Here is a 57671-nt window from a genome sequence, read left to right as displayed (position 1 = left end):
GTGACGCTGTCAAGATCCTTGAGTGCCGCGCGGATGTCGCTGAACAGACGGCGTATCTCGGAGGCCTGGATCATCTTGCCGATTTCCCGGACGTCCTGGCGCAAATGCCCAAGATTGTTCTCGATCGCATTCAGGCGCATGTTCATGACCGCAAACCCGGCGACCGACACGCCAATTCCGACTCCGGTCAGCGCCATGTTGGCAATCTGCAGATTTTGAACAAGACCCAGTCCCAGCTCAAGCCTTTCGATACCAGACTTGATCTGTTCTCCCTGAATGGCAGCGATGATCCCAAGGGGCGAAAAACCGGATTGCGCCATGGCGCCGCCGGTTTGAACGAAAATATCGAGAAAACCCTGGGTCGGCTGGACATGCGCCAGGATCCTGCCAGACGCGACCTCCTTGATGAGCGCGCCGACGATTTCAGCCTCACCGGACGCGATCCGACCAGCAACCTTCAGAGGTATATCGTAGAGAAGGGGCATCAGACGGACTCCAATTTTGCTTCGAGGCGACGCAGTGTGGCGGCTTGGAGATCGGTCACGAGACTGCGCTCGCCCGGCGCGAGACCATGACCCAGCGTCGCGGTCAGGGCGCGCCCTTGCAGGCGGTTCACAAGCCGTACGCGGTTTTTGTCCTCAAGCCATTTGACGCCCTTGCTGCCGGCAAATGAGGTCACGGCAAGACCAGCACCGCCCACAGCAATGATCGGCCACGAAATGGTGGTGGTCGACAGGACGAAGAAGGACGTGGTGGTGATTGTGGCAAGCGAAACAACGGAGGGGATGGCGGCAAGAGAGGCCGCAAGCACCCCTGCCCCGGCAAGGGCGGGGCGCGCAACACGCAAAGCCTCGCCAAGCGTGCCCTTCTCGGAAGATGACGCTGCGAGCTCTCCAATTTCCTTTTCCATTTGCGCCTCGACAAGCCTGGCGGTCTTTTTTGCCCAAGGCTCAAAGAGGTCTTTCCATGGACCATCAGGAAAGACCTGTGCCTTGCTCGCCGTGAGTGTCGACATCGAAATGACGGTTTCTTCGATGTCCGCCATGAGCTCGGGTAGAGCGTTTTCAACAACTTGGGTGATTTCCTCGAAGCGTGCCTGCTTCCATCGGATCATTTCAAGCTCGGCAGCCGGGTCGAGCGGGAAGGCGGGCTCTGGCATTGTCATATTGAATCGCTTGGGCCTTAATGCGGGGTGGTCAAAATAGTTGTCCTCAGATCAGTTGCATATTGCCCAGGGCAGTGAACGCCCTTCAAGTTCTTTCGGTCGCCACGTTTCCTTTTTTCAGCGGCACCCCGTGTTTGGAAGGGAAAACCACATCCGGCCAAAAGCCGTGTTCATCCTGAAACAAGCAGGTTCTCAGTTTCGTGACAGTTCCCGATTTCAGATTGGAAGAGGTGAAGCGCGCAGCCAGCACAGGGCCGGTGCCAAGGACCAGTCAGATCCGGCTCCCCAAGACCACTCTGCGCCACTCATCCGTCAAATGCTACCGGTCCCATCTGAAACCATTTTCTTGAAAGTCGCTCTGGACCCATCTCCTCCCCAGCTGAGGAGAGCAGATGCCACATTCAGAGCCAGCAATCGAAAAGCCGGACTTGGCGACGGTTGAAGAACTTGCCGAATTTTTCCGCTTGGATCGCACTGCTGTGCGGGATGTCATGACAGCAATGGGTGTCCCGAAGCGGGGCCGGGGTTATCCTTGGATCAGGATCTGGCGCGCGCTTGGTCTTGATCTCAAGACTGCAGAAAATCTGGAGGATCTCAAAATCCCGTTGCTGAATCTGAAACAGGTGGCCGCTAAGCTGGGAGAGAGCGCAAAGACAACGCGCCGCCGCAGCAATGGTGAACACCGGGATAAATCCATTCCGGCGTATATCGAGCTTGGTCCGCGAAAGCGCTTGTTTTTCCCGGCAGAGATCGAAAGCTGGCTCCTGGGGGAACAGCTGCCCTTCGGCCGGGAACAGAAGAAACTGTCGTTCATCCCAGGACAGGCAAAAAAACTGGAGCGGCCAAAGAAGCACGCAGAGAGGCCGAGGCCGCATTGTCTCCGTCACCCTCAGCAGCTGCCTTGTTCATGGTACCGCCCAAACCAGGCTGAACCAGAACCGGGATTTCCTGAAACTCCTCCCGGGACCTACCTCCTTTCCGCACCCGGAAAGGAGGTTTTCTTTTGTCTGCCAGCAGGGTGCCGCCATGCCAATTTCATCAGCAACACTCCCGCGAAAATGACACCTGGGCAGGGAATTGGCCGAACAACGGACAGATGACAGGCCGAGCGGACAAAATGACAAACGCCCCCGAAATTTCGGTTCCGGCAAGTGGAGGATTATTGGTCATTTTCGGCTTCGGTTTTTGGAATAACGGCCAATTTGTCATTCAGCGGACAAGAAAAGAGGCCTTCATGAGCTTTTTCACACCCATCGCGCCGGTGACCATGCAGGACGTGCTGGACTGGACCATCGCGTACAATAAGGACGACTACGTCAATCCAGTGAAGAAATGCGAGGAGCGGTATGATCACCGTGCCCTCCGTGATATCCCTGCCGATCTCGAAGAGTTTCACAAACGCTTCCCGCTGAAGGGTTACAGGCCTGGTCTTGGTAAGACGGAAAAGGCCTACAAAGCCTGGCGGCGCAAGGTACAGGCCGCCATTAAGGGCGCTACCGGCCAGATTGCGGAAGAACAGGAGCGCCGGGCGCGGCAAGACGCCTGGGCGGAGCTGATCGGTGCTCTGGAGCCGCTCACCGGCATGCCCGAAGAGGCGATGTATCCGCACCAAGTGCTGATTCCTATCCGGAAGCTGTCCGATCTTGCCCGGCAGCATGGCAAGGAGCCCAGCCAAATTTCCCAGGAATGGCTGTCCGGGCTTCGGACACGTTTGGGATCAAATGAATGGAAATCCCTGCAATCCGCTCTTCGGCAACTGAATCATTTCCGGTACCTGTCGTCGGTACGGCCGCTGCTTCCACCTGAGCCGTTTGCCGAACCCGCGGTTCTGCGTGCCAACATCCTGCCGGGTATCCCGGATCACGTCGCCGCCGAAATCAGAGACTGGGTGCTCAACGCGACGCGTGGAGAATACGATCCGGTCGAGGATAGATACGAGGAAGGGACCTCTGAGGATGACAAGTCCTTCAAGACCGCAGCGCTGCGCAAGTTCGTCAGCACCCTGTCGGAATGCGCTGGTCTGGAGACGGACATCGGGCTGAGGGAACTTCTTTCTCCTGAAAATGCAGTCCAGGTCGTGCGCAGGTGGTCGTCTGACATGGATGGGGCCGGCAGGATCACCGCCCGAACGGCACATGACTACCTGAAGGCCATCTATGTCGTGATGGCGCGAAACGGCCTGCCGCCGGATGCGATTAAGGCGCAGCTCGCAAACAACCGGTTTTTGAAGCAGGGGAAGAAGCAGGGCAGCCATATGTCACCCGGCGCGCGGACTTTCTGTGAAACTCTGCTGGGATCGCAGAAATTGACCCTGACCTTCCTTTCCCTGCACGTGCAGCTGCGCAATCGGGCCCAAGAGCTCCTCAACAGATCCTCGGCGGATGGGCGAGCAATGACCGGGAGTGAAATCGAGGAGGTGCGTTCCGTCGGTTCGGTGGCGGCCGTCTGCGCGCTCGAAACCCGCGGCGCACCGATCCGCATCGACAACGCGCTGGCGCTTGTGATCCGCGGCGACAACATCACATTCCACCTGCCGGGCAGGATGACTGATCACGCGACAATCACGCTGTCGCCGGAGCACACCAAGAACGACAGTGAGATCTGGGCGCTGATCGAACGCGGCAACCTGAACGGGCTCGAAGTGATCGAATGGTACATGGAAACGATCCGTCCGCTGTATCCGGGTGCAGATAGCAGCGATTTCCTGTTTCCCGGGATAATTGCGGAGGGCAATCTGCCCTACGAGACCTTTCTCGGCTGGTTCAAGCGCGAAACCCGTGCTGCCGGCCTGCCGATGACCCCGCATAATTTCCGCCACGGCTTGGCCTCGCTGCTGATCGAAGCCAACCCGGGAAGGTGGGACCTGCTCGAGCGGCTGCTCGACGATACAGTCGGCACTGCCAGGAAAAACTATGGCTGGGTCAACAAACGCGTGCAGCGCTCCGAGGTGCAAAAATACGTGCTCGATCTGACGAGGCTGAAGGCATGAAGAAACCTGATCGCCGGACCGTTCCGGAAATCCTGCAGCACCCGCGATGGGATCCCTTGGCCGCAACGCTGAACATGAGGGCTGTCACCGCGCCGCAATTGCGTGTCCTCGATGATTTCCTCGCCTTCATTGAAGGCAGGCAGATTGCTTCGATATGGGAACTTTCGGTTTCGGACTGCCTGTCATTCGATGCCGGGTATCGGTCCGCCAACCGCCTGCGCGCCTTGAAAAAGGCGATGCAGGCGGTTTTCCCGGCCCAGCCCGCCATCCTCGTCCTGACCGACGCCATCCGCCGGAAAGAGGCGCAGACCCGGAAGCCGACGGCCACGGCGCCGAGGCGGCGCAAGCTCAGGGTGTCGATTCCGGAGGAGGAACTGCCAGAACACTGGAAAGGCGCGCTGGCAGACATGGCGGCGGGCTTTGACGGGGACGGTGTCATTGCACCGTCTCCCAAAATGATCCCGACATACAGAATGAAGCTGAGGCAGCTGGCCTGTTCGGCCAGAAAGGCCGGGGTGCCGGAGGAAATCTCGGTTGAGGCAGTGAAGGCCTTCACCCGCGACATGCGTGGACGCGGGCTGGCCGCCGCGACACAGCTGGCCTCTTTCTCTGCATTGAAGAAATGTGCCCGCTATGCCGGCGCCGACCAGGAGGCGCAGGAGCTATTGTCGCAGCTCCTGCGAAAGGCTGGGGATCAAGCCCGCAAAGCTCCAAAGAAGAAGTATGAAAAGCTGCAGAAAACCGGATATTCGCCGGTAGCGATCATCGGCCGCGCGGAGGACTTTCTGAAGGAGGCGGAAAGCCTGACATGCCCACGCTCGCGCCAGGCGTTGAGAAACACCGCCGCTGCTTTGGCGCTGTTTTCGGTGCTGCCGGTCCGCTTGGCGGATACGCGGCTTGTATTCGGGGAGCACCTGTCGTGGCGGCAAGGGCGATATGAGCTGCACATCACCCTGTCCAAGGATGATGAGACTTATGACGCGGAAATTGATCCGCGGCTGAATGTATTCATTGATGCCCTGATCCTCAGGGGGTGTGACGAGGCCTGGCTCGACCAGATGCGCAATGGCTGCCTGACGTCCAATCGGCCGCTCTTCGTGCGAAACGACGGGGTAGGTGTGGGGTACAATTATATATCCGATTGCTGGCGCAGTGTTTTCGGAACCGGCGAGCATATTGCCCGGACCATCCTGCACACCTTTCTCGGTATTGAGTTGGGGGCTGCCGGAACGGACATGGCCCTGGCGGCCAACGGCCAGAAATCACCCCGGACAGCCGCGGACTACCAGGACCAAATGGTTGCAAAAGCACAGCGTCTGCAAGGACAAAAAGCCTTTGAGGATATGATCGGCGCCGTGCACCTGATGCCCTTTGAATTCACCTGAAACGGGGATTGGAGGCGCGCTTTTCAGCGCATCCCTCGAGGTGAGAATGCGCTGAAAAGCCTCCTCCACCCCTGAGAAAAGGAAGAACCATGGAACCTGTTTTCATCGATTTCGAAGCGTCAAGTCTGGCGCCCAAAAGCTAGCCCATCGAGGTTGGTATCGCTTGGGTGGACAGCGGACGGGTTGCTGCCGAGGCGAAGCTCATCCGTCCGGAGCCGTCTTGGTCGATGGATGACTGGCATCCGGCAAGCGAGAAGGTGCACGGCATCCCCAGGGGCGCCCTGAATGAGGCGGAAACGGCGGGAAGTGTAGCAATGTGGCTTCGGGGCAAGCTCCAAGGAAAACGCGTTGTCAGCGATGCGCCGGAATTCGATCAGCGTTGGCTCGACCGTCTGATGCAATCCATCGGTGGAGCACCGGATATCACGCTCGACGACTTTGATCGTGCGGTCTGGTGGGCCTTTTCGGAAATGGACGGTCAGATTGCTCCAGGACGTCTGCATGACGTGTACAGCCATCTGGCGAATGAAACGACGGTTCATCGCGCAGGTGAAGATGCCGCCAAACTGGCCCGGGTATGGCTAACAGGGATCAAAGAAAGCAAGGAATGAGGCATGCATCGGTGATGATGCCGAAGGAGAATTTGATTATCTGGCCGAACCCACAATCACGAAGAGATCGAAGACCTTTGTTTTCCGCGCAGTCCTCAGGTTGAGACCGCGCAGAAAACAAAGTCATTCGAAAACTGAACAGGAACAACACAGCGACGCTCCGCCCCCTTCTTGAGCTGTCCTTTGTGGCAGCAAACCACTATCAAGGAGCCGCGCTATGCACACATCCCTTTCACCTGCCGTTCAAGCCCTCTTTCTCTTTCTTTCTGAGAACAATGAGGGCCTGCAGAATGCTGCCCTCGTTTTGGGGGGCGGAAAGGCCCTCAAACGCGTTCAGTATCTGTTGGATCATCTGGGATTGACCCGGCAGCTGACCCGTCGTGCCCGTCTCGATCTCGTCGCCCTGCACGAGCTGTTCACCCTGAAATACGTTGGTGACCCGCTGCGCCTCGAAACCGCGCTCTTCGCAGAAATCGATCCCATGGATCCGATGGTTGAGGAGATCTGTCTTTTGACAGACCGCCTGGAAGATCACATGCGCGCAATCGATGCTGCGTCTGATCTGCCGGTCTTCGATTTCGGCATCGCCGCGTAAGGGAGGTTCAAATGCAGTATGATACTGAGTTCGATCCGGAAACGCCTCTGGAACGTGCGGCACTGCGGGCGGTGAAAACTGCCCGCTGGTTTGCGCAGGAATGGCGAGAGACCAGCATTGAGGCTGACGGCCTGCGGCTGAGACAACTGGCACAAACACTCGACCGGCTGGAAGACGGAATTCTGTACGACAGCCGGGACGAAACCATACTCGAGCTGATCGAAAAGGCCATCGTCCAGTGTCTCGACGATCGTCTCGAGGGGTGCGGCACCCGAGCCCTTTATCGGAACACAAGCGGCGACGAGTTGCGCACCACGGAGCTTCAGCGGCGCCGGGATCTGATCGAGCAATGGAAGGCGTTCAAACATGCCCGCCAGCATGTGATAGATATGCGCCGTGCCAGGATCATCGCCGATCAGTTCAGTTGAGAACGGCCGCACCTCCGCTTTGCGGGGGTGCGGTCCATTCGGCATCCATGCTGTCAGGCCGATTTCGGTTTCGGCACTTCAACACCGTCTTCAACCGCAAGGTAGGGGCCTTTGCGTGGCTTTTCCGCCTTGCCGAAACGCCTGGTGATCATCGAGATGTCGATCTGGTCCATCTCGATATATGCCTTCTGGGTTTTGAGTGGAAATCCTTCAGGCAAATAATTGATGATGCCCACATCCCCGTTCTTGTGGCCAATGAGATAACGGCGAGCAGTATCCGGCAGCGCGTTTTCGACCATCTTCGTGTTGCAGCTGGTACGCAATGCATGCAGGTCCATGCGCTCGCAGTAGATTCCCCGGCTTTTGCGGTAATAGGTGAAATTCTTGGTGAAGTTTGCCGTGAAGTTCGCCTTCTTCGTCTTTGAGCGCGACACCTGGTCGAACAGCCGCGATCGGCCGAGTTTGCGCTGATGCGCAACGAGTTCCAGGAAGCCAAGTTCGATCAGCTGGGAGTGGATCGGTATGAGCCGGCGCGCATTGTTGCTTTTCAGGCTCGTGCCGGTTCCTTTTAGAATGTCAAAATAGTGGATCCCATCCTCGGACCGCACGTTTTTTGGTCCCAGTTGGAGGGCCTCTTCACTCCGCAGACCATGCAAGCGGCTGATCAAGGGAACCCAGTAGATGTGGTCGTTGATCCGGGTCTTTGGGGAATTCCATTTGTCCGTGGCCAGCATGACCTGGAAATCGTCATGCCAGAGCTTCCGGGACGTGTCAGGCCGCGCCTTCCGCAATTCCGTAATTGTTTTTTCGCTGAGCACATATCGCTTGAAGGGATTGTGGGAAATGACGCCCTTATCGACGGCATGGTTGATGGCCATGTTCAGATAGGCCTGATGCCGCTGCACGGTACGCGGTGCCAGGGTCTTCAGTGTTGCTTTGTGCCGCAGGGCTTCGGCTGCGTCGTCAGATAGCTTCTGCTTCTTGATCCTCAGTTCAGCTTTGCGCATTTCCTGCTCGGCTTTTTTCCGCGCCCGAGTGATGATCTCGGAGCAGTGCAATTTCTTGTGCAGCGGAGATTTCCCATGGCCTTGGGGTAGTTGAAAGAGCATGTCATTGAATGCTTTCCAATCGCTGTCCAGCATCTGGTCGATCGGCTGGGTTCCAAACATGTCCGCAATCAGCTTTCGCGTGGATTGAACGGTATCAGAATTCCTGGTGAAATTTTCCCCCAGTTCCGCGTCCTCAAATTCATAGGCGCCTTCCTGCCTTTGACCTTTCTCCTTGGCCTTGAACCACCCATCCCAAAGGTCGAGGAGGCTCGCTGGGCTTCCATCAAGGGTGCGGGCTGGGGGCGTCGGTTCGTTGCTCACGGAGATTTTCAGCCCGGCGCGTTGAAAAAACACGTCACTTTTCTGGATTTCGTCGCTTTGCTTGGTTTCGTCAACGCTGACAGTCTGAATGGAGTTGGCAGGCCCCGTTTCTTCCGCCTTGAGAGCTGGTTGTTCCGGAAGAAATTCACTGGATTCCGGGGCTGGATCCATGCAGCGAGCATGCTGAGGAGCCGGAGAGGGCCTTTCAGTGTGCAGCGCCATCTGAAGATAGGGCTGGGTATCTGAGAATATGCCCTTGGCACGGCGGTCCTTTTCTTCGCTGATCTCGACCATCAGACGTACCATCCTGGCCATCAGGACCGGAATATCCTCATCGTCTTCTTCAATCTCCAGGCCAAGGCGGCGAGCCGTATCATGGATGGGAGAAATGGCCACGGAGTGATCACACAGGAAGATGGCATCCCTGAGGGAGGCCCTGGCGGCGGCTTCGATTTCCAGCGCGGTTTCTGCGGCCTGCCGGGTGCGCGGCCCGGAAAGGGCGCGCAGGTGGTCGAATGCGTCGATTTCAAACCGGGCATATCCGGTCAGAATGGATGTGAAAATTTCCGGGCGCACTTCGGTCTCCGCGTCGAAGCAGAGCTCGCTGATCGAAGTCAATCGTCGGGCAAGCTCTGCGGCTTCGCGGGGGACGTGCGTTCGCAGCGGAAAACAGAAAAAAGTTGGTTTGAACCGGTTTGATGCCCGCGCCGGCACACGCCGGCGCCAGAAGAAACCTGTCTTGCGTCTTTCGAGGTGGGGTTGGGAAATGGCCAAATGCGCCTCCGTCGGTTGGGAGGTGCCGGGCAAGGGGGCGGGAATTCCGTGCAAGCCTTTGTGCAAAGCTTTGTACAACAAAAAATCCCTTGCGGGAGGATTGGCTCCGGCGGTAGGGATCGAACCTACGACCAATTGATTAACAGTCGGAGGTAAACCTATTGCCCTCAATAACGGGCAGTAAATATACACAATAAAAACAGTGCCTTGAAGCTTTTCACTTGTTGTCGCTTATTGACGTTTGGGGGCTATCTTCGATAGAAACTGCCCCTAAATTGCCCCCAAAATCTGCCCCTGCGTTTGGGCTGACTGGGCGCGACGCGAAATATGGAGGCAGATATGGCGACAATCGAGAAGCGTGAGCGCAAGAAGGGTGTCGTCTATCAGGTTGACGTTCGCGTCGTAGGCTACCCCCGTCAGAAGAAGACCTTCAAGCGCTTGACTGACGCCAAAGCATGGGCGGCAAAGACCGAGAGCGATATCAAGTCAGGCCAGTTCCAGCCGATCAGCACTCAGTCCAAACGTAAGACATTTGCGGACGTGATTGACCGCTATGAGCGCGAAGTTCTACCGAATCTGGCTGAGAGTACTCAGCGTAGCTCAGGCACGGCGCTACGGTATTGGCGTGCCCAACTTGGTGACTACAGCTTGCAGTTCATCACGACAGAGCAGGTTTCCAAGCTCATGGGTGAACTGGCTGCGATACCGGACGAACGCGGCAATGGCGAAAAGACAAAGCCCAAGAGCAAGCGCACGCTGAAATACTATCGCGACGCGCTGGATATGCTTTTCAAGAAGGCTTGTTCCTGGAAGTGGCTTGGCGTCAATCCGATGGACGGCGTTGAGCGCGTGACCAAGCTTCGCAATGAGCGCACCAGGTATTTGTCAGACGACGAACGCAGGCGGCTCCTGGACGCCTGCCGTGAAAGCCCGAACAAGCAGCTCTATCCGATCGTTGTGTTTGCCCTGTCCACCGGTTGCCGCCGGGGTGAAATCATGGGGCTGACTTTGCCGGATATCGATCTGGCTCGGAATATGGCCGTCCTTCGAGACACCAAGAACGGTGATACGCGATCTGTACCGATCGTCGGGCACCTTGCCGAACTCATGGACGCGCAGATAAATCTTGTGAAAGAGCTGTACGATGAACAGTTTTCGCACGCGCCTAGGCTTTACCTATTCCCCAGACGTGACCTTACCGCGCCGATGGATGTCCGCAAAGCATGGGAGAACGCGGTGACGAAAGCGAAGATTACCGATTTCCGGTTTCACGATTTGCGACACAGCACCGCCAGTTATCTCGCAATGCAGGGCAAGTCGCTGATCGAGATTGCCGACATGCTGGGACATAAGACCCTTCAGATGGTGAAACGCTATTCACACCTGTCAGCCGATCACAAAAAGGGGCTGGCTGAAGAGCTCGACGGTAAGATGTTTTGACTTTGAATGAGAAAGCTGATCAAGCGGCCTCTCAGATCATTTCTGTGCCCTTTGATAGTCATGGATGCCACAAACCTTTGAAACGCAACTGACGAGCCGTATTGGCGCTTTTGGACTACATTTCCAAAGCCCTCTTAGGTCGGAGTTCTCCGCGCGAGGTTCTGCCGTGGTGGTCTCCCTTGAACGACAAACCAGGGCCGTCGCCGGGGATGCGCTGGCACCAGTCTGCTGATGGCGAGTTGTCCCAATGGCTTGAAATCTCAGGGTGCCTTTGCTGAGCCGCTATCATACTGAAGTTTCCCCTTGGATTGCTGGTCGGACGTCGATTTAGACGGTCGATTGGGCTGTGGTGCTGTACCGGGCATTTTCTTCAAGTCACTATATTTTCTCAGAGTTCTGGCGAAGTTGTAGGATGCTTTGAATAACTGTCGTGTGGATGTCTGGCCTCTTTAGGCCCTTGTCTCACACCGCTCCTAACGAGCTGTCCTCTATCTGGCGTGACCTGGCAGGGACGACGTTCGGCGCAACGGTTCGCCGTCAGTTTCATCCCCTGATTTGCATCATTCCTCGCGAAACAAGAAACAGCCTGCTCTCCGTCTGTCGCTTTTCTCCAGCCCGTTCCGGGTGCGCCGCCCGTCTTTGACCCTGCCTCTTTGGTCGCCATCGGACAGCCGCGATGGGCGCGGCTCTCAGAAACAAGGAGAGAGACCATGAAAACCGCACGCGCAGACGTTTACACGCAAGTGACCAACAACATCATCGCCGCAATCGAAAAAGGTGCCGGTGACTGGCAAATGCCCTGGCACCGCAGCGGCGAGGGCCTTAACCGCCCCGTCAACATCGACACCAGCAATGCCTATCGCGGGATCAACGTCCTGAGCCTTTGGGCCGCAGCGCAGGCACAGGGATTCTCGACCGGAACCTGGGGAACCTATCGCCAATGGCAAAACAAGGGTTGCCAGGTCCGCAAGGGCGAGAAATCCAGCCTGGTTGTCTTCTACAAGGAATTCACCGTCGAAGAGCAGCTGGAAAACGGCGAGACCGAAGAGGGCAAGCGCATGATGGCCCGCGCCTCTTACGTGTTCAACGCCGATCAGGTGGACGGTTTCGAAGCCCCAGCACTTCCTGAACCCAAGGACCCAGTGCAAGTGATCGAAGAGGCCGACGCCTTCATCCAGGCCACAGGTGCAAACATTCGCCATGGCGGCACGCAAGCCTACTACCGCCTGCCTTACGGGGGTGATGGCGACTATATCCAGATGCCTGAAAAAGATCGCTTCACCGGGTCTGAGACCAGCAGTGCCACCGAGTGCTACTACTCGACGCTCCTGCATGAGTTGATCCATTGGACCGGCAGCGCCAAACGCTGCGATCGTGGGTTTGGAAAACGCTTCGGTGATAACGCATATGCCGTCGAAGAGCTCGTGGCAGAGCTGGGTGCTGCGTTCCTTTGCGCCGACCTTGGGGTCACGCTGGAGCCACGGGCTGATCACGCGGCCTATATCCAAAACTGGCTCAAGGTCCTTAAGGCCGACAAGAAGGCGATCTTCACAGCTGCGAGTCAAGCAGCCAAAGCGACGGACTTCCTCGCTGGCCTTCAGGCCAAACTCACATCGGCTGCCGCATAGGCAGCCATTCATTTTCGGTGATAGGCCGCCCCGGTCTGGGGCGGCAGTCGTCTTTACTGAAAATAGAAACGCTTGAGCGGGCTTTCAGATCATTTTATGGCCTGTTCAGCACTAACCACACCAGAGGTATCTGATAACGCATCAGATAGGTTCATTGCGGCTGAATACACACCCTTTTCAAAGTCGATTGTGCTGACTTTTGACGGCAACCCGATCAAATCAACAGGAAGCGACCCTTTCCAATTTTGCCAACAATGCCTCCAGGGCTGACGATGGTTCGTCCCAAGCCAACCGATCATAGGGGGGAAAACCAATATTTTCAAAAAAATGTTCGAGCACCGCAAGGTGCGTTTTAAGAGTTTTAGAGGTTTTAATAGTTTTAAGGGCGAAATTCCTGTTCTAAATCATAGGGTTGCGAGGTGAAAATTAACTGATAGACGGTTTTGACAAACTGATACACGGTTTTGACAAACTGATAGACGGTATTTTTCGACTGATAGACGGTTTTTGACAAAAATGGTGTGCCTCACCTGTTGTCCTGTGGATAACTTCATATTTGTGAAGTGGTAAGGAGCCTTGCTCCAAATTTAGGTTGTCAGATGGCAGCGAAATTTGGCCGTGCCAACATGGACGCTCCGGTGACAAGATCGAGAGCTTTTCGAAAATTTTTGACAAACTGATGGACGGAATTTTGACAAAAATGCTATTGGTCAGACCCGCGCTAGGATAAGAAATGCATTTGTAGATTGTTGATTTTGTCAATCCGATAGACGGGTTTTGTCAGGCTTCGATCAGGTCGTACTGGCTTGAGCTGCTTGCTTCTGAGACTTCAGAGCAAGGTAGTTCGCGGCGTGAAATGTGAAGGATGCTGCCGTCCCGTCCTTTTGAAAGCCTTAGATTATAGTCGGGGAGAGGATCATTCGCTGCATCCGCCACAAGCTCTTTGATTTTTCTCTCAAATTGCCACAAACTTGATTTTGTCCCGCTGCGCATATGCAGGTCCGCAACCTTGTAGTGTGCTTCGCTTTGACCGGCGGCTTTGCGGGCGAGACGGTAAACAAAGCGAGCTGTTGATTTCTTGAGAAGGAAGTAATCCGGGTTGAGCGTCAGAATGCTTGACGCGTTCTTCTCATGGACGATTCCGTCATAAACCCAATCCGGAATCTCTATTAGTACGCGCTCAATCTTGTCGTTGGCAGTGCGGCTCAGGACTTTGTAGCGTTGGATCAGTGAGAACGTCTCGGTTTCTCTGCGTGCATCGGGTCGAAAATTTACGATCTTGATGTTGGTGGACTGCAAGCGATCCAGCGCCTTCTCAAGCTGCTCGTACTGACGTCCGCCGTCTTCTCGACGGCAAAACTTCAAGATTTGAGTTGCTGTGGGTTGGTACATCTTCGGTGGCAAGGATGGGTTTAGGCCCTTTTTCTTGTCTCTCTTGAAGATGCGCATCTGCTCCGCGAGGTGAGATACCATGTTAAGGAACACGTCGTAATCGTAAGCATTTGCCATCCCGGTTTCGGCGCTTCCCGTGACAGTGATCGAACAGTCTTTCAAGTCATACTTGATTACGCCCTCCCGCTTCACTTTGCTCAGTGAGAATGGCGCAACATCCATGAGGTTCACGTCGTCCTTGATCGGCGCATCATGGATGTTCGGGACAAAAAACATCATTTGTTCATCGTCGATCGGGGGTATTCTTTTTGTGGAAGATGGAGGGATTTCACTATTGATAATGCTCTCCAGCAAACCTTGATGCACAGCATTGGCGAGGCGATTCATTACGTCGGCCATGCCTCGGTCTTTCATTTTTTCTAGCTTTAGATCGGCTAAAGAGCGTCTGCTGTAGAACCTGCGCAAACGGCTGAGCGCATCTTTTGAAAGAACAGCTTTTTCTTGTTTTGTTGCATCAGCATATGTGTCCGCAAGTTCTTGCAGGTACAAATTTTTTTCATGCAGTGACAATTTTGAAAATTCATCACGCGCCAAATAGTCGATGTTAGGTTTTCCCATTTCTAAGAGCATAGCTGAAATGGACAATCTCCTCCATTAAAAATTCAGAAATTTGAATATTAGCTAAGGGACTTCGCCCCTGGCGCAGTCAAGGCTGCCCTTCGGCGCGACTGGCGGTGTCCCCTTCCTTCCTTCTCTTCGATCCGTGCTGGCTGGGTGATCCCCCTCCACCTGTCGCGGCCTGTGCCTTTGCCTCCCCACAACTCGCCGTCGAGGCGTCGGTTGCAACATGCGCAACCGAAAAATTAAGGAGAAAAGGAACATGGAAAACCCGGCAATCTACGTTGCAGACCTAGCAGCTTACAACAACGGCATCCTTCACGGTGTTTGGATCGACGCAACCCAAGACATCGAGGATATCTGGCAGGCCGTGCGGGAGATGCTGAAGGCCACACCGCTTGAAGAGGTGGCCGAAGAATGGGCCATTCATGATTACATGAATTTTGGGTCAGTTCAAATCAGCGAATATCAGGGCATTGAGAGCACCCACGAGCTAGCTATCTTCATCGAAGAACACGGCGAGCTTGGCGGGGCGGTTCTGGAGGCCTTTCAGGGCGATGTTGAGCAAGCAACCAAAGCATTGGAAGAAAACTATGCCGGGGAATATGAAACCCTTGCCGACTTTGCACGAGAGTTGACCGAAGACACCACCGAAGTGCCCGAAAGCTTGGCTTTCTACATCGACTACGAGGCAATGGGCCGCGACATGGAGCTCGGCGGCGATCTATTCACCCTTGAGACAGGCCACCAGAAAGTACACATCTTTTGGAACAACTAAGACACCGGGGGCGCGAAAGCCCCCGTTTTCGACTTTTCTCCGCCTCAAAAAACGCGCCTTGCATGAAAGCATGCAAGGCGCGTTTGCGCGTATCATCCAAGTATGCGCCCGAGAAGGCCATTCCGCTTGGGGGCGGCAACAGCCTTCAAGGCCATATCTGTATGCCCGCGTGGATCGAAGGGGACCCTATAGCCAAAATCGCCAGCCAGGGCACTGCCATCCTGCATACGCTCATAGAGCGGGGCGAACGGGATGTGGAACGTGCAAAGCTCTGTCTCGTCCTTGATCCAGCCATCAGCGCGGACGGTGATCACATCGCCCGTGTCGTGGTCAGCTTTGATCACTTCCGCACCATATCTGCCCGGCGGAAGCATATCATCCTCCCGCGTGTCCTTGTTCCAAGCAGGCAGCGGCGTGGAAATCTCAAAAGTCAGGTAGGTGATATGACTGTGGACCTTGTCCACGTTCTTTGGGCCATCTTCCATCTCCGGGTTCAGCCAAATCTGGCCCGTCGTTAGATCGCATTGATAAAAGGCGTTCTCGTTCCTAATGTGCGGCAATTCCGTCCAGGGATTGAAGACCGGTGAGGCCAGGAGCCTGGATACGCTTTGGAGCATCAAGGTATTTGAAAACTCAAATCGATTGCGATCTTCGAAGTTCAGGACACCTTCATTGATGTAGACACCGGCCAGGTTTTGCGTCGCGTCTTCCAGATCAATAAAGTCAATGTCGTGAAAATCTTGCTCATGGTCTAGCCTGACCCGCACCGAAGGCGTGACAGTATGGGAGATGCCGCGCTCGTTGTCCCGAACGTGCAGAATTTTGTTTTTGGGATCGTAGCAGGCTTTCGAACCAGGCAAGATTTCCAGTTGGTAAGGATCGCCCAAACCGGTCAGAAACCAGGGCGCTGCTACTGTGCGTTTCTTATGACTTGTCGTCAGCTTCAGATGGCTATCGCGCTCTTCAAACATCGTCGTTAGCGTCCCTAATTCCGTACTTGAACCCCTCCGGTTCACCCTTCCAGTGTTCCGTATCACGTAAGGTGTTCGATATGGCGAGGTGCTCCGGATTATCAAAACTGCCTGCCATAATTTTGAGGTTTTCATCATTATAGTATTCAATACGCGCCGCCAGCATTGGGCGCTTTCCCGACAAAAAAACCAATTGCCAAGGCGTCCCGACCCCAAGATATTCGCGGATTTCTCCCGCAGAGAGAAGCGGCGTACCCGCCAGCAGGACATTGTCGTTCACCGTACCATTAACATTCAACGCACCGTCCGCGTCACGGCCAGAGCCGCTCAGGTTCACACCGGGCACCGATACAGCCTGCGTTTTTTTACCCAATTGCTTTTCGAGCCATTCCACTGTTTCGCCGTCAGTCACACCAAATACGCTGAGCGTGCTGCATTGCGAAACGATCGTATTCCAGTCATCCGGATACAGGGCCTTTAGCTGAGATAGGTTCTGGACGAACAGCCAGAACCGGACGCCGTACCCGGCAACTTCCGCTAAGGCACGGACCAGCTCCTTCATGGAGCCCAATGCCGGAAATTCGTCGATGATGCAGGCCACCGGAATGCCGTCGGCTTTCCCATTCTTGATCATCGCCTGGTAGAACTGGCCGACCATCAGGCGCAGAAATGCGCCGTAGTCCCCCATTTTGTCGAAAGGAAGAATAACATAAATCGTGGCAACCTTTGTTTTCAGATCACCAAAAGGCAGGTCGGTGCGGCTGACGGCCTCAGCGATCTCGGGCGTATCCCAGATGCTCATTCCGGCATTGATCGTCGCGAGGATGCTGGACTGCATCCTTTCAGAGTAACCGACGAAGCTTTGCAGCCGCCTCTTGGCTCCTGGCTGGGAGGATTTACCGGCAAGCCGTTCCAAGGCTTCAGCGAGATTCGATGGCTTCTTGTCTACCGATACATTGGACGCCGTCAGAACCTCCCTGACGTCGTTCATCTGGTCACGACCCATTGAAACGCAGGCCAGGATCACGGCAGACAGGAGGTTGATCGCTTCATCGTACCAGAATTTTCCTTCTCCCTTGGGCGCGTCACCAAGCAGCAAGGACGCCAGCCGCCTGGCCTCGCTTTCACCTTCGATGAACTCCATTGGATTGCAGGCTGAGAACGGTGACACAGGATCAAACGGTTTCGTTACCTTGAACGGATCAATCCGGACAACACGACCATGCCTACGGCGCTCCTCATGGGTCAGTGCGTAGTTTTCGCCCTTGGGATCAATTACGACAACTGAGCCGCCGTACATTAGGAGGTTCGGCACAATCTGGCTGGTGCCTTTTCCTGAGCGGGTCGCCGCGATGGTGAGTAGATGCCCCGGTGGCTTGGACGCCACCGTGGTGACGAGTTCAACGGCCTCGGTGTCGAGGCCGTTTCCCAGGATCATGCAGCCGTTGTGTCCGCCGAAGCTGTTCTCGTTCATCGACACTGCTTCGGCTTGATTGGCTTCGATATCTTCCCTGCTCATGAAGCGTGCGTCTCCATGAATCGGAGGTGGGTTGGCGATCAGTTCATCGCGCTCTTTTTGAGCTGCGTGAAATCGCTTTCCGACTGCTGTCCAGGGAGGGGGAGTACCCTGCCGCTCTTCCCAATTTTGGTCAATACTCTTTCGAATAGACTTGGATACGCGGTAAATCACTCGCGTCAAAAATGATCTGTTGTCTGACAAAAAACTGCTCCGACAAATTCTCGTTTGCCTCGAGACTAAACTGACAGGAATATTATATGTAGTGCATAAGATAGCAAAAACCGCCCCCCGGAGGGAGCGGTCTATTTCGATTTGGTTGCTTACTCGGAGCGGATAGGGAACCAGAGCTTTCTCGTCACCTTCGTATCGCCACCGAACCAGGCGTTTCCGAAGACCCGCGCAACGTCGAAGACCTGCGCATTTCCGAAGGCCCGCGCGTTTCCGAAGACCCATGCATTGTCGAAGACCAAAACATGGTCGTAAACCCGCGCGTTGCCGAAAATCCGCACATTGTCAAAGACCTGCGCGTTGCCGAAGACCTGTGCATTGTCGAAGACTTGCGCAGTGCCGAAGATCCGCGCTTTGTCGAAGACCCGCGCTTTGTCGAAGACCCGCGCGTCGCCAAAGACCCATGCATCGTAACCCACATAGACTGTATTTGCGACTGTGGCCGTATGGGCCACCCAGCCGCCCACTGTGCCGTCTGGATTGATGTGACGTTTGGCCGGGATGGGTCCGTTGCCGTCTTCGAAGTCGAACAGTTCAGAGGAGTCGTGATCGGACATATGTCCCTCCATGAGATGAGGGGCGCATCGCGCCCGTTTGGTTGACGCGTGAAAAAGGCATGAAAGGTTTCCCGTGCCGGGAACCGTCAGACAGTTCCCACGCAGGTGAAGTGACTAGGGTATTGGAATGTTGAAAGGGGTTTTCAAGTGGTGCTGCAATTTTCAAATGGAAAGACACCCTGCGAGGGGCGGCCTTGTCGAGGACCCGCGCCTGGCCCCTTGCCATCTTCGAAATCAAAGAGTTCCGTTGTTTCACGATTGGACATTTGTCCCTCCATAGTAGAGGGGCGCATCGCGCCCGTTTGGTGGACGCGTGACAAAGGCATGAAAGGTTTCCCGTGCCGGGAACCGTCAGACAGTTCCTACGCGGGTCTATCGCCAAAAACTATACGTCAACAATTCTCGCCTTCTCGCGAGGGTTGTGCGCGAGCCTTTTGGGAAATGACTTGCGACCCTGCCGTTGATCGTTACTGCATCAAAGGTTTTTTTCTATCGCGTCAGGGCGCGTGAGGTAGAGAGCTCCATCAGTTGGCCAGACTTTTGGTTTTCGATGTGACGCTTTGCGGCTTCCCTGTGTTCGGGTGAAATGTGGTGTTGAGGGCGCTGCGCCAGAGTTGCCAGTACAGTGAAACTGATCTTTTCCGGGGCGTAACCATGACCAGCGATCATGGTGAAGACACCTGCGAGAAGTTCGGTTGTCTGATGCTCAGGAAGGTCAGATGTTCCGGACTTCGCCCTGAATCGCCATATCCCAGGTTCATCTTCTCGACCGATGACCGGCGCAATCCAGGCCGTCAGCTTGTTGCTTCGGTCGATGTTTGCCCGCCAGGGCATGTTCACAAAAATACGCTCACCGAAGGTGGCATTGTTGCTGTAGCTTAAGCTTGCCCAGTTGCTCATCCTGAATTCCCTTATTGACCGCATCGAGGTTGGCCAGGTTGAACGCGTGGCGTGTCTCGTTTGGTATAGGCCAACCCGTGCGGATACGCGGTAGCTTTCGGACCACGCAGTTTACTTGTCGCGCTGGACACCATTGGCCATACGACGCCCCATTTGATGGCGTCGCGTGATTTCCGTCGCACCTTCTTATGGCTCGGTGGGTTAGTGAGAACTGACATTGGCTCTGATTGATGTCTGTTGGCTACAAGGGACACGTTGCCAAACGTGTTGACATTTGTTGCCGGATATTGGAGCCTGTGGCTAAGTCCTTGTGTCAGAAAAACAAAAGAATAAATTCTGTACAGAATTCATAAGTTGACAATACAGGTTGTTCGCGTAGCGTTCTTTTGAGGAGCAAGGAAGTATATCTGTACAGAAAAAACTGTTTCTGTACAGGATATATGACCCCCATTCGACCCGGCTACGCCTTACGTCTCAAGGGAATCACCTTGTCTGCTCAAGCGCCGCAGAGGGCTTGAATGAATGGCACGACCAAAGGGTTCCAGAAAACCCGCCCACCAACGCCGAACCGAGCAAGTGACCTTCTGGGTCACGCCGTCCGAGCGCGCACGTATTTCCGCCAATGCGGAACGTGCGGGTGTCACCCTGTCTGCATTCATTCGCAGCGTTGCCCTGGGAAAGCCCCTCCGGCAAAAACCCCATGTGCAAGCTGGGGAGCTGATCCGTCAATTGAACGCGGTGGCGACCAATCTGAACCAGCTCCTGGGCCACGCCCAGAAAGGCAGCATCGACGGTGCCGAGCACATCGAGCATGTCTTCAGGCGCGTGACCGGCGCGCTCAAGCATTGGACTTCGGACGACGCCTCACCCAATACGATCGCACCAGAGGCCATTACCCTAATGGTCCACGAAGGGACCCGGCTCAATGGCCTCGCCCGTCAGGCCAACAGAGGCGAGCATGTTCCTGAGAAACAGCTGCTCTCAGTTTTGCATGACCTGACGGACACGCTCCGTCCGTTCTGTCCATGATCGGCAACCCCTACAAGGGGCGGGGGTTCAAAGGTCTTCTCCGCTATCTGCATGAAGGCAGAAAGGGTGAAGAAAACCCCCATCGCGTGATCTGGTCAGAAGCCCGCAATCTTCCAGACAATGACCCTATGGTTGTAGCTGGAATCATGCAGGCGACAGCGGAGCTTTCGCGTCGCGTGAAGAAGCCGGTGTACCATCTGCCCATCAGCTGGCCACCGGACGAACAGCCGCCGAAAGAGGTGCAGATGCAGGTGGCTGAGACGCTACTCGCTGATCTTGGCCTCTCAGAGCATCAGCACTTGATCGTCGCGCACGACGACGGCGACTGCCCTCATATTCACGTAGTCGTCAACACGGTACACCCGGAAAGTGGACGGGCTTGGAACCCGTGGCGAGATGTATACCGGATCATGGAAAGCCTTGAGCGCCAAGAGAAGGAGCTGGGGCTCCGGATCGTGGATAGGCCCGATCTGGAGGAATTGCGCAAAGGCGAGAAAGACCCTGACCGGAAAAAGGAAGCATCTCGCGAGGAAAAACTCCGGGCTGAACGTGAAGGCGACACGCCGCTCGCAAAGTGGTCCGAAACAGAGATGCGCCGCATTCGCAGCGACATCACATCCCACTTCAAAGACGCCACCAGCTGGGCTGACCTGGAAGCCCGGCTGGACGCGCATGGCCTGCATCTCAGGCGCGCAGGCCAAGGGTTCCGCATAACCGATGGTGAGCACTTCATGACCTTGTCAAAGGTTGGGAAGCATGCCCGCCAGGATCGGCTCGAAAACCGTTTTCAGGAATCCTGGGAGGATTATGAAATCGATCGGGACCTCACACGTGAGGTGGCCGACCAACTGGAGCCACCAGATGCAGAACGCCCCGAGTCCATCCTTGATGAACTCGAACAGGACGATGATCGCCAGAAGGCTCAGGCAAAAGCCGAGTCTGAGGCGCGCCTCAAACATGCTCTTCTAGCCGCCAATCGCTACGCGTACTTCCGAGACCGCGAAAAACGGGCCACTGAAGCCGCGCAACGCCACACCAAGGATCGTCGTGCCATCCGGCGTGTCCAATGGGTCAAGGAACGTGTTGCGGAGGACATTGGCAAGGCCAACCGGGAGTTTGAGGACGTTTGTTCTCATCTGTACCGGAACCCGAAAGCCGCATGGTCAGAGATCGACCGTCGCCTCAAAGCAGGGGAGAGCTTTGAAGAAATCGATTTGGACGCAGTCGGCAAGAAGAAGGGCTGGAAGTTTTTTGGATTCCGATCCAAGGGGCGGAAAGAAGCGAACGAGGCGGCAAAGTCTATGCCGCGTGCGCACCGCAAGTTGGAACGCCTGAGGAACCAGTGGGAAATCAACCAACATGACGAGTTGGAGCTTCACGCGCGGCTTGGTGCGTCTGAAGCCGAATATAATGAAGCTGTTGCCCAGATCGGCCACCGCGAGCAGCGCCGGAAACGTGGGATGGAACTGTGGCGTGAACGCCAGTCAATCGTGACACAGCTTTCAGAAGAGGAAATTTGGCGCTCAGACCTCGCTGAAGATGAAAAGGAACAGTTGGCCCGTGCGTGGGAAGAAACGTTGGATTCAGAGCGCCGCAAGGCGTCGAAGGGTCTCCGCAACGAAACGGTGCGGGACTACTATGAAATTCTTCATGAGCGCACGCGGGAGGATGCCGATGAATTCGAAAGATAGCCAAGTAGTTTTTCGAGTGTTTGGCCTCATGTTTCGGGCGTGCCGCGTGCAATCTACGACTGAACATGGCGCTCGGAAAACGCTTTCTTTCGTGGAGTTACTCCGGAATTACATCTACAATCTCTTTCAGGTACTTCAATTCCATCAAGCACAAGGTTATTTCATCTTCTAAGAGTCCGATGTTGACTTTTATCTTATGTACTTCATCCAAGTTTCCGTCTCTGTAAGCCTGAATCAAGTTTTTATTTAGCTTTGCCAATTTCTTAAGTAACTCGGACGACTTTTCAGACCAAGTCTCTGTTCTATTTTCTTCCCTACTAGAGCTCTGCAATGCTTCTCTCTTACATTGTTTATTTGTTTCTTTTGGTGTCCGACATTACCATTTTTCTGACAATGCCCCCAGCCCTCTAGGTGTGTTGGGTTCTTTTTTTCTTCCCTTAATTTGCGTAGGGTGATATAAGTGAATTCTACTTTCATATTTTTTGAAAAGCGAACCCTCCAGTTGCTGCTGGAGGGTTCATTCGTTTTATCTGGTGAGGTGCAGGCTTAAGTACAGCCATTTTCCTATCCGTAAAACGAAGCCGAGGGTCGTTTTCCTCATGTTTCTACTTTCTTTTTTATTTTTTGAGAAAGGAAAACATTTACCCAAAGGCCGCGCAGTCTATCATTTCTGGAGCCATCCGGGTAATGAATTATCGAAGCCCACACCGATGGAGCTGCATGATTTCGCGGATTGACGTGACGCGAATGAGCAGCAAGGGTACTCACGCAATACGAGAAGAAGGATTCTTTGATGGACTACAAGTGCGTACCGTTTGAGCCACCGATTGACCGGAAAGACCCAACGACTGGCGTCGCTTCCAGTTTGGGCTCGGTCATTTCTGCCGAGGCAAACGCGGGGTGGGAGTTTGTGGGGCTGGAAAACCACAGCACCGTTGTCCCTGGTTCCAATGGTTGCTTCGGGTTCGGTGCGACAAGCCCTTACGAAAAGACCTTCTCCGTAGCCGTCTTCCGCAAGTGAGATATCCCATAATCTGGGCGATTCTGGTGTACCAGCGGGTCGCCCCGACATCTCTGCGGGAACGGTGCCTCTTCAAGAAGAGCTGTTCCAACTATGTTTTGGAGGGTGCCCGAGAGAAGGGCGCTTTCGAGGCAATCAGGCGGCTCAGGGAACGGATCAAGCGGTGTAAGCCGGGTTACACGCCGATCGATACGGGAGCCGCCGGTCACGATGATCTGTTCCTGTTGAAGCTATCCGATGGTTCGATAGTAGAAGAAGCGGACCTGTCCGACCGTCTGAGAAATGAGTTTGGGCTTCCTTCCTATGAAAGGGCGGAACTCAACTAAGAATTTTACAGATGTGTATCCATTGGGTACACTTTCAGCGGATGAAAGACGCCGGTCTCCGCATACGCGTGCAGCGCGAGCTGCGAGAAAGCTTCGTAGAAGCCTGCAAAGCCCAGGACAAACCTGCGGCTCAGGTGCTTCGGGAGTTTATGCGGGAGTATGTTGAGCGCACACAAGCAACGCAGTCCCAATCTGCGAAGAACGAAAATCGAGGAAGCAACAAGTGAACGCCGTTGAAATCGAAGAGGCAATTTCCGCCCTGGCCGAGCAGCCATTTGACAAAGGTGAATTTCCCTACGCCTTCTTAGAAGCCTTTGGAAACAAGGCAACAACGATTAAACGTTTGCGCACCGGTTCATCTAATAAGTCCGACCTGGGTGGCGTTCTTCAGACTAATAACATCCATCTCAAAGTCTGTGATGATGGAACGGTTTCGCAAACTCTATCCCTGCTGAAAGCAAGCCCAGCTACGGCCAAGGCCAAAGCGAAATTCGTCCTGGCGACTGACGGTGCCGATCTTGAAGCTGAAGACCTGGCAACGGGTGAGACGATTGCCTGCGCGTTCAAAGACTTCCCAGATCACTTTGGCTTCTTCCTGCCTTTGGCCGGGATCAGCACGGTCAAGCAAATCCGCGAAAGCGCCTTTGATATCAAAGCGACCGGACGCCTCAATCGTCTTTACGTTGAGCTCCTGAAGGATAATCCGGAGTGGGGCACCGAGGCGCGCCGCCATGACATGAACCACTTCATGGCCAGACTGATTTTCTGCTTCTTTGCCGAAGACACCGATATTTTCAACGAACCAGATCAGTTCACCGGCACGATCAATCGTATGAGCGAAAAGGACAGCTCGAACACCCATGAGGTGATCAGTGAGCTGTTCAGCGCCATGAACACCAAGGCTGCGGATCGTGCGGCTGCGAACATTGCCCGTTGGGCGAACGTCTTCCCCTATGTGAACGGGGGGCTGTTTTCAGGTAGTACAGACGTTCCAAAATTTTCCAAGATCGCACGGTCCTACCTGCTACATATCGGCAATCTGGATTGGACCAAGATCAACCCGGATATTTTCGGGTCGATGATCCAGGCGGTCGCGGATGACGAGGAGCGTGGCGCGCTTGGGATGCACTACACGTCCGTTCCGAACATCTTGAAGGTTCTGAATCCGCTTTTTCTGGACGACTTGCGTGAGAAACTTGAGGAAGCGGGGGACAACCCTCGCAAGCTTCTCAATCTGCGCAATCGCATGGCCAAGATCAGGGTCTTTGACCCGGCTTGTGGGTCCGGCAACTTCTTGGTTATCGCGTACAAGGAAATGCGGGCGATTGAGGCTGAGATCAATGAGCGTCGTGGCGAGGGCGATCGACGGACCGAAATCCCCCTGACAAATTTCCGTGGCATCGAACTGAGAGATTTCCCCGCCGAAATCGCGCGGCTGGCGCTGATCATCGCTGAATATCAGTGCGACGTGACCTATCGGGGCCAGAAAGAAGCTTTGGCTGAGTTTCTCCCGCTGGACGCCATGAACTGGATTACCTGCGGTAACGCCTTGCGGCTTGACTGGCTGAGCATCTGCCCGCCCACGGGAACAGGTGTGAAGCACTATGCCGATGACTTGTTTATGTCACCAGTCGATCAAGCAGAGATCGACTTCGAGAACGAGGGCGGGGAGACCTACATCTGTGGAAACCCACCTTACATCGGTGACAAAAAACAAACTAATGAGCAGAAGGCAGACATCGAAGCAATTCTTGGAGAGCGCACCAAAAAGTGGAAGTCGCTTGACTATGTTTGCGGATGGTTTTTCAAGGCTGCGGAGTACGGGCTTAGAACGAAAGCGTCTTCGGCGTTCGTGTCCACAAACTCAATTTGCCAAGGTCAGCAGGTTCCGGTGCTATGGCCCATCATACAAGGGCTTGATCATGAAATATCTTTCGCCCACACATCTTTCCAGTGGAAGAACTTGGCCGCACACAATGCAGGCGTAATTGTAATAATTGTAGGGATATCAGCAAGCGCATCTCGGGAAAGGAAAATCTTCTCTGAAGATGGCGAAGGCAAGACCGTTTCCGTCTCAACAGATAACATCAACCCATATCTTGCACCTGCAAAGACAATATTTGTTAATGCGCGCAAGGGGCCAATTTCCGAAATATCAGAGATGACGCTTGGAAACTTTGCAAAGGATGGAGGGCATCTCCTTCTTGAGCATTCAGACCTGGGCGCACTTGATGAGAATACGCGGAAGTTCGTCCGACCGATGTTTGGCGGCCAAGAGTTCATTAAGAGCAATCCAAGGTTCTGCTTTTGGATTGAAGAGGATGAATATCAGGAAGCGAAGGAGATACCTGAGCTCGCATCCCGTTTTGAAAAAGTCCGCGCAAACAGATTAAATAGTCCGAAGAAGGCAACCAGAGACTGGGCAGAAAAACCCTATCGCTTCGTTGAGGTTAGGTCACCTAAATATACCGAGGCGATGGTTCTTCCTATTGTCAGCTCAGAGAATCGAGATTTCTTCCCGGTTGGCTTCCTTCCAAGAAACGCAATCGTCAACTATGCGTTCGGTCTATACGATGCTCCGCTCTGGAACATGGCGCTGATCGCGTCACGGCTTCATCTAGCGTGGATTGCAACGGTTTGCGGGAAGATGAAATCGGACTACCGCTATTCGAATACTCTGGGTTGGAACACCTTTCCCGTTCCCAAACTCACAGAAAAGAACAAGGCTGACTTAACCCGCTGTGCCGAAGATATTCTTTTAGCGCGCGAAGCAGAATTTCCTGCGACCATCGCCGATCTCTACGATCCCGAAAAAATGCCAACCGATCTGCGCGCTGCCCATGACCGCAATGATGAAACACTTGAACGCATCTATATTGGTCGCCGCTTCCGCAACGACACCGAACGGTTGGAAAAGCTCTTCGAACTGTACACAAAGATGACCAAGAAGGTGCCTGCATGAGCAGCATTACGGACATCGAAAAACGCTACATGGAGAAGCTCTTGGATATGGGGGGCGGTTACGTCCTTGACTACTCAGACCCTAGCTATGGCGAGTTTTTCAAGCGCCACGGGATCAATATTCATGGTCCGAAGTATCAGACCTATGGCACTTCGAAGGCCAAGAAAATGCGCGCTTTTTGGGAGCAAGAGCCGGATGCCGTAGTTGGCAAGGTTCTGTCTGAGATGATGGATTCCTACGAAGCCGACGGGGAGCTGAATGGCCGCGAGATTGACAAGCCCGTGCTGGAAAAAGGGCGCTCTATCGCTGATCGTCTTCTCGGCAAGAAACGCCCCCCAAAGCCCAAGCAAACAGTCGATGATTTCTTGCACCGCGAGTTCACTGTCCCAAACGTGCAAAAGTTGCCCGTTGAAGCCCAGGCGGTTCCGATCATCCAAAGCCGCTTGAATGAGGCGAGAACGGCAATGGGGGCTGGAGCCTATCTGTCGGTCATTTTTCTGTGTGGCAGTGTGTTGGAAGCAATTTTGCTGGGGGCAGCGCAGAAGGAGCCAGCGCGCTTCAACAAAGCCAATTCAAGCCCGAAGCGGAATGATGGGAGCGTGAAGCAGTTCCACGAGTGGAGCTTGGCCCAATTCATCGATGTTTCTTGCGAGATTGGGTTGCTGAAGCCCGACATTAAGAAGTTCAGCCACGGGCTGCGAGATTTCAGGAATTACATTCATCCATATGAACAAATGGTCTCTGGGTTCACACCCGACGAGCACACGGCCAAGGTTTGCTTTCAGGTTTTAAAAGCAGCGCTGGCGAGTGTGGCGGGGGAACGCCGGTGACACTAGAACGATAAAGAAAGATCAGATAATGAGCAGAGAGAAAAACGTTCCATCCGTTTCCGTCACCTACGCCCAGAACGGCAGTTCGACCAAGTCGAATGAACTTGGCATGCGGGCAATGCAGGAACGCGCCTATGAAAAGCGGGGCGAGCAGTATCTTCTGATCAAGTCGCCGCCTGCATCCGGGAAAAGCCGCGCGTTGATGTTCATCGCGCTCGACAAGTTGCAAAACCAAGGGCTCAAACAGGCGATTGTGGTGGTGCCTGAAAAGTCGATCGGATCGAGTTTCAACGACGAACCACTGAGCAAGTTCGGCTTTTGGGCGGATTGGACTGTCGCGCCCAAATGGAACCTGTGCAATTCGCCTGGCACGGACGGTGGCAAGGTCAAATCAGTTGGCGCGTTCCTTGAGAGTGGCGACCAGGTATTGGTCTGCACTCATGCCACTTTCCGCTTTGCCGTCGAGAAGCTTGGCGTCGAAGCGTTTGATAACCGGTTGATCGCTGTGGACGAATTCCACCACGTCTCAGCCAGCGAAGACAGCATTCTTGGCTCTCAGCTCAATGAATTTATCGCCCGCGACAAGGTGCATGTCGTGGCCATGACCGGCAGCTATTTCCGGGGCGATGCCGTGCCGATCCTTGTGCCTGAGAACGAAGCCAAATTCGACACGATTACCTACACTTACTATGAGCAGCTGAACGGGTACAAATACCTGAAAACGCTCGATATTGGATACTTCTTCTATTCGGGTTCCTATGCCGACGATATTCTGAAGGTCCTTGATCCGAACGAGAAAACGATCGTGCATATCCCGAATGTAAATTCGCGCGAGAGCACCAAAGATAAACACCGAGAGGTGGAGCACATCATTGACGCTCTAGGTGATTGGCAAGGCACGGATCCAGAAACTGGTTTTCAGCTTGTCAAAACGCCCGAAGGGCGCGTGCTGAAAATCGCTGATCTAGTGGATGATGAAGCGGCCAAGCGCGACAAGGTATCGGCGGCGCTCAAGGACCCAGCGCACAAGGACGATCGGGATCACGTTGATATCATCATCGCCCTGGGCATGGCCAAGGAAGGTTTCGACTGGATTTGGTGCGAACACGCATTGACGGTCGGTTACAGAGCAAGTCTCACAGAGATCGTGCAGATTATCGGTCGCGCGACCCGTGATGCTGAAGGCAAAACCCGCGCAAGGTTCACTAATCTTATCGCGGAGCCAGACGCCGGTGAAGAGGCGGTGACAGAGGCGGTGAATGATACGTTGAAGGCCATCGCGGCCAGCTTGCTTATGGAGCAAGTTCTTGCGCCCCGGTTCAACTTTACTCCGAAAACCAAAGCGAGCGGGCCTGTCGAAGGGTTCGACTATGGCGAGGGTGGTTACGATCCAGATAAGGAGAACGTTGGTTTCAACGAGGAAAGCGGACAATTCCAAATCGAAATCAAGGGCCTTGCTGCACCCAAGAGCAAAGAAGCCGAACGTATTTGCCAGGAAGACTTGAACGAAGTTATCACGGCCTTTGTACAAGATAAGACTGCTATTGAGCGCGGGCTCTTTGATGAAGAGTTAGTGCCGGAAGAGCTTACCCAGGTTCGAATGGGTAAGATCGTTGGAGCGAAATTCCCTGAGCTTGATGCTGAGGACCAGGAAGCCGTCCGGCAGCATGCTATTGCCGCCTTGAATCTCACGCAGAAGGCCAAGGAAGTAGCCTTATCGACGGCGGAAGAAGGTGAGACCACTGGAAACACCGCATTGATCGACGGCGTCAGAAAGTTCGCGATGGATGTTCGCGAGCTCGATATCGATTTGATCGATAGGATCAATCCGTTCGGCGAAGCTTATGCCATCTTGGCGAAAACCATGAGCGAGGAAAGCTTGAAGCAAGTCGCAGCGGTGATATCGGCCAAGAAGGTACAACTAACTCCGGAAGAGGCGAGAGATTTGGCTCGTAGGGCCGTCAAGTTCAAGCAAGAACGTGGCCGTTTGCCCTCAATCACTTCGCCGGATGCCTGGGAAAAGAAAATGGCTGAAGGTGTGGCGTACCTCGCGCGCATGAAGCAGGAGGCCGCAAATGGCTAGAGAATTTACGCAGGAAGACGACGCGCTTTTGGCGGAACTCGGTGTCGAGGTCGAAGCGAAAAGAGTTGTCAGCCGAACACCCCGCGAGGAGCGCATCGTCGCAGGTTTCGAAGAGATTCAACGGTTTTCCGAAGAGCACGGGCGCGTGCCGGAACATGGCGAAGATCATGATATCTTTGAGCGCCTGTATGCCGTTCGGTTGGATCGCATCAAAGAGCTTGAAGAGTGTCGGGAGTTGGTTGAGCCAATGGATACCACTGGCCTGTTATCTGGTGCTTCACCTACTCCCGCCCGCGATGCCGAAGACCTGGATGATGACGCGCTTTTGGCCGAGCTGGGCATAGAGTTAGAAGCTCCACCGATAACCGAGTTGAAACATGTTCGTTCGACGGCTGAGAAAAAGGCAGCTGAAGAAATTGCCAATCGAGAGCGGTGCGAAGATTTTGCCAAGTTCAAGCCTTTGTTCACAGAGGTTCAGAACGACTTGGATGTGGGCGTGCGCACGACCCGAAATATTCGAAAACAAGCTGGGTTCCTCAAAGCAGACATTAAGAAAGGTGAGTTCTTCATCCTGAGCGGTCAAACCTTGTATGTCGCTGAGGTTGGAGAAGAAATCCGCGCGCCAAACGGCGAGACAGACGCCAGGCTGCGGGTGATTTACTCAAACGGCACTGAGAGCAACATCCTGCTTCGTTCTCTGCAAAGAGCGCTATACAAAGATGAAACAAGCCGGATTGTTACTGATCCTAGCGGTCCTGGGCCTCTGTTTTCATCGGAAACTGACGACGACGATTTGGCGAGTGGATTGATCTATGTGCTTCGCAGCAAATCGGACCACCCAACCGTCGCCGAACACCGGGATGTGCTTCACAAAATCGGCGTGACGAGCGGAACTGTGGAAAAGCGCATAGCAAATGCCAAGCTTGATCCAACCTTCCTGATGGCGGAGGTGGAGGTTGTTGCCACTTATGAACTTTACAACATAAACAGGACGAAACTCGAAAATCTAATTCACCGAATTTTTGAGTCCGCGCGGCTCGACGTCGAGATTAAGGACCGCTTTGGACATCCTGTCTCGCCACGTGAATGGTTCTTAGTTCCATTGTTTGCGATTGATGAAGTTGTCGAAAAGATCAGAGACCGATCGATATCTGAATTCGCATATAACAGCCAAAAGGCTAGGTTGGAAAAGATTTAATAATTACAGATTGCTACATTGCGAAATTGAGTTTCATGAACTGGTGGCGGTGAAAGTTTAAGGTGGGAAGTTGCATAATTGAGTAAGCAGTTTGAAGAGAATCTCGATGAATCCGAGGGGAGTTCTGACCAGGCTGACTTAGCGCCTGTTCATTGCGAAGCGTGCACAATTGATGAGAATTGCGTGGGAGAGCGATGGGTTCCAGGTAACGAAGACGAGCTTGCAGCTCTAATAGCTATTGTTGCTATGGGCCAGGCGTCTGAAGCTTCACACATTCTCAATGAACTCATCCCTGCCAAACCAGCCTTCTCGTTCGAGGAGTTGCGTGAAGAAGCTAAAATTAGACTGACCGTTGAAGAACCTGCTAGCAAACCAAGAAAAGGCTATCCCAAATGGCAACGCGACGGATTTGTTTTCGAGGTTATTTCCTGGATCGCGGCAAAGACAACACATGGAGATTCCGCGTTGTTGAAAGACCCGCATGTCAGTGCGACTTCGCAAGGGCTAGATGGTCTCATGCTCGAACTGGCAAGTGGAGGTGATAAAATAACAAGCAGCACTGTTTTCGAAGACAAATGCACAGATAATCCTAGGAACACATTTCTTTACAAGGTCGTTCCTGCTTTTGAAGACCGTCATAAGAACTTGCGTAGCGCAGAGATAATAGATGCAGCAGGAGCGCTTCTCCGTAGTGCTGGTGTGCTGCAAAAAGATGTCGCGCGGATAAGTGCCGCCGTGACCGACAAATCAAAAAGAAAATACAGAGCGGCGTTTTCATTGCCAGATAGCTACGATGCGCAGGAGGAACGTAAAGCTCTCTTTGCGGACTACAACCGCATCGAAAACATCAATGCCGAACAGCGCATTGGAGCATCTTTTATCACCCCAACTGCAATGCGCACTTGGATAGCTGGCTTGGCTGAGAAGGCGATTGATTACCTTAACAATCTCGAAGACGGAGAGGTGTAAATGTTTGACGCTGAAACTGCTGCCCTCTTGCGTTCGGCACCTGCAATGCCGGGGTTTGACCCCGATAATCTGCCAGCCTTTCTTACTTATCACTATGCCAATCTTGCTTCCTTCAGGATGGGAGGTCTTGAGGCCGCCAGTGATGATCACGGTGACGACTGGAGCCTAGAAAGACTCGCTGACACGTATGAACTCGCGGCAACGCTCCAGGTAGAGCCGCAAGATGCGCGAGCTGCGGCGTTCGTCGCCGCAACCGCACAACAAATCATTGCGCGGCGTGATGCAGAACGGCTAGAGGCTATTGCGCGACCCAATATTGACCGAAGCAGACTCGATCCAGCCCTATCGGCAATACTGCTATTCTTGATTGCCGAGCAATTCGCCGATGCCAACGAGGCAGCTACAGCAATTCGTACAGAAATCGATGGCCAACTCTATGAGGCCACGATCCTCACTGAACATCTCATCGATCTTGGTCGTGGTCGCCTAAAGGAGGTCCTCAACCGATCCGCGCGCTGGCGTCAACCTCGTGAATACCAGGATACTGATGAGCAAGTTCTTGCGGCCCTGTTAGAGACTATTAGTACGGGGATTGAGCTATTTGCGGCACGCTTTCTGAACTTGCCTGAGCCGGAAAGCATCTTGGGCCGTTTTAACAATGCCAGGGAAGCCTTCGAGCGGGTTATTGATCTCTCAAGCTCTAACCGAGAACTTACAGCATCCATCCGGACAATAGCATACGTTTATTCCGGTCCACATCACCTCGCTTCGCTTTTGCTCGCTGCCACCGATGGAATTGCGAGTGCCAGCCTTATGCGTGTTCCACCTCCCGATGGGGCTGATGATAACACTTGGAGAGAATGGTTGCGCTATCGAAGCAACCAGTTTCCGTATATGTGGCCCAATCACCGGAAGGCCGTCGAGCGATCATTTCATCAAACCGGAGTATCGGGAGTTGTTGTCCTCCCTACCGGCGCCGGTAAGACAACTGTATCTTCGTTGAAAATCGCGGGAGTTCTTGCGCGTGGCAAGAAGGTTGTCTTTTTAGCTCCCACCCACGCGCTCGTAGAGCAATTGACGGAAGACCTGCAAGCGATGTTCCCAAAGGAATTGCTTGGCTCTGTAGTCTCCAGTGATTTCGATCTTCTGCTTCAGGAAGATGCGATCTTTCAAGATGTTGAGGTGATGACGCCAGAACGGTGCTTGGCAATGTTGTCTTTTGCACCGGAGGCATTCAGTGAGGTAGGGCTTATGGTATTTGACGAATGCCATCTATTGAGCCCGGAATCTGGTAAAATCAGGCGTGCATTGGACGGAATGCTATGCGTGTTGGGTTTTAACCATGTTGCGCCCGACGCGGACATTCTATTTCTTTCAGCGATGGTTAAGAATGGTGCAGAGCTTGCCAGATGGTTGACGGAGTTAACGGGAAGGCCAGCGATAGATGTCGATCTCATATGGAAACCAAGTCGGCAAGCACGCGGCGTTGTTATCTACGACACCAAAGATTTGGAGACTGCTCGCGAGAACGCAATCCTAGCGCAACAACAAGAAGATGAACGTCGTGAAAAAAGGGCAGCCAGCCTTCGGAAAATTGCACAAGCCCAATTGCTTGCCCAACCTTATGCCATTTGGGGGCTTCAACATAACTGGCTTTCCGAGGACAGCGCATTTTGTTCTACAACACCGTTGCTTACCGATAGCGTTCAACTGGCTGGGAAACTTGAGTACGGACCTAGCGTTCGCCTCACCCCAAATTCGAACGAAGTCGCGGGTAGCATTGCTGCCGTTGCCGCTCCCAAAGGGTTGAAGACGATTATTTTTGTGAACACCAAGAATGACGCCGTCAAGGTTGCCGGTGATGTTGCAAAGCTAATTGATGAGACAATAGAGCCGACCGAACCAGAGGCTTTAAGGTGGGCTGCGCTTGACCTTGAACTTGGAGGACGAAGGCACTCGCTGCTGGTGGGACCGGCTAGCGCGGTTCCTCACAACTCAGCCATGCTTCGATTGGAGCGTGACCTCGCAGAAAGGATGTTCAAACGCCCAACTGGAGCAAAAGTTATCGTTGCGACTCCCACCCTGGCGCAGGGTCTGAATCTTCCCGCTCATCTTGCCATTTTGGCCGGTGACAAGCGCGCTGGTGTGCAAGGTGGACGGGAAAGTTTAGAAGCCCATGAAATTCTCAATGCTGCCGCCCGAGCCGGGCGTGCCGGGCATCTCGCCAACGGATTGGTTCTTTTGGTGCCGGAGCCCATCATTCAATTCAAAGAGAAGAACAAACTTTCCGCCCGAACAGTCGAGAAGCTCAAAGCAGTACTTCCGGAAGATGATCACTGCGTTAAGATATCCGACCCATTGCAGATCGTTTTGGATCGCGTGAATGTCGGAGAAGTAATTGATTCAGATGTAAAATATACAATTAATAGGTTTGCGAACATTCAGGCAGGCGAAGTTTCAGCCAGTGCGAAACGGATATTTGATTTAAGAAAATCCCTTGCCTCATATGTTGCGCGAAGTGAATCATCTGAGAATGCTTTCGAGGAAAAAGTTTTAGCATTCAAGAGTGCCGTCGAGGCGCATCATGCGGGAGGGGCGGATGAAACCTCGGCAATTCTTGCATCTCAAAGCGGACTTCCTTCAGAAGTTGTTGTGCGTCTCAAAGCACGAATTTCGACTTCGATCGGAAGCTTACCAACCGACATATTATCGTGGATCGAATGGACGACGAATTGGCTTGTTGAGGATGCTGAGGCGTGCACGGAGTTGCTTAGCGATACGCGGCCTGGGTTGTTAACTGCTGCTGGCAAGCCCAAGGGAGCGGACTTAGACGACGAAGTTCTGTGTCACGTTTTGAAAGGCATTTCGGCATGGATCACTGGTGCGCCGCTTTCCGATATTGAGAAGACTTTAGGTGGCGACCCCGACTCCGACGCGATTACGAAGCGGACCTGTCCTCGCGCTCGTGCGCTGGTAAGCGCCGTCATTCCTAGGGGGTACTCCTTTGTTTTAGGATTAGTTGCACACGTGACCAAGGAGGTTGATCCGTTTGAAGCGCAAGCAAACCTCGAAAAACCATTGGTTGAATGCATGAGTACGGCGTTGCGACTGGGGTTTGACAGCCCAGAAAAGCTGTTTTTCTCACAAAGCAACAAAGACGCATTGGGGCGCGTTCAAGCCCACCAAATGTGGAAGATTAAAAACACAGTGAAATAGATAGTAGAGCTTTTTCTTTCACTGAACATTAGAAGGCGTGCAAAAATCAAGAGTTTTGCACGCTGTTATTAAATTATATTTATCAAGAGCTTGGCGCGTGCGTAAGTTGCGTGCATAATTCTTTAATGAAATTGATAGGGTACGCCCGTGTGTCTACAACGGGTCAAACGCTGAGTTCACAACTAAAGAGGTTGAACGAAGCAGGGTGCATCACAATCTTTCAAGAGAAAGCAAGTGGTGCCGACAAAAATAGATTAGAACTACAAAAGATGATTGAATCTGTTGGAGATGGCGATCTTGTTGTTGTAACGCGACTGGATAGGCTTGCCAGATCCACAAGTGATTTGCTCAGAATTGTAAGCGATTTTGACGCGAAGAATGCAAGATTTAGATCGTTGGCAGAACCTTGGGCAGATACAATGACACCATCAGGAAAACTGATGCTTGTGATAATGGGCGGATTGGCTGAATTTGAACGCAGTCTAATTCGCGAGCGCACAGAAGAGGGGCGTGAGCTAGCTAGACGTGCGGGGCGGCAATTAGGTCGCCCGAAAAAGCTTAATAAACATCAACAGAAGCTAGTACGCCAATGGAAGAGTGAGGGCGTTAGTAATGCTCAGATAGCTAGAAATCTCGGTGTCTCAAGATCAACGATTTCAAGACTAAAGTACCTCAATTAGAAAAGACTAGGCATACAATAATGCTAAGCAATATGTATGCCTCGAGTCTGCTAGTTTACACGAACCCCATTACGATGCTGAATTGGGTTCCCAAGAGGTGGAAGGCAGTTTGAAGGTTCTGTTCGGCGCGATTGTCTATCACTCGCTTCCTGGCCAGTTACCATTTTCCAATTTGTGTATGTAGTATTGCCGCTACAGTCAGTTGTTGCCGTTCTTTTTTCTTCGTAGGAGACTTTGCCCATAACGCCGTCAGTACACAGCTGATTGTTTTGTTGGCCCCACTGATACTCAGTTTGGGTTGTTGGAGTGCAAGCGGTAGAACTGTTGTTCGCAGTAGGTGCGCTATTGCTTGCTGCTGGAGGGTTTTCTAAATTGCTAATTCTTTGTTCAAAATTCAAAAACCTTTGATCCATAGAACTTTGAAAGCTCTTTAATGCTGCGTGGAGAGCAGAAATTTTTCGATCGAGCCCTTCTGTCATGTTCGAGTGTGCAAATAGTTGCGCCGATGGCGTAACTATTAAAAATGCTGCAAGTAGGTAGTTTTTCATTGTGTCTCTAATTTCCCTAATTGTATTTTCCCAAAATTTTATGTGGTAACTTACAAGTTTACGTATGATTGTTTTCTGACATGGCAGTATAAATTTTGATTTAAATATTTATTTGACACAGACTGCGCATGAAATATCCATTTGGTGTAACCTTCTGTTGCCATCTTCATTTATACCATCTGACCAACCTGATCCTGTGCCGCCAGCAGTGTCATTTGTGGCGTTCAAGAGGGTAGAGCTGCATATTGCGCTTCCTGGTTCACCTGCCCAACCAACTGGGAAGATGGCCTCGCCTGTATATGCCGCTGTGTACCCCGAGGCACAACTCGTTGTTCCCCATGCAGTATATGAGTCGCCAGAGCCACCTCCTGGTGTTATTTTTTGCCACGTTTGTGCTCCTGCTGCTGAAGCCGCCGTCGACGCCAGCACAAGAATAGAAAATAGTAGCCTCATGTGTTCACCTTTCAATTTGTACATAAAAATACGGAGCCATCACTTCCGATGGATAGAGCACCTGGGTTAAAGCCGGAGCAAGTTACACCGTCGAAATCGGCGCACACCATGAGTTCTCCGCTAGCGGAATGACTTAGAGTGCCGGGCGTTGTGCAACTTTGGCCAAGGGTTTCCGCATTATTAAACCCAGACTGGATCGATGTAGAATCTCCAAGGGTTATCCAGTTCGTTCCATCACAGTAGGCGATGGCATCGTTCGCATCATCCCATACCAAAGAACCTTCAACAGTAGCAGAAACCTGGTTAGTCGCAGCCCAAGCTGCCGAACCATTGCCTTGTTTTTTCATCTGGATGACCAACTCGTTGGGCGAGCTGACTGGAGGGGATGGGCAAACTGCATTTACCTTTATGCTTAAAAGTAGCGCAGACAACGTGATGGTTAAATATCTCAAATCATTACCTAAATTTTTTCTTTCAAATTTATTATGTTCTAAAGCGAAAATTTACCTTCATAATTGTTGAGGTTTTTCATAACCGAGACTTCAATTTTCAGCACATAGCGTGGCTAAAGCGCAACACCTTCGAGCGTGAGAAATTATGTTTTCATGGTTTGCGCTTTGTATATTTCCCACATCTTTAGGAAGAGTTTTTTCTTTGATCCGTGGCTGAAGCCAAACTGCTTTCCAGCGCATTCGGAGAATTCCTCGAAGACATCTTTGGGAATTCGCACTTGCAGTGGCTTTAGTTCTATCGCCTCCGAACGTTTGTCACCGCCGATCACGTCAATTTGGCTCTGAGCTTTTGGCGGATTGCCCTTTAGGCTTTTTAGTTTTGCGATGTTAGTGGTCATCATGCAGCCTTCCTTTCAGCGAGTTCGGTTAGGCGGTCCACGACGCTTTGCGCGAGCCTCGAAGCTTTACGGTTCAACGTTACATAAGACGTTTCGGTAATTGCTTTGCCGTTGTCTGATGCCGATCCGTAGGCGGTCGAAACCGGAATTTCTCCTGCGAGGACGGAATAACCGGCCTCTTCCAGGTAGCGACGAGCGGCGTCATTTTCACGGGCACTGCCGGTTGTCTTGCACATAGCGAAGGCAATGCGGGGAATGGGAATGCCCTTGCGAACGAGACCATGCGCGAGCAGAACGCCGGGGTGTAGATCGTCAACTGTCTGCCCAGTGGGGATTACTACCACGTCGGCAGCTTTGGCCACTTCCAGAGTTTGTTCCGAAGCATTCGGCTTACCATCTATGATCATAGCATCAAATCGAGGCGCATCCGATAAAGCGCTTTTCACGGTCGCAAAGCTTTGTACCTGAATTTCCGGCTCAATATTGCTCTCGGCGCGACGCCCCGCCCAGTATGTGCATGTCTGTTGCTGGGTATCCAGATCGGCGATTTTGGTGCGCATGCCACCCTTCTCGAACTCTCGAGCGATCATGCGCGATAGTGTTGACTTCCCGACGCCACCTTTCTGGGAAACCAAACCAACGATATATGTCAATTTCTTTGATCTTTTCTTTGATGCTAACATGAATTCACGCTAAGCGCCAAACATGCGTACATGCTTTGCGCTTAAGCGCTTTGCGTGAATTCATGCAAAGCGCGGCGCGCAAATCTAATGATTTCAATGAACTATGATTTTAACGGGATCAGTAGGAAGCAATCCGGTCCTTCGTAGAGGGTACCTAAGTAATGGCGGTCTCCGGCCCGTCTGACGCGGAAGATTGAGAAATCCTCTCGTGATCTGAAGAAGCTGATCTCAACTGTACCGATTTGTTGAGCCAGTGTTGCTTTTGCGTCTCTCAGATTTTTGAAATGTTGGTATTTTGTGTTCATCTGGCTGACCTTTCCGTTTGTTCGAATTTCCACGTGGAAGGAAAGGCGTACGACCCGCCAGGCACTCGGTCGGTGCGGGCATCTGGCTTGGGGACAGGGAGGCGTCCTTCCAGTTCGAACTGACCAATCGGAAAGGCTTGCCTGGGATTATGATAAGCCGACATTAAACCTTGATTTGAGCAGTAACACATAAGCTCTACAGTTGCTCACACTGTTGAGCAGATACCTCGACGTTTTGTCGAAAAAACTGTATCGCCTGTCAGGCTTTGGTCGATCAGGCGACCTCCCAATCGATGGGCCATTCTTTTGAGTGGCCCTATTTTGCAAAAGGAAACAACCCTGCCTTTCGACAGGGCTGTCCCTTCAAGCTGCTACGGATTGTAGATCGCTTCAGTTCAATCGTTGGCTGGGGCCATTCGATGGCTTTCCACCCAATCTGCAAATGCAACGCGGTCGATATAAACCCGGTTAGAGATTTTCACGATCGCGAAGAGAAGCCCATTCGTCTCCGCATTGAAGATATACCAACGGAGCTTTTGCTCAGTCAGAAAAGGGGTTTCATTCACAAGCTGTTTGACAGTCCGCAGGTCCTCATAGCTAGCTTTCATTGCATAGCACCTTGTTCTAAAAGAAGAAGAAAAGATAACTATCCCGACTGAGCCTATAGATTTTCCGCTTTCAGGCAAGCCTGCATGCTTGGCGCAACACATGCTTGCATGCTTTCATCCAGGCATGAATGCGTGAATTCATGAGCGTTGGCAGGTTGCATGGTCTATTGGGAGGTGTTGAGAGATAGTGCCCCCAAACTGCCCCTAAATCCAAAACCTGCCCCTGGTCAAAAAACCAAAAAAGCCCTTAAGTCTTTGCGACTTAAGGGCTTTTTATGGCTCCGGCGGTAGGGATCGAACCTACGACCAATTGATTAACAGTCAACTGCTCTACCGCTGAGCTACGCCGGAACGGTTCGCGCCGTATAGCGGCCCTGCGTGGGGGCGTCCAGAGGGGGAGGCGAAAAAAATGCAAATAACATCGGATCGCACATTCCGGGACCGAAAACCGCTCTGGGGCAGGGTCGTCCAGGGATCAGCCCAGCAGCCTGAATTCTGCGGTTGCGCTCAGGTCACCGACCGGAGCTACGCGGGATTTTCCCATTAGGTCAATGAGATGAGCCAGAACGTTGCGCTCGGCAGCGAGCAATAGGGCCGCCGGGGTTTCGGTATAGATCCGGGCGGCCAGATCGCCCGGGCGGGCCGGGCCGGAGCGCAGCGCATCGATGATGGCGGCTTCGCGGGCTTCGCGGTGGGCGATCAGCCAGTCGAGACGTCCGGCAGGGTCCGTGATCGGGGCGCCGTGGCCGGGATAGAAGATCCGCCAGTCGCGGGCGCGCAGCTTGCTGCAGGAGGCCATGAAGTCGGTCAGATCGCCATCGGGCGGCGAGACCAGCGAACTGGCCCAGCCCATCACGTGATCAGCGGTGAAACAGGCATCCCCAAAAGCCAGCGCGATGTGGTTGCCCAGGTGCCCGGGCGTGTGCAGCACCTCAAGGTTCCAGCCCTCGCCGGAGATCACATCGCCATCTGCCACCGTGATGTCAGGCGTAAACTCGGTGTCGATGCCTTCGCCGCCGCCCGTCATGCCCTGCGCGACCAGTTGCTGCATCGCCGGGCTCCGGCCTGCGCTGGCCGGGCCAAAACCATAGACTGGCGCGCTGGTACGCTGGCTGAGCTCGTCGGCAAGGGGGGAGTGATCCACATGGGCATGGGTGACGATGATATGGCTGATAAGTTGATCAGGGCCCACTGCGGCCAAAATCGCCTCCAGATGCTCTGGCAGCACCGGGCCTGGGTCGATCACCGCCAGATCCCGGGTTCCGATCAGATAGGTGTTGGTGCCGCGATAGGTCATTGGCGAGGGGTTCGGGGCCAGAATGCGGCGCACACCCGGTTGCAGCTCTTCGGCACGACCGGGGGCGGGATTGAAATCGTCTGGAGCCTGCATTCGGGTATCCGTTCCTTTTGTTGCTGGCGCGGGGGCAAAAGCCTGCCGGGTGCCTTCACAGCCATGGGGCGACCCTGTAGGCTTAGCGCATGTTCTTGCAAAGGCTCAAACAATATTCTCCACGGAGCCTTTATGGCCGGGCGGCGCTGATCCTGATCGTGCCTATCGTGTCGATGCAGCTTGTGGTCTCCATCGTCTTTATCAAACGGGATCTGGAGGATGTGACCACCCAGATGACGGCCACGGTGATGCAGCAGATCGCATTGCTGCAACAGCAGGGCGCAGGCGCGGAAAGCCAACAGGACATGCTGGTGCGGATTGCTCCGTTCCTGCAGCCTCTGCAGATGGGGGCACGGTTCCTTGAGGAGGATGAACCTGACCCGCAGGATCTGGTGGGGTGGTACGAATTCTCTGGCCGCGTTGTCCGGGACAAGATGCAGCAGGATTTGCCAGGATTTGTCGCGGCGCAGTTTCCCGATAACCGCGAGGTCAAGGTGTTCCTGGATACCGACCTTGGCAGGATGGAACTGCGGGTGGACAGGCGGCGGTTGACGGCGGCAGCGCCGCATCAGCTGATCGTGACGATGGTTTTCTTCGGCCTTTTCATGGCTTTGATTTCTTTCATCTACCTGCGCAACCAACTGCGCCCGATCAAGCGGCTTGCGGATGCGGCGCAGGCCTTTGGCCGGGGACGGATGATCCCTTATTCGCCGCGCGGCGCGACAGAGGTACGGGCCGCTGGCAGCGCCTTCGTGGATATGCGCGCCCGGATCGAGCGGCAGATCGAGCAGCGGACCCTGATGCTGTCAGGGGTGAGCCACGATCTGCGCACGCCGCTGACACGGCTGAAGTTGGGGCTGGCGATGTTGGACGAAGAGGAAGCGGAGCCGCTGTTGCGTGATGTCGATGAAATGCAGGCGCTTCTGGATGCCTTTCTGGATTTCTCCCGCGGTGCGTCAACAGGCGAGCCTGAACCGGTGGATCCGATGCAAATGGCGCATGCCATCGTCGAGGATTGGCAGCGGCAAGGCAAGGATGTGATGCTGGGAGAGCTGAGCGGGTCTGGCACCGTGATGCTGCGCCAGCAATCGATACGCCGGGCGGTGGAAAATCTGGTCTCGAACGCGGTACGATATGGCAGCCGGGCGCGGGTCTCTGTGACTTTGACGGAAAAATCCCTGCGCATCCGGGTCGAGGATGACGGTCCCGGTATCGACCCCGCGCAGCGCGGTGATGCGATACGTCCCTTTACCCGGCTGGATGCTGCGCGCAATCAGAACCTTGGAACCGGGGTTGGACTGGGGCTTGCCATCGTTGTGGATGTGGCGCGGGCGCATGGCGGCACGCTGCGCCTGACCGAAAGCGCCGAACTGGGCGGGTTGCAGGCCGATATCGTGATCGCACGCTAGACCCGCTGCGGCGGCGCGCGTTTGAGAACTAGGAAGGCTTGAAAACTAAAAAGGGCAGGGCGGCTGAACTTTCCAATCTCTGTCTGGAAGGACGGGCCTGCGCCTGGCAGACCCGTTGTCGTTTTTGGTTTCAGGCTTAGAAGATGAAATCGCCCACACCTAGGTCGGCCATATCGACGTCCAGCAGCGTGATCGAATTGCCGTTGCCATCTTGAATGAGCACGTCGTCGCCTTCCTGGCTCATGTGATTGTTGCGCAGATCCCGCATGCCGGTGATGCTTTCCACCCCGCTCAGATCAATGTCCTCACCGTTGCGTGTGGCGTTGAAATCGCGGATCTTGTCATTTCCAAAGTCGCCGGAGAACACGAAGACATCCAGACCGCGACCGCCGGTCAGAATATCGTTGCCGCCCTGACCGTCCAGGATGTCGGCATCACTGCCACCGAACAGCCGGTCACGGGCGCCGCCGCCCAGCAGTATGTCGTCGCCGTCGCCGCCGAACAGCTTGTCCCGACCGGTGCCGCCCAGAAGTTTGTCGTTGCCGGTGTCTCCGTCCAGCGTGTCGCGGCCAGCACCGCCCTTCAGGGTATCGCGTCTGCCGAGGCCGGAAATTTCATCGTCGCCCGCAAGGCCCAAAATGCGGTCTTTTCCATCGGTGCCGACCAGAACGTCGTCGCCCGCGGTTGGGGTGTTGCTCAGCTCGCTGACAAAGCTCTCTGAGGCGAGGAAACCCTGGTCGATCCCGGCACCACGAATTTCCGCAATATCACCGACAAAGATCGTGTCTTCTGAGTAATCTGCACTGCTGCCTACCGGGACGGTGACGTTCACATAGGTCTGGCCTGCCTCCAGCGTGAAGGCGGCGTCGAAACTGTTGACCGTCTTAGAGTAATCCGCGTCCACTGCGGTGACAGAGACGGTTCCCGTGATATCGCTTTCGGGGGCCTCGGCGATATCAACGCGCAGGGTAACCATTGTGGAGCCACCGCTTTCGGTAGCGGAAATCGTGCCGAGGCTGGCCAGGTTGGTCGGTGCGGCGTCCGTATAGCTGCTGATCGTATAGGCGCCGGAGTAGCCGAAATAGGTCCAGGCAGCGAGGTAGTAGGTGCCGGAAAGCTCTGGCGAGAAGGTCTTCACTGATCCGTCCCAGGCGCTGGCGCCGCCGGACACACCGTCGACCGGCTCTCCATCCGCGTCGAGGATTTCCAGCCAGCCGCCGGACGTGGCCCCAAAAGGCGAGTCAGCCTGCGCCATGGAGAACCCGTAGTCCATTCCGCCAATCGCGTGGAAGGCATAGTAGTCGGTCTCTCCGGTGCGGGCGCTGCCATTGATGACGCCCGTTATGCTGGATCCGATCTCAAGGGTTGGCGCGCCGCTCATGTCGCCTGCGTCCTCGTCCTCCAGATAATCCGCAGGAAGGCCCTGCATGGTGACGGTGTAGCTGCCGCTGCCAGTGACGCGGATGTTATAATAGTCCGAGGGGTGCTCGGCCGTGTAGGTCATGGTGTTGCCGTCGATTGTTGCCCCGGCATCGGTGCCGTCATCCAGCATCTCAAAGGAAACTCCGTCGCCCTCCAGGGTAAAGGTGTAGGGCTGATCATAGGCCAGTGAGACCCGGATCAGATCGCCTGCATCGGTGCCGCCTACGGTACCGCTGACGCTGTGACCGGGTTGGATGTCTGCGACGTTGGTCTGAGTGTAGTCAAAATCGTTGGTCCAGTCGCCGTCTTCGGTCAGTTGATACATGGGAAACCTCCTTCACCGTGCCCGTAAATACAGCGCAATTTTAAAGCCGGGCGTACGCGGGGAACGTGACCAGGATCAAATAGGAGCGGGTGGAGGTAGGAGAATTCGCTCAAAAAGTGGATGACGTGACGGTAACTTGTGGCGTGTGCCTCAGCGTAGCACGCTTTTCTCCATGGACAGGCTGCTGTGGACAGGCCATTGCGGCGCAGGGAGGGACTCAAATCCCGGCTTGGCGAACAGATACCCCTGCATCAGGTCCACACCCAGATCATATAGCGCATCGTATTCGCCCTGGGTTTCAATCCCTTCGCAGACGATCAGGATACCCATTTCCTCAAGCATCCTGATAGTGTTGCGAACAATCGTCTGTTTCGCCGATGAGACATCGATATTGCGGATCAGCCCGGCGTCCAGTTTCACCACATCCGGCTGGAACATCGTCAGCAGTTTCAGGCCGGAATAGCCGGCACCGAAATCATCGATGGAGGTCTTGAAGCCAAGGCGGCGATAGGTGGTCAGGATTTCGATCAGCTTGTCCGTGTTCACCCGTTCGGTTTCGGTGAACTCAAACATGATCTGGTCCACCGGAAATCCCGTGCGTTTGGCCGTTTCAAGCGTCAGCCGGATGCAGGCCTTAGGATCGTAAACCGCATTGGGCAGGAAGTTCATCGACAGGAGTGCGCCTGTTTCCGCAAGGTTCAGCTTTGCTGCCAGTTCGATCGATGTGGTGCGGCACTTCTGGTCAAAGGCGTAAAGCGTATCAGAAGTGACATGCGAGAACACTTCGCGCGGACCAGCGCCGTCCTTGCCGCGCAGCAGCGCCTCGTAGGCAAAGATCTTTTCCGCGCCAAGGGCGACCATGGGCTGGAACGCCATGGTGATGGGCAGGTCGAACTTTGCGCCATTCCGGCAGGCCTGACATTTTTCCTGTTTCACCGCTGCACCTCCTGAGGATCCGTCGGCCAGCTGTGTAACCTTTCTTCCTAAAGAAAGGTTTATGCATCAGCGGGATGCACCCTCCTTTTTAGGTGAACGGTTGATCGTCGAAGGGGCTCGGTAATGCTGCTCCTAAAAATCGCCGGAGGCCCCCGTTTGGGGGCCTCCGGTCAATGTCTTCTCGGTTCATTGTGAGGCAGCGTGGCCTCAGACAGCCTCGGCCATCATGTCGTCTTCCGTGTCAGCCGGGTCTTCCGGCATCATGTCATCCTCCGGCGGTAGGGTCATGAGAGACATGACATCCGGTTCGGTTGCGGGTTGGCTAAAGGCGACCGGAAGGGTTTCGGACCAGCTGTCCAGCGTCATGCCATTCACCGCTGCCGGGTCGGTTTCGACCTGCGCCTGCGCTTCATCAGTCAGACCGCCGTGCAGCTCCTGCGGATCCCGACCGTCGCTGTTGACCACAATCGACACATTGGTGAGGTCTAGATCCTGCAGCGTCAGCGCGCCATCTTCGGACCAGAGGGTGAAGTTGAGGTTGTTGACGGTCCCTTCGGTGCTGTCCGGCACCTGCCCGAATTGCACGTGGGCGTCATAGTTTTCGGAGACAGTGGCGCCGTTATCCAGCGTGTTCTCCGAATTGGCGGATGCACTGTGACCGGTTACCGGCAGCGCGTTTTCATCCGGGTAGAAGTGCAGCGCATCGGTGCGGCCGTCGTCGCTCAGGTTGAAGAACATGCCGTCGAGATCAGCCTCCTGGCCGTCAAAGGTGGTTGGATCCAGTTTCACGAACAGCTCACCGCCGGGCGTCTGCGTGACGGACACGTCCACCTGGCTGCCGCCTTCTTCGCCCAGGGTGAAAGTGATTGTGGTCTTGCCATCGTCGGTGTTTTCGCCGCCGCCGCCGTCTGTACCGCCGGTTCCGCCCGTGCCTCCGGAGCCGCAATGGCCACCGCTGCCCCATCCGCCGGTTCCGCCGGAACCGTGAGTCCCGCCAGAACCGTGGGTGCCGCCAGAACCATGCGTTCCGCCAGAGCCGCGGGTTCCGCCAGAGCCATCGGATGCGCAATCGTCATCTTCGTTGCGACCATGGTCCCACCAGTTCTTGCCACCGTGGTTCCACCAGTCCTTGCCGCCGTGATGGCCTTTCGAGCCGCCACCGGTGCCGCCGCCTGATCCGCGACCTGTGCCTTCTCCCGTGCCGCAGCCGTCCTTGCCACCCGATCCTCGGGCGCCGCCAGAGCCTTTGGTTCCGCCGGAGCCCTTGCTGCCACCGGTCCCTTTGCTGCCGCCCGTGCCGTGATCGTCCTTTTCGTCGCGGTCCCACCAGTTTTTATGGCCTTTGCCGCCGTGGCCAAACCGGTCTGACAGATGTCCGTCATACCAGCGCGCGAAGTGTTCGCCGCGCACGCCGCCATTGTGGTAGCTGTTGCTGCCGCAGGCGTCCTTGCCGCTGCTTTTTCCCCAACCGGACCAGCCTTTGTGCGAAAAATGTCCCCAAGTCATACTGTCACCCCTACGATCTGAAATGATGCGTTTCGGCAGGCGCAAAATGGGAGGCGTGCCGCTCAATGGTGAACATATGAAACACGCTGGGGTGGAACAAATTTTCGTCTCATTTTAGTCAAATTCGTGCGTGCATCAGATATTTCAGGAAACAAAGCCATCCTGAGGGCTCTTATTGTTCTGCGAATGAAGTGATTGAAATGTTCAATCATAGCGAGTGGCGCCCGAATCGGTCCGTTTTCCGGGCCTTTGCCCTTGTTTGTCCCGAAAACCGCCGTTTTCTGCTGTCAGGACAGGAGCAAAGAGGCTGAGGTGAAGAGGGACAGACGTGGCGGACGGCAGTTTTGAGGATCGCAAGGCCTATATCTCGGCCAAGGCTGAGATGGTTCTGGGCGCGGCCCCCGAACGGATTTCTGCTCCGGGAGGCAATTCACGCTCATCCTTGCGGCTGCATTATCCAGATCACAGCGTGATTGCCACGCTGCGGCCCGATTTCCGCCGCACCCACTTAGAGGCGCATGTACTTGAGGAACTAGCGCCCCATTGTGACGATATTCCGCAGGTTCTGGGGGTCAGCGATGATGTGATGTTCCAATCCGACACTGGCGAGATGCGTCTGAATGCAGAGATCATGGAACAGGACCCAGAGGATCAGGTCGAACTGGCCGCTGAGGCGGTGGCGGCGATCTTCCGGATCCAGGCCGCCGGGCGGCAAACCAACCTGGCGGAAATGCTGCCGCATCTGGGATCGAACACGGATTGGGTCACCTCCTTTGTCGGTTCGGTGACCGCGATGGAGCCCTATTCGGTAGGCATCTCCCGCCAGTTTGATATGGCAGCTGTGGCAGAGCGGATGGATTACCCAGGTGTACAGTTCCTGAAATGGGATTGCCGGTCGGGCAATGCCGCCATCGGCGACGACGGATACCTGCGCTGGTTCGATTTCGAATACGCTGGTCTGCGCCACGGGGCCGAGGATCTGGCCTGGCTGATTGCCGATGAAACCTGGCCCATCGCCCCCGATGTGATGGCTGATATCGTGATCGAGAATTTCGATACCGACTGTGGTCACGACATCGCCGACTACATGGATTACCTGTCGGTCTACACGACATTGCATTGCGTGCAGCGGCTGAAGCTGATCGAGCAGGAGGTCAAACGCCGCGGTTGGCTGCGCAAGGAGCGGGTGCGCAAATACGATGATGCGGGCGCGCATCCCGATTTTGCAGTGCAGCTGTGCCGGGTCGGGGCCTATTATTCGGCGCAATCGCCTCTGACGGCACCGCTGACCCGCAATTTCGAGTCGGCTGAGCGCAGCTTTTCCTCGGCGGTGTGACGCGCCGCTGCGCGATTACAGCCCCATCTGCCGCACCGCCAGATCGCGCATGATTTCCTCGGATCCGCCGCCGATGGCCATCACCTTGACCTCTCGGTAGATGCGTTCGATCCGGTTGCCGCGCAGATAGCCCGCACCACCGAGTATCTGCATCGCTTCGGAGGCGCAGAACTCGCAGGCTTTGGAGGTGAACACCTTCGCCTTGCAGATTTCGGCCACCGGCATCCGCCCTTCGTTCACCTGCCAGCAGATCGTGTTGAGTGTGGCCTCTACCGCGTCGATCCGGGCCGAGATATCGGCGATCTTGTGGCGGATCACCTGATGGCGGATCAGCGGCTTGCCAAAGGTCTGCCGCTCCTGTGCCCAGGCGATACTGTCCTCAAGGCAGGTTTTCATCATGCCCAGCATGCCGGCGATCAGCCCGACCCGTTCGAGGTTGAAATTCTCCATCACCGCCAGAAAGCCATGATTTTCCGGCCCCATCATCCGGTCGGCGGGCAGGCGGACGTCATCGAGGAACAGCGTTGCCTGATCCGAGCACCACCAGCCCATTTTCCGGCTCAGCGCGCTGCGGGTGAACCCCGGGGTGTCTGCTTCGACAAAGAACAGCGAAATCCCCTCCAGCCCCGGCCCACCAGTGCGGGCAGGAATGACGAAATACTCCGACGTCATGCCGCCGGTGATGAAGGTTTTGCTGCCGCTCAGCACCCAGTGATTGCCATCCCGCCGCGCCGAGGTGGTGATATTGGCGACGTCCGATCCGCCGCCCGGCTCCGTCACCGCAAGCGAAGACCCTTTGCGCCCCGCGATCACCTCCGGCAGCACCTGCATCTTGATTTCTTCGCTGGCCAGCCGGGCAATGGGATCAAGCGAGATCTGACGCCCACCCATGGCCGCCGCGACGCCGCCCGCGCCGCAGCGGGCGATTTCCTCGCTGTAGGCGGCACGCATGAAGCAGTCGTCAAAGCCAAGCCCGCCGTATTTCTCGTCGATGCCAAAACCCCATACGCCCAGCGCCCCGGTTTTCTGGTGCAGCTCCCAGGGGATTTCCTCGGCTTCGTCCCAGTCATCGCAGAAGGGAGTGATTTCCTGCGCCACAAAGCTCCGCAGGCTCTCGCGGAAGGCACGGCGCTCTTCGGTGTCAAAGGGGCTTTGCATGCGGTTTACTCCTTGGGGCCGGGACGGGTCGCCAGATGCGGCGACATGATGCGGGCGAACAGATCGACCATCTTGGTGATGATCTCTGGATCGCGTTCGTAGGGTGCCTGACTGTGCAGCCCGCGCATGAAGCTGCGGCAGATCGACCAGAGCAACGCCAGATCCTCGCCCGAGGACGCGGTGTATAGATTGGCAATATTGCGGTTGAAGGCGTCGTTATAATCCCAGAGCGAGGGGGTGATGCGCGTGCGCAGGGTTTCATCCGTGCGCGAGGCGACGAGGATTTCCATCACCGCGCGCCCTTCGCGAGTGTTGATCACCCGGGCCCACAGACGGTGCAGCTCGGCGGGCAAATCCTGTGCCGCGCCGCCCTTGCGCAGCATATGGCCGCTTTCGCTCGCCTGTTCCGGGCCGCGCACCGGCGCCAGAAGATGTTCCAGCGTGCGCACCATCATCTCCTCTTTCGAAGGAAAGTGATGGGTCAGCGCCCCGCGTGACACACCAGCGGCGGTCTGTACCCGGTTGATCGAGGTTTCCGCGTATCCCGACTGGTCCAGACAATCCGTGACCGCGTCGAAAATCCGCTGCCGGGTCTTGTCTGCCCGCGTTTCGGCCCGCGTTGTGCCCGCAGCGCCGGGCGCGGTGACGTCGGGTTGGTCTTCGGTTTTCTGTGTCATGCGCCTATCCTTTGAGGAATCGTAAAACAGAACGTTCGGTCGGTTCAATCGTGGAAGGGCTCGCCGGACGTAGCGGAATTTCAATTGGGAGGAGGGCATCCATGCAGCAGGCAGAGGATTTTCGTGCCGAAAGCCGGGCGCTGGCGGCGATACTGGAGGATCTGCCGGAAGAGGCGTTGCACAGGCCGACGCAGTTCAAAGACTGGACTATCGATCACGTGCTGGGCCACCTGCACCTGTTCAACGTGGCGGCAGAAACCTCGCTCAAGGGGGAGGCGGCCTTTGCCGCATTCATCGGCCCCATCGTGCAGGACATGCAATCGGGCAAGACGATCCTGCAGTGCCAGTTCCCCTGGCTGGACGGGTTGTCGGGACGGGCGCTGTTCGAGGCCTGGAAGGCTGGCGCGGAAACCTGCGCCGATGCTTTTTCCGTGGCCGATCCCAAGGCGCGGGTGAAATGGGTCGGCCCGGACATGAGCGCGCTGTCCTCGATCACCGCACGGCAGATGGAAACCTGGGCGCATGGTCAGGAGGTCTTTGATCTTCTGGGGCTGGAGCGGGTGGAGCAGGACCGGATCCGCAATATCGCCCATCTTGGCGTTGCGACTTATGGCTGGACCTTCCTGAACCGGGGAGAAGAGGTGCCCGACCCCGCGCCATTCGTGCAGCTGACCGGACCGTCTTCGGCGGTCTGGGAATGGAACACGCCGCAAGAGGACAACCGGGTTGTCGGATCTGCGGTGGAGTTCGCGCAGGTGGTGACGCAGGTGCGCAATATCGAAGACACCGCGCTGGAGGTGACAGGGGCGACCGCGACGCGCTGGATGGAGATCGCCCAGTGTTTTGCTGGCCCGCCCGAAATGCCCCCCTCAAAAGGGGCCCGTCACAAGGTCTGATCGCTTGCCGCGCCCTCGGCCCTTTGTTCTGTGAGCGGGCAGGGGGCTGGCGCGACGGTGGAGGTTAGTCGTCTTCTTTGCGCAAGCTGCGCCAGGCCCGGGTCAACCCGGCCAGTGTCATGCGTTCCGCGTCTGCAATGGTGACCGGCAGCCCCTGCATTTCCAATGCAGCGGCATAGGGGCGGGCGGTCTCCTTATCACCGATCAGCGCCAGATTCTGGCCCAGCCAGTAAGGGCGGGCGGCGGCCAGTTCGGCGCCCAGCACGGCGCCCCAGATCCGCCCGGTGGCCTCTTCCGGGGTGCAGCTGCCGCCATGCATGGCTGCCTTGGCTTCGGCCAATCGCGCGGCCATCAGTTCCGGTTTTGACATGGTGTCGGCCACGGTTCCGGTCAGCTCACCCGCTGCCCAGTCCTGCACCTGCAATCCAGCCATGGTGCAGGCGGATTCGGCCAGTTCCACGGTCAGGAAGCTTTGAAAACTGACGACTTCATCTGCGCTGATCAGAGCCCAGTGAGTGGTCTTGCCGGGCAGGCAAAGAACCCCGTCCCAGGACGGATTGAGAGCCAGAAACCCGGCGATGCAGGTTTCGGCGCCCTGCATTATGGCAGGCGGCGCCTTTTGCGCCAGCCCGGGCAGAGTGATGAGCACGGTTTTCGGGGGCAGGGCGCTGCCTTGTGGGGCCAGTGGCAGCTGGTCCGGGCGCGTCGGGACGGCCTGCGGTGCGGCCAGGCCGGTGCCACAGGCGACAATTGGCAGTTGCGATGCAGTCAGTTCGCCGCACAGCGCGGCATGGATCTCGGACAAGCCCGGATCGTTGCTGCCCTGCGGCAGATATGCCTTGCGGCGAGCGCTGGGCGTGTCCCCGGACATGGCCCAGAAAGTCCACTCCGTGCCCTGCGCCTCGGCAGCGATCCAGTTGTCGGACTGAAAAAGAGACGATCTATCTGCAGCCATGGTCATCCGCGCCTTCCGTCTGTTTTGGAATGGCGCGCATAAAGACGCGATTCCCGTCAACAGGCAAGCAGGCGACCGTCAATGTTGCTGGCGCGGCGTTTGATCGCCCCGAAAAGCGGCCAGACCTAACTGCAGGTCTTGGGGTACTATCCAAAAGGTGAGGGGGGGGGTGACCGAAAGAGACGCCAAGCGGTGGCCGGTTTCCGCTGGACAGAGTTGGGAAATATTCAAATCAGGCTATATTGTAAAAGCAGCCTGCAGCGTTTCGTGGGGCTGCCTGGCCAAGCGGCGCACCCGCGTACAACGCACGGATGAAACGCCGGGACGCTCTGCCCGGATGCACCACAGAGGCCATGTCAGGGGCCAAGACGATGCCCTCTGACTGTGGTGTTGAGTGTGTTTTGAGTGGGGCTTGTGTTATGACCCGGCATCTGAAACTTGAAAATGCAATTTTTGTCCAATGTGCCGCGCAAAGGCTGGCCGAGCTTGGGCATTCTTCGGCAGAGATCTTTCGTGCGGTGCCTTTTGGCCAGAGTCTTGTTGGCCAAGAAGAGCCCTATACCGACAGCCGTTCGATCGCATCGTTCTTTCAGTATGCGGCAAAAATCAGCGAGATTGATCTCTTCGGACTACGGTTCGGGCAGCAGACCGATCTGCGCAAGGCCGGGCTTCTGGGGTATCTGGCGTTGTGTGCGCCGCAGGTGCTGGGTTTTCTGTCGAACCTGTCGGACTACGCCCGCCTATTCGGAGAGGCGCTGCATTTCGATCGCTCACAGCTTGCTGAAACCGGTGCGCTGACCTGGACCTATGCGGTGGATGTAGGCACCCGCCCCGAGATCCGCGGAGGAGAGAGTCGAGTGCGGACATCTGCTCCAGACACGGTGGGGATCGAGCTAAGCGGACAATACGTGGAATTCCTCGTGGCACTGATCCTGTCCAACCTGCGCCGGTCCAGCCAGACCCGTATCCGGCTGCGGCAGGTGGCGTTCTGCCATCACCGTTTGTCCGGCGCCGCCGAGATGGAAGAGTTCTTTGGCTGCCGTGTCCAGTTTGGTGCACCGGAAAACCTGTTACGGTTCGAAACCGATGACCTGACGCGGGAGCTTGCGACAGGTGACCCGATCCTGTTGCGCATCTTGCTGCAATGCGCCGCGTCGCAGATGAAGACCATGATGGCCGGGGAGAGAGATATCGCATCGCAAGTTGAGCAGAGCATTTCGCGTCGACTTGCCTCGGGGACGGCAGCGCTGGAGACCGTGGCGCAGGACCTTGGCATGAGTCCCCGTACCTTGTCGCGCAAGCTGGGCGATCAGGGTACCAGTTATTTCGAAATTCTGGAAAAGCTGCGCGAAGAAATGGCCACGCAATATCTGTTGCACAGCGATCTGGTTCTGGCAGAGATCGCGCATTTGCTGGGCTATCGCGGGCTCAGCTCGTTCAACGATGCCTTCAAGCGTTGGACAGGAAAAAGCCCCGGAAAATTCCGCAGCGGCTCCTGAAACGGCCGTGATCCTGTCGAATCTCATTCTGTTGCAGGCTGATAGCGTGCACGCTTAGCCCGGACCCAATGTGGGGGCTGAGGTGCGCTGCGCCACCGATTCCGGGTCTATATTCCCCAGTTCCCCAACAGTGTGAGCATATTTTGGATTATTGTTTCCCAAATGCGCTGGAATTCAGGTGAAAATGTGGCTGGTTAACCTTTTTTCATTTACTCGCAGCAATTTAGATAAAAATATATTAAAAAGAATGTGTCGATAATTTGAACTTCTTTCGCCCTAAATGCGGAGAAGTGGGTGCAGGGAAGACGCGTGGGGGCGCGTCCTATCAGACCCTTCAATTACAGACGTGTGTTGCCGGCTGCTGCCATGCCGGACCTGTGCAAATTAAACGGTTCCGCAGGATGCGGTGTGCCCGACCCATGGGGTCTGGTGAGGAATGGGGATTTTGATGACGGACCTGTTGCGTAAGAATAAAGTTCCGATGCTGTCATTTGCTTCAGTCGATACTGCTGGGCAGGGAACCTTGGTTTTGAAACGGCTCAAGGATGAAGCTCTGCGACAGGCGATGACAGCGCAGGCCGCCAATGCCAACGTGGCGCAATGGATCGGTCCGTCACAGTATGAAACGACGCAGCTGCTGCACTACCGGGCCTCGCGTCCGTCGTTTTATCGCAGCGCTGGAAAACGGGCCCTTGATCTGCTGCTGACCCTGCTGTCGTTGCCTGTCACCTTGCCGGTGGTGCTGGTCTGTGCGCTAGCGCTTGCGCTTGAAGGCGGCAGCCCGTTTTACACGCAGGAGCGCCTGGGCCGGAATGGCAGACGCTTCCGAATCCTGAAGCTGCGCACCATGGTGCGGGATGCGGATGCCCGTCTGGCCGAATGCCTTGCGCGGGACCCGGCCTTGCGGCGGGAATGGGACGCAACGCAGAAACTGAAGAACGATCCCCGCATCACCCGTGTTGGCCGTATCCTACGAGTCACCTCCATGGATGAGCTTCCGCAGCTGTGGAACGTGGTGAAAGGCGAGATGAGCCTTGTGGGTCCGCGTCCGATGATGCCCGAGCAGCTGGCGATTTACGGTGATCCGCGCGATTACTTTGATCTCAAACCCGGTTTGACGGGGCTGTGGCAGGTGTCGGCCCGCAACGAAAGCACCTTTGCCTTTCGCGCTGCCGCGGATTCCGAATACTGTCGCGCGCTAAGCCTTGGCTGTGACATCGGTCTGATCTGGCGTACTATCGGCGTGGTTCTGAAAGGTACAGGATATTAATCCCTGTCTGGTTCAATGCAGTCGCGAAGAGGACCCGCGCCGTGCATCTCATTTTTGGTTCGCGCGCTGCCTTGCGGCCATGGCCGGAGCAAGGCGCGCTGCGGGCTTCTTTCGCAGGGGCAAGTTGATATGATCCTGAAGTTGGCAAAGCTGCGGCCTCGTGGCAAGGCTGTGATGACAATATGAGCAAGGCATGACGCAACAGGGTTTTAAGAAATTTCGGCGGCGCGCACAGGTTCAGCCCGAGGTGCAGGAACAGGTGCGCCCGGAACCGGATGAGGCTGTGCTGGAGAACGTACCACCCGGCCTGCAGTCCGAATCTGCCGAAATCCTCCCCACCACCTTGCCAAGCCCATGGGAACGTTTGGCCAGAATCTCCTTTGATCCTGACCGGGGGGGCCGTGATGGTGCGCCGCTGGCTTCAGCCGTGCGGACCGACCCGGCCGGGCGCGCATTTGATCTGCTGCGAACGCGGCTGTTGCAAACCCTGAAGGCCCGCGGCTGGAACCGGGTTGCGGTCACTGCGCCCACCGGGGGCTGTGGAGCCACATTCTGTGCGGTCAATCTGGCGCTTAGCCTGGCGCGGGTGCCGTCTAGCCGGACCATCTTGATGGATCTCAACTTTCGCAGCCCTGGGGTGGGCCCTGCGATGGGGCTGGTGGCGGCGGGCGACATGGCGTCCTTCCTGTCCGGCACCCGCCCTGTAGAAGAGGCGCTGGTGCGCCCGCTCGATACGCTCGCGGTCGGGTTGAACGCGACGCCGGACCTGAACGCGGCAGAAATCCTGCATGACAGCCGTAGCGCCTTGGTACTGGACCACATGCTGGCGGACCTGGACCCGGAAACGGTTGTCTTCGACCTGCCACCGATGCTGGAGTACGATGATGCGGCGGCCTTCCTGCCGCAGGTCGATGGGGTGCTGGTGATCTCGGACGGGACGCAGACAACGGCGGCGCATCTGGCCGCTTGCGAGAGGATCCTCAATGGAAACGCGCCGTTGCTGGGGGTGGTCCTGAACCGAGGGCGCGCGACGGCCGACATCGGTCCTGTCGCATAACTTCCGCCAACCGGTCAAAGTTTTGCCTGCTTGCCATGGTGTGTATGGCACAGCACACTTTGCACGTTAATCTGCCCAGCGGCGCGACCGCGGCAAACCAAGAGATGTTGAATGGGTCCTATCTACTCCTTGCCGGATCTTCTGGACATGCTGCGCCGCCGCGCGTTGGTGATCCTTGCGATTGCCGTTCTGGGCAGTCTGGTGTCGCTGTTTCTGGCCGCCCGACAGCAGCATTTCTACGAAAGCTCCGAGGTCATTCAGGTCGCACAGCCGACAATCGCGGATGATCTGGCCAAATCAACGGTCGAAGGATCCACCGCGCGTCGCATGCAGCTGATCGAACAGCGGCTGATGGCGCGCAGCTCTGTACTGGAGATTGTCGAGGCGTTCGATCTATATGGCGATATGCCGGATCTTAGACCTTCGGACCTGGTTACGCTGGTGCGCGAAAACGTCTCGATTACCGGGGTGGCTGCGGTGCGCGAAGGCTTTGCCGATGATGGCACCATCGCTGTTTTGACCATCACCGCCCGCATGCCCAGCCCTGAACAGGCCCAGGCGGTTGCAGCGGAATTTGGGCGCCGGACGATCGAGCTCAGCGTCAGTACCCGTATCGAGCAGGCGCGGGAAACGCTGAATTTCTTTACCGCAAAGGAAACGGCCGTGGCCAAGGAACTGGCGGCGCTGGACGATGAGATCGCCTCCTACCGGACCGAGCACGACGTTGCTCAGCCTGGGGCGTTGGAAATCCGCCAAGGGGAAATCGCCACGCTGAACGAGGCGCTGCTGGATATTGACCGGGAGCAGATCCAGATCCGTCGGGCCGCAGATCAGGCGATGTCCAATGAACGCCCGGCAACAGCGCAGCGCATGCTTGAAGAATTCGAAGAGCAGCTTGCTACCCTGACCGCGCAGCGGGATCTTCTGATCCGGCGCAAGGCAGAAATCGAAGCGTCACTAGAAACCTCTCCTGAGGTCGAGCGTCAGCTCGCTGCCTATGACCGCAGGCTGCAACAGCTGCAGAGCGAACTGGAGACGACCCGTGCTCGCCGCAACGAGGCCGAGATCGGATTCCGTCTGGAAACCGCGCGCCAGTCCGAGCGGTTGACAGTGCTGGAACCAGCTGCCTTGCCCGATTACCCGGTAACCGGGGGACGCAAGCGCACGGCGCTTTTGGGCGCCGCCGCCAGCCTGCTCGCCGCTTTGGTGATTGCCTTCCTTCTGGAGTTACGAAAGCCGGTGCTGCGCTCGGTCGCGCAGATGAAGCGGGAAACTGGGCTAATGCCGGTTGTCACCATTCCGGAAATGAAGTCCTCCGGCGGAAAATGGCGCTCAGGCAAAGGGCGGCGCAGCTGATCGTTTGCCTTGTGATGGGACCGTCACGACCAAAAGCCGGGCGTGCAGTCCCAGTTGTCCTGCCGCAGGGGCAGCTGTAGGGCAGGCGGTGGATCAGGGGGCTAGCGCCTTGATCAGGGGCAGCACCGCATCTTGATGCCACCAAAGGGCGCTGCCTCCGACCAGAACAACCAGAAAGCCACAGATCAGATCGTGCAGGGGATCCCAGGCGCCGTGTCGGCGGGCCAGCCAGATCAGCACCGGATAGGCGCCGAGCATCGCCAATCCCAGCGCTGCGATACCGCCGGGCAACCCGAACCAGTAGGTGCCGAGTAAGAAAAGTGCTGTTTGCAGCAGGGCGCGGCTGGCGGTGAAGACAAAGAACGCCCGGCTATCTCCGGCGGCCAATGCGGCCTGATCGTAGGTCATGGTGATGACGGCCGGGGCCAGAGCCAGTGAGATCAGAACGATCATCGCACCCGCCTGCTGATAACGCGCATCATAGAGCAGATCTGTCAGCCAGGGGCCGATCCAGGCCATGATCAACAGCAGCGACAGGATCACGGCGCTCAGACCTGCGCGCAGCAGGCGGTGTTTGCGCCGGTTTTCCGGCGGGCCATCAGCGGGCTTGTCGCGATAAACCGGAATCATCAGCCTCTGGTTCACCGCATGGCCCAGCAGCATCGGGAAACTCGCCAGAAAGTAGCCGATATTATAGACGCCCAGCACATCCAGCGGCACAAAGCGGCCCAAGATAGCCCGGTCCCCCTGCGAGGTCAGGAACCAGAAGGCCGTGGAAAGGAATATCCACTTACCAAAGCGGATCAGCTCCTGCGCGGCGCGGGGTTCCCAGCGAAACCGGTTTGTCTGCCCTGGCAGGCCGAAATGGGTCAGCACAAGTTTCACCGCGGCCTGAATGACCCCGCCCAGAACCAGCGCCAGAACCGATCCGGTTGCCCAGGCCAAAAGCACCATAGCGCCGATGCCAAGGGCCTGCGCCGCGAGATCCAGTGCAGTGAGGCGCCCGACCAGCAAGTGCCGGTGCGCAGTCTCGATGCGGGTCGGGTTGAAGCCTGCGATGGCGAGGCCAATGCCGGCGATCGGCAAGTAGAGCAGCAGATCCGGGGCCTGATAGAGCCAGGAAACAGGCCAGGCCAGCAGCAGAGTCATCCCCCAGAGACCGAACCCGCGGACAACTTGAATGGTCCAAGCGGTGTTGAGAAAGTCGGGATCATCGCCGCGTTCATTCTGCGCAATGGACGGGCCGATCCCGACATCGGAAAACAGCGAAAGGCCAACGGTCACCACGCTGACCAGCGCCATCAGGCCAAAGGCTTCGGGAAACAGCAACCGAGCCAGGATCAGATTGGCACCAAGCCGCAGTGCCTGGCTGCCGCCATAGCCGATCATCAGCCAGGAGGCCGAGCGCAGCACCCGCGCCAGCAGACCCTGGCCGGAAAACAGCGCGGCTTGCTTAAGCATCTGACCTCCTGATGGTTTTCTGCACGCTAGGCAGGGCGGCGCGGCGCGTCAATCGAGATGCAACTTTCGGCGCTGCCTAAGCACGAAACCCGGCAGTTGCTTGCGACAATCCGTTGGCTGGGCAATGATTGATGCGCCGTCGTGACAGGCAGTGAAGCAGCGCGACAGCGGCAACATCTGCTGCCAACGGCGCGCTCCCGCCCATCTTGCCCACGGCA

The 57671-nt window shown here is 55.7% G+C and carries 47 protein-coding genes and 1 tRNA gene (1 of these 48 running past the window's edge); 26 read left to right on the top strand and 22 right to left on the bottom strand.

Annotated elements, in window-relative coordinates; translation table 11 throughout:
* Positions 1-485: the 5' end (the start) of a hypothetical protein gene (locus SM766_RS02525; RefSeq protein WP_368946799.1), read on the bottom strand. Its footprint begins 529 nt before the window's first position; the window shows 485 of its 1014 coding nt (coding positions 1-485); it begins with the start codon at positions 483-485; its stop codon lies off the left edge, out of view.
* On the bottom strand, positions 485-1165 hold the full coding sequence (locus tag SM766_RS02520) for a hypothetical protein (RefSeq protein WP_368946798.1): 681 nt from the start codon (positions 1163-1165) through the stop codon (positions 485-487). Before SM766_RS02520 ends, SM766_RS02525 begins: the two co-directional genes overlap by 1 nt.
* Positions 1166-1557: 392 nt before the next feature.
* Here SM766_RS02520 and SM766_RS02515 point away from each other — a divergent pair, with 392 nt between their 5' ends.
* The 6 genes from SM766_RS02515 to SM766_RS02490 all read left to right on the top strand — a co-directional run bounded on the left by SM766_RS02515 (position 1558) and on the right by SM766_RS02490 (position 7173).
* Positions 1558-2265, top strand: coding sequence for a helix-turn-helix transcriptional regulator (locus SM766_RS02515; protein ID WP_368946797.1), 708 nt, complete (start codon positions 1558-1560; stop codon positions 2263-2265).
* A gap of 17 nt (positions 2266-2282) precedes the next feature.
* Positions 2283-4154 (top strand): site-specific integrase, encoded by a 1872-nt coding sequence (locus SM766_RS02510; RefSeq protein ID WP_368946796.1) that lies wholly within the window; start codon positions 2283-2285, stop codon positions 4152-4154.
* Complete coding sequence (locus tag SM766_RS02505) at positions 4151-5539, top strand: hypothetical protein (RefSeq protein WP_368946795.1); 1389 nt, start codon at positions 4151-4153, stop codon at positions 5537-5539. Before SM766_RS02510 ends, SM766_RS02505 begins: the two co-directional genes overlap by 4 nt.
* A gap of 227 nt (positions 5540-5766) precedes the next feature.
* Positions 5767-6150, top strand: coding sequence for a hypothetical protein (locus tag SM766_RS02500; protein ID WP_368946794.1), 384 nt, complete (start codon positions 5767-5769; stop codon positions 6148-6150).
* A gap of 217 nt (positions 6151-6367) precedes the next feature.
* The gene (locus tag SM766_RS02495; protein ID WP_368946793.1) at positions 6368-6745 is read left to right on the top strand and encodes a hypothetical protein; all 378 of its coding nucleotides are present in this window, start codon (positions 6368-6370) and stop codon (positions 6743-6745) included.
* Between the two features lie 11 nt (positions 6746-6756).
* Positions 6757-7173: a hypothetical protein gene (locus SM766_RS02490; RefSeq protein ID WP_368946792.1), complete on the top strand. Its 417-nt coding sequence runs from the start codon at positions 6757-6759 to the stop codon at positions 7171-7173.
* A 53-nt stretch (positions 7174-7226) separates the two neighbouring features.
* On the opposite strand, the gene SM766_RS02485 is transcribed toward SM766_RS02490, so the two are convergent.
* The gene (locus SM766_RS02485) at positions 7227-9317 is read right to left on the bottom strand and encodes a tyrosine-type recombinase/integrase (RefSeq protein WP_368946791.1); all 2091 of its coding nucleotides are present in this window, start codon (positions 9315-9317) and stop codon (positions 7227-7229) included.
* Positions 9318-9656: 339 nt separating this feature from the next.
* Here SM766_RS02485 and SM766_RS02480 point away from each other — a divergent pair, with 339 nt between their 5' ends.
* Together SM766_RS02480 and SM766_RS02475 are read left to right on the top strand one after the other, a co-directional pair.
* The gene (locus SM766_RS02480; protein WP_368946790.1) at positions 9657-10757 is read left to right on the top strand and encodes a tyrosine-type recombinase/integrase; all 1101 of its coding nucleotides are present in this window, start codon (positions 9657-9659) and stop codon (positions 10755-10757) included.
* 710 nt (positions 10758-11467) lie between these two features.
* The gene (locus tag SM766_RS02475) at positions 11468-12385 is read left to right on the top strand and encodes an ArdC family protein (RefSeq protein ID WP_368946789.1); all 918 of its coding nucleotides are present in this window, start codon (positions 11468-11470) and stop codon (positions 12383-12385) included.
* A 780-nt stretch (positions 12386-13165) separates the two neighbouring features.
* On the opposite strand, the gene SM766_RS02470 is transcribed toward SM766_RS02475, so the two are convergent.
* Positions 13166-14422 carry a replication initiator protein A gene (locus tag SM766_RS02470; RefSeq protein WP_368946788.1) on the bottom strand — a complete coding sequence of 419 codons (1257 nt, stop codon included), beginning with the start codon at positions 14420-14422 and terminating at the stop codon, positions 13166-13168.
* Between the two features lie 235 nt (positions 14423-14657).
* On the opposite strand from SM766_RS02470, the gene SM766_RS02465 reads away from it, so the two are divergent.
* Entirely contained in the window at positions 14658-15173 is a 516-nt protein-coding gene (locus SM766_RS02465; protein ID WP_368946787.1) for an antirestriction protein ArdA, read from the top strand.
* A gap of 92 nt (positions 15174-15265) precedes the next feature.
* Here the strand turns inward: SM766_RS02465 and SM766_RS02460 are convergent, their stop codons facing one another.
* The 4 genes from SM766_RS02460 to SM766_RS02445 form a co-directional block, all read right to left on the bottom strand.
* Positions 15266-16144 (bottom strand): hypothetical protein, encoded by an 879-nt coding sequence (locus SM766_RS02460; RefSeq protein ID WP_368946786.1) that lies wholly within the window; start codon positions 16142-16144, stop codon positions 15266-15268.
* Complete coding sequence (locus tag SM766_RS02455; RefSeq protein WP_368946785.1) at positions 16137-17663, bottom strand: type IV secretory system conjugative DNA transfer family protein; 1527 nt, start codon at positions 17661-17663, stop codon at positions 16137-16139. Before SM766_RS02455 ends, SM766_RS02460 begins: the two co-directional genes overlap by 8 nt.
* Before the next feature lie 320 nt (positions 17664-17983).
* Entirely contained in the window at positions 17984-18448 is a 465-nt protein-coding gene (locus tag SM766_RS02450) for a hypothetical protein (protein WP_368946784.1), read from the bottom strand.
* A 489-nt stretch (positions 18449-18937) separates the two neighbouring features.
* The gene (locus SM766_RS02445; protein WP_368946783.1) at positions 18938-19348 is read right to left on the bottom strand and encodes a hypothetical protein; all 411 of its coding nucleotides are present in this window, start codon (positions 19346-19348) and stop codon (positions 18938-18940) included.
* Between the two features lie 522 nt (positions 19349-19870).
* Between SM766_RS02445 and SM766_RS02440 the strand changes: the two genes are divergently transcribed.
* The 10 genes from SM766_RS02440 to SM766_RS02395 all read left to right on the top strand — a co-directional run bounded on the left by SM766_RS02440 (position 19871) and on the right by SM766_RS02395 (position 35353).
* Entirely contained in the window at positions 19871-20377 is a 507-nt protein-coding gene (locus SM766_RS02440; RefSeq protein ID WP_368946782.1) for a plasmid mobilization protein, read from the top strand.
* Positions 20374-22068, top strand: coding sequence for a relaxase/mobilization nuclease domain-containing protein (locus SM766_RS02435; RefSeq protein WP_368946781.1), 1695 nt, complete (start codon positions 20374-20376; stop codon positions 22066-22068). The genes SM766_RS02440 and SM766_RS02435 overlap by 4 nt, the downstream gene beginning before the upstream one ends.
* A gap of 900 nt (positions 22069-22968) precedes the next feature.
* Positions 22969-23415, top strand: a complete 447-nt coding sequence (yidD, locus tag SM766_RS02430; RefSeq protein WP_368946780.1) for a membrane protein insertion efficiency factor YidD — start codon at positions 22969-22971, stop codon at positions 23413-23415.
* 223 nt (positions 23416-23638) lie between these two features.
* Positions 23639-26377: a class I SAM-dependent DNA methyltransferase gene (locus SM766_RS02425; RefSeq protein ID WP_368946779.1), complete on the top strand. Its 2739-nt coding sequence runs from the start codon at positions 23639-23641 to the stop codon at positions 26375-26377.
* Complete coding sequence (locus SM766_RS02420; protein ID WP_368946778.1) at positions 26374-27207, top strand: hypothetical protein; 834 nt, start codon at positions 26374-26376, stop codon at positions 27205-27207. The genes SM766_RS02425 and SM766_RS02420 overlap by 4 nt, the downstream gene beginning before the upstream one ends.
* 28 nt (positions 27208-27235) lie before the next feature.
* Positions 27236-29290 carry a DEAD/DEAH box helicase gene (locus SM766_RS02415; RefSeq protein WP_490363341.1) on the top strand — a complete coding sequence of 685 codons (2055 nt, stop codon included), beginning with the start codon at positions 27236-27238 and terminating at the stop codon, positions 29288-29290.
* On the top strand, positions 29283-30488 hold the full coding sequence (locus tag SM766_RS02410; protein WP_368946777.1) for a GIY-YIG nuclease family protein: 1206 nt from the start codon (positions 29283-29285) through the stop codon (positions 30486-30488). The genes SM766_RS02415 and SM766_RS02410 overlap by 8 nt, the downstream gene beginning before the upstream one ends.
* 78 nt (positions 30489-30566) lie before the next feature.
* Positions 30567-31457 carry a hypothetical protein gene (locus SM766_RS02405; RefSeq protein WP_368946776.1) on the top strand — a complete coding sequence of 297 codons (891 nt, stop codon included), beginning with the start codon at positions 30567-30569 and terminating at the stop codon, positions 31455-31457.
* Complete coding sequence (locus SM766_RS02400; RefSeq protein WP_368946775.1) at positions 31458-34673, top strand: DEAD/DEAH box helicase; 3216 nt, start codon at positions 31458-31460, stop codon at positions 34671-34673.
* A gap of 125 nt (positions 34674-34798) precedes the next feature.
* Entirely contained in the window at positions 34799-35353 is a 555-nt protein-coding gene (locus SM766_RS02395; protein WP_368946774.1) for a recombinase family protein, read from the top strand.
* A 50-nt stretch (positions 35354-35403) separates the two neighbouring features.
* Here the strand turns inward: SM766_RS02395 and SM766_RS02390 are convergent, their stop codons facing one another.
* The 7 genes from SM766_RS02390 to SM766_RS02360 form a co-directional block, all read right to left on the bottom strand.
* Complete coding sequence (locus tag SM766_RS02390; RefSeq protein ID WP_368946773.1) at positions 35404-35901, bottom strand: hypothetical protein; 498 nt, start codon at positions 35899-35901, stop codon at positions 35404-35406.
* Between the two features lie 464 nt (positions 35902-36365).
* Positions 36366-36701: a hypothetical protein gene (locus SM766_RS02385; protein ID WP_368946772.1), complete on the bottom strand. Its 336-nt coding sequence runs from the start codon at positions 36699-36701 to the stop codon at positions 36366-36368.
* Between the two features lie 248 nt (positions 36702-36949).
* The gene (locus SM766_RS02380; RefSeq protein WP_368946771.1) at positions 36950-37207 is read right to left on the bottom strand and encodes a hypothetical protein; all 258 of its coding nucleotides are present in this window, start codon (positions 37205-37207) and stop codon (positions 36950-36952) included.
* Entirely contained in the window at positions 37204-37857 is a 654-nt protein-coding gene (locus SM766_RS02375; RefSeq protein ID WP_368946770.1) for a ParA family protein, read from the bottom strand. The genes SM766_RS02380 and SM766_RS02375 overlap by 4 nt, the downstream gene beginning before the upstream one ends.
* Positions 37858-38587: 730 nt before the next feature.
* Positions 38588-38800, bottom strand: coding sequence for a DNA-binding protein (locus tag SM766_RS02370; RefSeq protein WP_368946769.1), 213 nt, complete (start codon positions 38798-38800; stop codon positions 38588-38590).
* 276 nt (positions 38801-39076) lie between these two features.
* Positions 39077-39151 (bottom strand) — tRNA-Asn (locus SM766_RS02365).
* Positions 39152-39275: 124 nt separating this feature from the next.
* Positions 39276-40190 carry an MBL fold metallo-hydrolase gene (locus tag SM766_RS02360; protein WP_368946768.1) on the bottom strand — a complete coding sequence of 305 codons (915 nt, stop codon included), beginning with the start codon at positions 40188-40190 and terminating at the stop codon, positions 39276-39278.
* Between the two features lie 89 nt (positions 40191-40279).
* Between SM766_RS02360 and SM766_RS02355 the strand changes: the two genes are divergently transcribed.
* Positions 40280-41599, top strand: a complete 1320-nt coding sequence (locus SM766_RS02355) for an ATP-binding protein (RefSeq protein ID WP_274867629.1) — start codon at positions 40280-40282, stop codon at positions 41597-41599.
* A 136-nt stretch (positions 41600-41735) separates the two neighbouring features.
* On the opposite strand, the gene SM766_RS02350 is transcribed toward SM766_RS02355, so the two are convergent.
* From SM766_RS02350 to SM766_RS02340, 3 genes are all read right to left on the bottom strand, one after another.
* On the bottom strand, positions 41736-43346 hold the full coding sequence (locus SM766_RS02350) for a calcium-binding protein (protein ID WP_368946767.1): 1611 nt from the start codon (positions 43344-43346) through the stop codon (positions 41736-41738).
* Between the two features lie 150 nt (positions 43347-43496).
* Positions 43497-44282 (bottom strand): EAL domain-containing protein, encoded by a 786-nt coding sequence (locus tag SM766_RS02345; protein ID WP_274827852.1) that lies wholly within the window; start codon positions 44280-44282, stop codon positions 43497-43499.
* A 207-nt stretch (positions 44283-44489) separates the two neighbouring features.
* A complete protein-coding gene (locus SM766_RS02340; protein ID WP_368946766.1) occupies positions 44490-45788 on the bottom strand; it encodes a hypothetical protein in 1299 nt (432 codons plus the stop codon).
* Positions 45789-46116: 328 nt separating this feature from the next.
* On the opposite strand from SM766_RS02340, the gene SM766_RS02335 reads away from it, so the two are divergent.
* Positions 46117-47124, top strand: a complete 1008-nt coding sequence (locus SM766_RS02335; protein WP_368946765.1) for a hypothetical protein — start codon at positions 46117-46119, stop codon at positions 47122-47124.
* A gap of 15 nt (positions 47125-47139) precedes the next feature.
* On the opposite strand, the gene SM766_RS02330 is transcribed toward SM766_RS02335, so the two are convergent.
* Both SM766_RS02330 and SM766_RS02325 read right to left on the bottom strand, forming a co-directional pair.
* Positions 47140-48282 carry an acyl-CoA dehydrogenase family protein gene (locus SM766_RS02330; RefSeq protein WP_368946764.1) on the bottom strand — a complete coding sequence of 381 codons (1143 nt, stop codon included), beginning with the start codon at positions 48280-48282 and terminating at the stop codon, positions 47140-47142.
* Between the two features lie 5 nt (positions 48283-48287).
* Positions 48288-48959, bottom strand: a complete 672-nt coding sequence (locus SM766_RS02325; protein WP_274833773.1) for a TetR/AcrR family transcriptional regulator — start codon at positions 48957-48959, stop codon at positions 48288-48290.
* Positions 48960-49060: 101 nt separating this feature from the next.
* Here SM766_RS02325 and SM766_RS02320 point away from each other — a divergent pair, with 101 nt between their 5' ends.
* On the top strand, positions 49061-49855 hold the full coding sequence (locus SM766_RS02320) for a TIGR03084 family metal-binding protein (protein ID WP_368946763.1): 795 nt from the start codon (positions 49061-49063) through the stop codon (positions 49853-49855).
* 64 nt (positions 49856-49919) lie between these two features.
* Here the strand turns inward: SM766_RS02320 and SM766_RS02315 are convergent, their stop codons facing one another.
* Positions 49920-50810, bottom strand: coding sequence for a 2-dehydro-3-deoxygalactonokinase (locus SM766_RS02315; RefSeq protein WP_368946762.1), 891 nt, complete (start codon positions 50808-50810; stop codon positions 49920-49922).
* 419 nt (positions 50811-51229) lie between these two features.
* Here SM766_RS02315 and SM766_RS02310 point away from each other — a divergent pair, with 419 nt between their 5' ends.
* The 4 genes from SM766_RS02310 to SM766_RS02295 all read left to right on the top strand — a co-directional run bounded on the left by SM766_RS02310 (position 51230) and on the right by SM766_RS02295 (position 55992).
* Positions 51230-52309, top strand: coding sequence for an AraC family transcriptional regulator (locus SM766_RS02310; protein WP_368946761.1), 1080 nt, complete (start codon positions 51230-51232; stop codon positions 52307-52309).
* Between the two features lie 529 nt (positions 52310-52838).
* Positions 52839-53579 carry a sugar transferase gene (locus SM766_RS02305; protein WP_368946760.1) on the top strand — a complete coding sequence of 247 codons (741 nt, stop codon included), beginning with the start codon at positions 52839-52841 and terminating at the stop codon, positions 53577-53579.
* Between the two features lie 193 nt (positions 53580-53772).
* A complete protein-coding gene (locus tag SM766_RS02300; protein ID WP_368946759.1) occupies positions 53773-54636 on the top strand; it encodes a CpsD/CapB family tyrosine-protein kinase in 864 nt (287 codons plus the stop codon).
* Positions 54637-54747: 111 nt separating this feature from the next.
* A complete protein-coding gene (locus SM766_RS02295; RefSeq protein ID WP_368946758.1) occupies positions 54748-55992 on the top strand; it encodes a GumC domain-containing protein in 1245 nt (414 codons plus the stop codon).
* Between the two features lie 93 nt (positions 55993-56085).
* On the opposite strand, the gene SM766_RS02290 is transcribed toward SM766_RS02295, so the two are convergent.
* Positions 56086-57453 carry an oligosaccharide flippase family protein gene (locus SM766_RS02290; RefSeq protein WP_368946757.1) on the bottom strand — a complete coding sequence of 456 codons (1368 nt, stop codon included), beginning with the start codon at positions 57451-57453 and terminating at the stop codon, positions 56086-56088.
* Positions 57454-57671 lie beyond the last annotated feature (218 nt).

It is taken from the genome of Pseudophaeobacter sp. A-200-2 (assembly GCF_041008815.1).
In the GTDB taxonomy this organism is placed as follows: domain Bacteria; phylum Pseudomonadota; class Alphaproteobacteria; order Rhodobacterales; family Rhodobacteraceae; genus Phycobacter; species Phycobacter gallaeciensis_A.
This window is presented reverse-complemented; position numbering and strand designations above follow the sequence as displayed.

What these genes read in the sequence shown, in the direction of transcription:
- SM766_RS02480 (WP_368946790.1), top strand. Translation starts at nt 9,657, where the DNA reads ATGGCGACAATCGAGAAGCGTGAGCGCAAGAAGGGTGTCGTCTATCAG.
- SM766_RS02440 (WP_368946782.1), top strand. Translation starts at nt 19,871, where the DNA reads ATGGCACGACCAAAGGGTTCCAGAAAACCCGCCCACCAACGCCGAACC.
- SM766_RS02325 (WP_274833773.1), bottom strand. Translation starts at nt 48,959, where the DNA reads ATGACACAGAAAACCGAAGACCAACCCGACGTCACCGCGCCCGGCGCT.
- SM766_RS02355 (WP_274867629.1), top strand. Translation starts at nt 40,280, where the DNA reads ATGTTCTTGCAAAGGCTCAAACAATATTCTCCACGGAGCCTTTATGGC.
- SM766_RS02510 (WP_368946796.1), top strand. Translation starts at nt 2,283, where the DNA reads ATGACAAACGCCCCCGAAATTTCGGTTCCGGCAAGTGGAGGATTATTG.
- SM766_RS02370 (WP_368946769.1), bottom strand. Translation starts at nt 38,800, where the DNA reads ATGAAAGCTAGCTATGAGGACCTGCGGACTGTCAAACAGCTTGTGAAT.
- SM766_RS02420 (WP_368946778.1), top strand. Translation starts at nt 26,374, where the DNA reads ATGAGCAGCATTACGGACATCGAAAAACGCTACATGGAGAAGCTCTTG.
- SM766_RS02410 (WP_368946777.1), top strand. Translation starts at nt 29,283, where the DNA reads ATGGCTAGAGAATTTACGCAGGAAGACGACGCGCTTTTGGCGGAACTC.
- SM766_RS02520 (WP_368946798.1), bottom strand. Translation starts at nt 1,165, where the DNA reads ATGACAATGCCAGAGCCCGCCTTCCCGCTCGACCCGGCTGCCGAGCTT.
- SM766_RS02505 (WP_368946795.1), top strand. Translation starts at nt 4,151, where the DNA reads ATGAAGAAACCTGATCGCCGGACCGTTCCGGAAATCCTGCAGCACCCG.
- SM766_RS02475 (WP_368946789.1), top strand. Translation starts at nt 11,468, where the DNA reads ATGAAAACCGCACGCGCAGACGTTTACACGCAAGTGACCAACAACATC.
- SM766_RS02415 (WP_490363341.1), top strand. Translation starts at nt 27,236, where the DNA reads ATGAGCAGAGAGAAAAACGTTCCATCCGTTTCCGTCACCTACGCCCAG.
- SM766_RS02390 (WP_368946773.1), bottom strand. Translation starts at nt 35,901, where the DNA reads ATGAAAAACTACCTACTTGCAGCATTTTTAATAGTTACGCCATCGGCG.
- SM766_RS02300 (WP_368946759.1), top strand. Translation starts at nt 53,773, where the DNA reads ATGACGCAACAGGGTTTTAAGAAATTTCGGCGGCGCGCACAGGTTCAG.
- SM766_RS02465 (WP_368946787.1), top strand. Translation starts at nt 14,658, where the DNA reads ATGGAAAACCCGGCAATCTACGTTGCAGACCTAGCAGCTTACAACAAC.
- SM766_RS02445 (WP_368946783.1), bottom strand. Translation starts at nt 19,348, where the DNA reads ATGAGCAACTGGGCAAGCTTAAGCTACAGCAACAATGCCACCTTCGGT.
- SM766_RS02495 (WP_368946793.1), top strand. Translation starts at nt 6,368, where the DNA reads ATGCACACATCCCTTTCACCTGCCGTTCAAGCCCTCTTTCTCTTTCTT.
- SM766_RS02360 (WP_368946768.1), bottom strand. Translation starts at nt 40,190, where the DNA reads ATGCAGGCTCCAGACGATTTCAATCCCGCCCCCGGTCGTGCCGAAGAG.
- SM766_RS02380 (WP_368946771.1), bottom strand. Translation starts at nt 37,207, where the DNA reads ATGATGACCACTAACATCGCAAAACTAAAAAGCCTAAAGGGCAATCCG.
- SM766_RS02385 (WP_368946772.1), bottom strand. Translation starts at nt 36,701, where the DNA reads ATGAAAAAACAAGGCAATGGTTCGGCAGCTTGGGCTGCGACTAACCAG.
- SM766_RS02450 (WP_368946784.1), bottom strand. Translation starts at nt 18,448, where the DNA reads ATGTCCGATCACGACTCCTCTGAACTGTTCGACTTCGAAGACGGCAAC.
- SM766_RS02320 (WP_368946763.1), top strand. Translation starts at nt 49,061, where the DNA reads ATGCAGCAGGCAGAGGATTTTCGTGCCGAAAGCCGGGCGCTGGCGGCG.
- SM766_RS02435 (WP_368946781.1), top strand. Translation starts at nt 20,374, where the DNA reads ATGATCGGCAACCCCTACAAGGGGCGGGGGTTCAAAGGTCTTCTCCGC.
- SM766_RS02330 (WP_368946764.1), bottom strand. Translation starts at nt 48,282, where the DNA reads ATGCAAAGCCCCTTTGACACCGAAGAGCGCCGTGCCTTCCGCGAGAGC.
- SM766_RS02400 (WP_368946775.1), top strand. Translation starts at nt 31,458, where the DNA reads ATGTTTGACGCTGAAACTGCTGCCCTCTTGCGTTCGGCACCTGCAATG.
- SM766_RS02395 (WP_368946774.1), top strand. Translation starts at nt 34,799, where the DNA reads ATGAAATTGATAGGGTACGCCCGTGTGTCTACAACGGGTCAAACGCTG.
- SM766_RS02490 (WP_368946792.1), top strand. Translation starts at nt 6,757, where the DNA reads ATGCAGTATGATACTGAGTTCGATCCGGAAACGCCTCTGGAACGTGCG.
- SM766_RS02350 (WP_368946767.1), bottom strand. Translation starts at nt 43,346, where the DNA reads ATGTATCAACTGACCGAAGACGGCGACTGGACCAACGATTTTGACTAC.
- SM766_RS02290 (WP_368946757.1), bottom strand. Translation starts at nt 57,453, where the DNA reads ATGCTTAAGCAAGCCGCGCTGTTTTCCGGCCAGGGTCTGCTGGCGCGG.
- SM766_RS02515 (WP_368946797.1), top strand. Translation starts at nt 1,558, where the DNA reads ATGCCACATTCAGAGCCAGCAATCGAAAAGCCGGACTTGGCGACGGTT.
- SM766_RS02295 (WP_368946758.1), top strand. Translation starts at nt 54,748, where the DNA reads ATGGGTCCTATCTACTCCTTGCCGGATCTTCTGGACATGCTGCGCCGC.
- SM766_RS02500 (WP_368946794.1), top strand. Translation starts at nt 5,767, where the DNA reads ATGGATGACTGGCATCCGGCAAGCGAGAAGGTGCACGGCATCCCCAGG.
- SM766_RS02455 (WP_368946785.1), bottom strand. Translation starts at nt 17,663, where the DNA reads ATGAGCAGGGAAGATATCGAAGCCAATCAAGCCGAAGCAGTGTCGATG.
- SM766_RS02340 (WP_368946766.1), bottom strand. Translation starts at nt 45,788, where the DNA reads ATGACTTGGGGACATTTTTCGCACAAAGGCTGGTCCGGTTGGGGAAAA.
- SM766_RS02460 (WP_368946786.1), bottom strand. Translation starts at nt 16,144, where the DNA reads ATGTTTGAAGAGCGCGATAGCCATCTGAAGCTGACGACAAGTCATAAG.
- SM766_RS02310 (WP_368946761.1), top strand. Translation starts at nt 51,230, where the DNA reads ATGACCCGGCATCTGAAACTTGAAAATGCAATTTTTGTCCAATGTGCC.
- SM766_RS02315 (WP_368946762.1), bottom strand. Translation starts at nt 50,810, where the DNA reads ATGGCTGCAGATAGATCGTCTCTTTTTCAGTCCGACAACTGGATCGCT.